Genomic DNA, 57671 nt, shown 5'->3' on the forward strand with positions numbered 1-57671 from the left:
TTGCCCTCTTGCTTCCTTGTTCTTATTACTATCTGTACCTGTATAATCATCAACTATTGTGGCTGTAAGTAGAGATTCTGTTAACCCAACAATAGCTAACGCAATGGAATATGGAAAAATGATTGCTAATGTTTCAAATGTAAATGGAACATTAGGGATGAAAAATTCCGGAAGACTTCTTGAAATAGCCCCTAAATCTCCAATAGTCCTTAAATCCACATTACTATAAATTGCTACTACTGATAATACGATAATTGCAATTAGTGGAGCGGGTATTATTTTAATAAATCTTGGTAGCACGTAGACAATGATCAGTGTTATTGCTACGAAAATATACGTTGCTGTTGAAATGCCAAGAAAGTGTGGAACTTGTGCCATAAAAATAAGGATTGCTAATGAGTTTACGAAGCCAATCATGACTGCTCTTGGGATAAATCTCATTAGTTTAGCTACTTTAAATATACCGAATAGCACTTGTATAACACCTGTTAAAATTGTTGCAGCTAATAAATAATCGAGGCCATGGTCTCTTACTAACGGTAGCATTAATAGCGCCATTGCTCCTGTAGCTGCAGAAATCATTCCTGGACGTCCACCTACAAATGCAATGATAACTGCGATACAAAACGAAGCATATAAGCCGACCATTGGATCGACTCCTGCAATAATGGAGAAGGCAATTGCTTCTGGTATTAAAGCTAATGCCACTACAATTCCAGAAAGAATATCGCCTCTAATATTGGAAAACCATTCTTTTTTCATTGTTTCTAACACACTTGTTGTCTCCTTTTCTATTAATTAATGTGACCTTTAACTCTCATAAAGGTCAGGCCGATTGCAATAGACATAGTTTATCATCATCTGTTCCAAAATGGAACCATTTTGGGAATATTTTTATGAGAAAATATGATATTATATAGAAAAGGGTCTAGAGAGCTAGGTGAGTCAAAAATGATTATAGGGTATATGAGACCTTATTTCGATGATACTACATGTGAAATACAAAAAAGTATTTTAGAAGATAAAAGTTGCCATAAATATGTTATAGAAAAACATTCGTCTGCAAAAAAGAGAATTAGTCTTAAATCTATGATAGAAGAATTAAATACAGGTGATATTGTTATTGTTACAAAGCTGTACACAATTGCAGATTCAACTCGGCATTTAGTGGAGATATTAGAGGCGATTGAGAGAAAAGGTGCTTATCTCCGTACTATTCAAGAGGGAATTGATACAAGTAATTCTGCTGGATACTCATTTAGTGCAATTGTACAACACTTAGTAGAATTTCAAAGTGATGTAATTAGTGAGAGAACAAGAAAAGGATTAACAAGAGCTAAGAAGAAAGGTGTTGCGGCAGGACGACCAAGGAAACCTGATGAGAATGTCCAAAAGGCGATTCTTATGTATGAAAGTAAAAAGTATAGTTTGCAAGAAATTAAGGATGAAACAGGGATTAGTAAGTCTACCTTGTATCGATATTTGGAAAATTAATATTGTTCCTTATGTAGAAAAGAGGACGAAGCAAAACCATTTAAACCGTATCTAATTTCGAAAAATGTTATTGAAATTATAACGCTTCGGAAATACACTACGCTTTCCGCGGGCTAAGAAAAGTGAAAGGCGCTTGCTACTTGAAGGAAGGCTAATTTCGCAACATCCTGTTGGCAGGCTCAAACAGCGACGTCCTGTCGCTTCGCCTGCACTAGTACGTCCATGTACTTCGCAACGCCTTCCTGACCCGCCTCGTGCGGGCCCGCGACAAGCAAATGTTCTGAGACAAAGAAAGGCGGTCTTTGCCTTTCATGTCTCAGGTTATTTGGCCTCGAGCCAATAGCGCCTACAGCTAGACAAGGTTCGGAAGCCTCCTCGGCAACCGCACATCCCGCAGGAGTCTTCGTGTATTTCCTCCGCTGATAAAACTATAAATTCGAATGCGGAAGTCCATCCTGTAAAAACGTCACTTCGTAGACAGAATATAAAAAAAAATCGAACTATCCTAGGAATGAATAAAATGATAGTTCGACATTAACTTTCATCTGTATTTCTTCATCCAGTATCAATAATTAGCTAGCTAGTGAGGTTTTTTTACTCTTGGCTGGCAGTTTTTCTTTTAAAGTAAAATAATGCAATCCCACCCAAAAGAATGAGAGAGAAACCAATAAGAAGGCTGTTGTAAAGTGGTGTTGCTGTGTTAGGTAGTTTTTCTCCTTCATCATCACCAGCTGCAGGTTCTTCATCAGAAGCAGCAGCTACAAGTGAAAAGTCATCCACATTTACCCAATTATCGCCTTCGCTTTGTACAGATCCAAGGAATACATCGACTCTTTCTGCTTCCTCTGAATTAAATTCAAAGGTTAATTTCGTGTATTCAGCTGCGTTTTCAAACTTCTCTGTTTTAAAAACCTGCTCTTTTCCTTGTGCTGCTCCATCTGGCCAAACACCAAAATAAATATCCTTAATATCCGTTCCAGCTTTCACGTATGCAGTAAGTATATAATCCGTATTTTTCTCCACATCTACAAACTGTCTAACAGAGTTCCAACCATTTGTTGTTCTAAACCAAACATTTTTTTCACCAGTAAGCGCTCTATCTCCGGCATCAATACCACTTAGTTCAACATCATCTTGAATTCTCCAAGGTTCAGCTACACCATCTGTTTGCTCTTCGAATGATGGATCTTTCACAAGGTTTTCTGGTTCAGCGGCAAAAATCGGTGTTGTCATAGAAATCAATAATAAAAATACAGCAAACACAAATAACACTCGTAATTTATTTTTCAAATTCGCTTCCCCCTAATGATTGATTTTATGAATAAATATAAGTAAACGTAGTTAAAGAGATTTTACCTAGAATCCTCCTTTCTATACTTCATTTTTAACAGATTCATTGTAAAGGCATCACTCCTTTCAATTGTGCTAAGTAAAAGGAAATCCATGTATGTATACGTTTACATTTTAGTGAAAGTTCATTAAGAGATTGTGTTTAACATGAAGGAAGGGTAAATAAATCATTATTCTAATAAATAAAGGATAGACATTTTGAGTGACTCTATCGTTGTCGGAAGGAATTGCATTGAGAAGTTGATATGAAATAGTAGTATTTACCTAGTAGTAATAATATATTACCATACTTGGAAGAATATTAAAATATATTATAAGAATATGAATAATTATTTTTTTTAGTTGTGGGAGCAGTATAATAATTAATTTAGGTTAGTAATATTGTATGATTCCAATATTCATTGAATGTCTTCAGCAATCACCTCATATACTTGTACAAACTATTTGGGGTTGATGGAAATGACAACAGGCCTAATCATATTAATAGCCTTTTTGTTAACTTGTTCTGTAGGAGTAATTAATTTCTCCTTTTATACTAGAAGGAAAGTAACGACGATGCATGGTATGATTTTTTCCATGTCAATGGCAATGGGAGTAGGTTTGTTTACTGGAACGATAATAGGACTTTTATATCGTGATGAATTATTGTTGGCTACTGTTATTGGTATGGCTACAGGTGTGTTAGTAGGTGGTGTAATTGGTTCTTTTTATTCATTGCTAGCGATGATGGAAGGGATATTATCTGGTGTGATGGCTGGTATGATGGGTGCAATGCTCGGTGTAATGATAAAGATAAGTGATTGGGACAAAGGCATTATGGTTATGTTTACGATTGCACTAGCAATTTGTTGTTTAAATATATATGAAATGTTGTCTTATGTACATCATCGCAATTTCATCGTAAGAATTTTTCGAAACCCACTTTTTATAGGTATAGGATTTGTATTAGTATGTTTACTTTTTTACACACAAAGCCCATTTATTGTAATAAAAAATTCCGGTTTCCATCACTGAAACCGGAATTTACTTTATTTTGATTTTTTATGAATTACAATCATTAAAATGCTTATGAGCGTAAAGGCAATAAGGGCGAGAAATGGTATTGTTATAAAGCCAAACCAATTGATATATTGGACATTACAAGGAACCCCTTGAACACAAGGCTTTATCTCTGCAAAGCCAGGGACCTTCTGGACTAAGTAATGATAAAGAGATATTGTTCCACCTATAACACTTAAAGGCAACACGTATTTAATTATTTGTTTTTCATTATAAAATGAAGCAATCCCGAGAATGATTGCCATTGGATACATGAAAATACGCTGAATCCAACAAAATTGACATGGAACAAATTCTTTTATCTCACTAAAATATAAACTTCCTAATGTTGCAATAACCGCAACTATCCAAGCAAAATATAGCCCGAAATTTTCAAGAAGAGTAGGCTTCTTCATTATTTTAGTTCCTCTTCAATTATCGATTCTATTGCTTTATAGTCAAAAGGATCTTTTAACATGACTCCATTGATAACGATCGTAGGTGTAAAAGGAATATCGAATTCCTTCACAAGTGAATCATCTATCAATACTTGCTCAAGCGTTCCATCATGATTAATATCCTCTTCCAATTGATTTAAATCCACATTTGGAGCACTACTTTTTGCGATTTCAAGCAATTTGTCCGTAGTGACCCACTGCTGATCATGTTGTTGTGCCTCAGGCTGAGCAGCGAAGATAGCTTCATGGAAATCCCAGAATGATGCCGGATCTTGTTTATATACAGATTCAGATGCTAGAGAAGCAAGTTTGGATTCATTTCCATGAAATAGTACATTAATAAAGGAGAACTTTGCTTTACCTGTATCAATGTATTTTTCTTTAAGTTTTGGATAGATATCTTCGCCCCAAGCCTTACAGGAAGGGCACTTATAATCCCCAAATTCCACAATAGATACTACTGCATCCGCATCACCAATTGTTGGTTGATTTTCTATGGAAGGGTGACTTTCTAGCTCTGTTTGCTCGGAATTTAGTTTATTCGTTAATAAAACAATGGCAATTATAATAGCAAAAATAATAAGTGTAAAAATTACCACATTTTTCCTATTCATCTATATAACCTCATTTCTTTCTATTAGTGGAGGATACTTTTCAATTGTATCAATCTCTTCCGTTGTTAATTGTACATTCAGTGTCTTTATATTGTCGAGTACTTGGTCTCACTGATCACATTCCTTCTGAATGTTCTCCATTACCTTTAAATCTGCCGTCTATACCCTATTGTACCTACTCCTTGTAGCTAAATAAAGTTGTTATAATAAATTTGTAAGTAAAAAGTCTCAATTTCGAAATAAAATACTTCCAAGTTATTAAATTGTATGATATTATATATCTTGAATTAAAGATATTTAATTCATTCAATAATATGCATATAATTAGGAGGATATATAATGTTAAAGATTGGTATTGTAGTAGGAAGTAATCGTCAAGGCCGTAATGGAGAAGCAGTAGGACAATGGATTTATGATTTTGCAACAAAACGTAATGATGCAGAATATGAAATTGTTGACCTTGCAAACTATAACTTACCATTATTAGGTGCTGCTGTACCAGAAGCACAACAACAAGAAGCAGAAGCAGCAATTAAAGCTTGGTCTGAAAAAATGGCTTCTTTTGACGGCTATATTTTCATCCCAGCAGAATATAATCATGCTGTAAATGGTGCACTTAAAAATGCATTAGACTACTTAAACCCAGAAGTAAACAATAAAGCTGCTGGCTTTGTTGCTTACGGAAGCCTTGGTGGTGCACGTGCAATTGAAAACTTACGTCTAATCTTAGGTGAACTTCAAGTTGCAGACGTTCGTACTGCTGTAACATTCTCACTTATGACAGATTTTGAAAACATGAGCGTGTTCAAACCAGCTGATTACCACGATGCAAATGCAAACCAAATGTTAGATCAACTTCTATCTTGGAGTGGAGCTCTAAAAACAGTTCGATAAAACTCAATATAAAATAGCTACTGCATTATTGCGGTAGCTATTTTTTTTGCTTAATTTGATGATGGAATGTAGCGACGTAAAATAGTAGAGTGACATTTCAATGCTTTATTTCTTATTTAAAGGCTCGGTTAAAGTTCATTGTTGTTAACAACTTAGTTGATTGAGCGGATGTACACGAGACTCCTGCGGGAACAGCACGAGCCGAAGATCCACTTGGCAAAGCGGTTTTCTTTGCCAAGTTAGCTGAGGCCGTGCCCGCGGAAAGCGAGTGTACAGGAGCGAAAATCAACAACAGAGTTTAACAGAGCTTATTTAAAAGAAATATGTTAAGTAGTATAGGAGGCTTTGATAATTTTGTTATAATGGGAATTATTTATAGTTCTCACTTTTAATGTAAAAACTTATTAGGGGGAAGTTGTTAGGGACATGTAGATAGTCATAATGGAGAGGTGAGGTTACATGGATGCAGATGAAATTTTGCAAAACATTGATCAAGTTCTACCCTTTTATCAACCGATTTTCAGTGCTGATGAGCATCGTGTAGCGGGGTATGAACTGTTAGGGCGTTTTAAAAAAGACGATGAATTTATCAGTATTGGACACTTCTTTGCAGACGAAACAATTCCTGAAGAATATCGAATAGAAGTAGATAATTATCTACTTGAACAAGCATTACAAAAGATGATGTCTGCAGGAGAAGATTTTTTACTGTTTATCAATCGTGATCCTAAGCTGTTAATGTATGATCAGGGTGAGAGCTTTTTGACAACTATTCAGAAATACCTTGCTCCAGATCAGTTACAAAGGATTGTATTAGAGTTAACAAATACAGAATATACTGGTTCAATTGACTCTTTACAACATCTTATTAGTTATTACAAAACGTATGGTATTAAAATTGCCCTTAGCCATCTAGGAGAAGAAAGTCATCTAGATCGCATCGCTCAATTATCACCTCATATATTAAAGGTTAATTTAAATCAATTAAGAAATTCTAGTGGAGATGCATCGCCAATCATTCTTTACTCTCTCAATATATTAGCTAGGAAAATTGGTGCAAATTTGTTGTATGAACATATTGAACAAGAATATCAGCTTCAATATGCATGGAAAAATGGAGGTCGTTATTATCAAGGGTTTTTGCTGGCAAGGCCGACTCCAGATTTTATAGATAAAGATTCTTTAAACGATACTTTTAGAGAGCAAGCCATTAACTTTATTAAGTATGAAAAGAAAAAACTAGAGGCGAGATATGTAAAAACAAGTGAACTTAATGAAAGCTTGAAGCAACTTATAGATAAAAAGAAATATACAGAACCTTATGTTTCACTATTGAGTGATCTTGCAGAAAAAATTGAGACAATGTGTTTTCGATTATATATTTGTAACGAGGATGGTTTCCAATTATCACCCAATCTAATGAAGGTGGAAGGAAATTGGACTAATCAAGAGGAATATATCGGCAGGAATTGGAGTTGGCGTCCTTACTTTTTAGCTAATATTGTACAAATGAAAAAGGATCAGAAAGGTATGTTATCTGGCATATATAGTGATATTGAAACAGGGGAAAGTATTCGTACCTTTTCATTTCCACTAATGGACGGTAATTATCTCTTTATTGATCTTTCCTATGCATATCTATATGAAAATGATGCGTTATTATAAACAAAGAACGCTTTGATTTAATATATGTTGTTTCACTTGAGTTAAAAAATAAATGGAGGGGAAAACTACGATGAATAAGCAGATAATTAATTGGTTTATATTTGAATATGATAAGTGGAATTTTTATATCGCAAAGACGGATAAGGGACTATGTTACGTTAGTTCTCCTGGCCAAACATATGATGCGTTTGAAGAGGGTGTTTCAAAACTTTTTCCTCAGGCGAGCCTTGTGGAGAATGGAGAAGCGCTTCAACCATATATCGATGAATTGCATGAATACTTAAGTGGCAAGCGGAAAACTTTCACATTACCTATTGATGTGAAAGGAACACCATTCCAGGAAGAGGTATGGAATGCTTTAAACCAGGTCCCTTATGGAAAAACATATTCCTATTCTGAGATAGCTGAGCTCATTCAAAAGCCTCGTGCAGTTCGAGCTGTCGGATCTGCAATCGGTGCAAATCCTGTATTAATTTCTATACCTTGTCACCGTGTGATTGGTACAAATGGTAACATCACAGGATATCGCGGCGGTGTAGAGATGAAGCAATTTTTGCTTGGATTAGAATCTGGAAATACTGTTGGATAGTGTAAAGCAACAGGTGAATGTTAATAAGAAAGGCCGCTTTCAAAAGAAAAAGCGGCTTTTCTTCTACTATTTGGTGTAGATAAACATAGCCATATGTGTTGGCTCTTCGTTAAACCCGAGTTGTCTATAAAAGTCAACTGCCTCAGGATATGATACAAGTACCTTTGTATAAAAGTCTTTATATTTTTCTAACATCATTTCCATCATCACTGTTCCAATTCCATTTCCTTGATAAGCGGGATCACTTAATACATATGGAAAATAGGTTGTTAAAGCCCCGTCAGATAATGCATTGATTAAACCAACAAGACGATCACCATCCCAAGCTGTTACAACAGAATGGGAATTCATGATTGCCTCATACAATTTATTCGGATAAGTCCCTGATGTCCAATCCAAAGATAAAAACAGCTTTTCTAACCCTTCTTTCGTTATATTGTTCACTTCAAATGTATATGTAATATCCATTTAAACCTTCCTCTTCACTCTATATTTTCATCATTATTATGGACAAGTTGTTTTATTTAATTAAATTTTTTCGGAAATATAAAGCCATATGAGTGTCTATTCAGTCTAATAGATAGAAGGGGGTGCTCAAAATAGAAAAGTTAGTGAAAAAGGCCAAAAAGGGTAATGACAAGGCATTCTTGAAGTTATTCCAGACGTATGAAAAGGAGATTTACAGGACTGCTTTTGTTTATGTTAAAAATCAAAATGATGCTTTAGATGTTGTTCAAGAAACAGCTTACCGAGCTTTTAAATCTATCAAAAATCTTAAAGAACCAGTATATTTCAAAACGTGGCTGTTCAAGATAGCGATTAATTGTGCAATTGATATTATTCAAAAGCAAAAAAAGATAATTCCATTGAAGCCAGAGTTTGAAGATTTGATTTCTGGAGATCCCAATGAAGATGTTTTATTAACAATGTCTTTAAAGGATTTATTGGAACGGTTAAGTGAAGAAGAAAAAAGTGTAATATTACTAAGATTTTATCAAGATATGACTTTAAAAGAGGTATCGGAAACATTACGCATCCCATTAGGGACAGCAAAGACAATATTATACCGTGCTTTAAAAAAACTACGGAATAGTGAGAAAGGAGCTGGGTTTTATGGGGAGTAAATTGAGTAGCAAAATGAGCCAAATCCCAATCCCGAATGAACTTCATGAAAGAAGTAAATTAGGGGTTGCAAAAGCGAAATCAGAAATGGGAAAGTCAAGGATATTAAAGTCTAAAAATGTAATAGCATTAGTTGCTAGTATATTAATTTTATTTGGTAGTTATGGTCTTATTAAAAATTTCAATGATAGTTCAACTCCTGAATCTCAAGGAGCTTATTTTACTGAGGATGGTGGTTTGCATATTCCGGCATTACAATTACCAGAAAAAGGCGAGGAAAAGTCGATGAGTATGATCGGCTTAATAGTATATAACGGTAAAATATATACACAAACTGCTACTGAAATTGATGTGAAAGATGCTGTTAATTTGTTAGGGGAAAAGCTGGGAAGGACAAAAGGAATTATTGATGAATGGAGTAAGCAGGACGCTTATGCTGATGAGTTTGCATCCTCAATAGGAGAATCTGACGTGTATACCGTAAAAGGGTACGACAAAGATTTTCGGATTATGACATATGATAAATATGAAGACAGTGGTGAGGTTTATGCCGAATTTTACGAAGCTCTTAATGGCATAACCATTTATAGTGGAGAAGATTTTTTTGGTAAACTTAATATCGCTGGAAATATTGTAAATGCTCAATATAGAACCTATAGTGATTGGAATCATAGCATTGACAATTTTTTCGAAATCAATGACAAAAAAATATTAAATTCTTTTATAGAAGAACTAAATACGACTAGTCCAATAACATATGAAACAATCAACGAAACTCTAGGTAACTATCGCAATGATCAGCAATACAGAGAGTTAATTTTAGAATTGAAAGATGGATCAAAGGTTCATTTGGTGATAATTAAAGACGGATATATTCGATATGATCATTTATATTTTAAAATGGAAGACGAGATTTTCACACAGATGTGGAAGCAACTTGAATGACATGCTAGTTTGTCCACTTTGTTCAATTCCTTTATACTTGAGTTAAAAAGGAGTGGTATCCATGTACGAATTGAAGACGAAGGAAACGGATAATAGTGTTATTGAGTTTATCGAACAAGTGGATAGCCCTAAAAAGCGTGAAGATGCATTTAAATTGTTAGATATTTTTACAGAAACTAGTGGTTATGAAGCAAAAATGTGGGGGCCTAGTATTATTGGTTTCGGTTCCTATCATTATAAATATGCATCTGGTCACGAAGGCGATGCACCGCTAGTAGGATTCTCTCCAAGGAAGGCAAAGGTTAGTCTGTACTTTGCACCAGGGGATCCAGAACGGGAGAAATTACTTGAGGAATTTGGGAAACATACGACTGGGAAAGCATGTGTGTACATTAATAAGGTCGCAGATATTGATGTTGACTTATTGAAAGATTTAATAACATCTTCAATTAAATTTTTACGAGAAACATATCCAGAGAATAATTAAGAAGTTACGGAAGCGCAACAAAAGTGCGCTTTTTTTGTGGTATTCTTTACCAAAAGACGATATGATTATTATAGGGTGAATTTTCGGTATCTTCAGTAAAATAACACTAGGATGTGATGATCTTGAAGAAAATAATTGTAATCCTTAGTGTATTATTGTTTAGTAGTTTGCTTCTTACAGCATTGCCATCAAGTGTGAGCGCATGCAGTTGTGCGGTAGTCTCTGAACCCCAAACTAGTTACAATCATGCTGAAGCTGTTTTTAGTGGGAAAGTAATCGATATTAGGCGGAATAATAGGTCAGGCTATAGTCCATTGAAGGTCTATTTTGAAGTTAAGGAAACTTGGAAAGGCATTAATGAAACCCAAGTAATTATTAATACAGGATTAGGTGGTGGAGATTGCGGTGTAGCTTTTGAAGTAGGTAAGGAATACATGGTGTATGCTAGTAAATCGAGTATCTATGATACTTCAGGACTTAGTACCACTATTTGTACGAATACCGGTCTTCTAAGCAACGCTCAAGCAGACTTAGATTTCCTTGGGGAGGGAGAGGCCCCAACGGAAGAGGTTAATATTATGGAAGAAGAAAAAAGGAAGTCCTGGTTTATGTGGGGTGGAATAATCGTTATGTTAGTTTCAATCAGTATTGTAGGAATTATTTTGTATCGAAAAAAGAGATAATATGGGGTAGATTACTCATGAAATCCAAGTGCTATCGCAGAAGAATGAGTGATTAAAGGAGTGAGACCAATGAAATCCTTTAAGCTGGCTATGTCAATAGATGAAGCACAGGTGATGTTAGAAGCTATTTTGAATACACCCATTACCCACATAGAAGGAATTGAAATGGGCGAGCTTAGTAGAGTATTCAGTTTTTATGTAGATAGTGAATCTTATGTGGTACATTTCCGAGATTCCAATATTAGTTTGGAAAAAGCAGATTATATATATCGAACGTATGGAGATATTTTACCGATCCCAAGAGTTATAAAAAAAGGTGAACATGATGGCCTTTCATTTATCATTAGTGAAAAAGTGGAGGGTGTACCAATTAGTAGTTTATCAGAAACGGAACAAGCTGATGTTCTTGATCATGTGGCGTCTATTTTTACAACAATGAGTGAAATTAAGTTGGATCGATCGAAAGGGTATGGTTGGATCTCACCAACGGGAGAGACAGCTTTCAACACTTGGGAAGAGATGATTATAAATTCTTTCCGTGATGATGATGGTGGTTTCCATCATAATTGGACCCAACTTTATGAAACAAGCTTTTTAGAAAAAGAGGTATTTCAGCAAGGGTATGATAAGATGCTAGAATTGCTCCAGTATGCGCCCGACCATCCTGGCCTTGTTCATGGTGATTTCCATTTAGGGAATATGTTATCAGATGGAAAGAAGGTAACCGGCATTGTGGATTGGGAGATGTCCATGCATGGTGACTTTGTGTTGGATGTTGCTGGTTTGCATTTCTGGTCGGAACATTTGAGCTTTCCAGAGCGGATTCAAGAAGCTTGGCAAAAGAAGGGGAAAGAAATCCCTCATTTTGAGGAAAGATTGCGAGCGTATATGATTTGGAAGGCGATTGATGGTCTGAGATTCTTCGCTAAAAAGGATGACAAGCAAGCATATGATTATATGAAAGCGAGATTAAAGCACTTGTTGTAGAATCGTTAATCGTATCTTGGCTATGAAGACAAATATAGGTGGAAAATTAAAATTCTGTCTTCATAGGTGCAGTCTGAAGACAAATAAAGGAGAAAATTACAAAATATGTCTTCGTAGTAGCTTTATAAAGACAGAAAAAGAATAAAGCAGCAAATGTGTCTTCAAACGACAAAACAAAAAAGAGATCTCGGTACAATATCGAGATCTCGTTTTTTTTAGTTTGCTCCTACAGGAACCGCGTCAAAGTACTCTTCTAGCGTAATGTTTTGCTCGTAAATTTCTTTTGCAATATCTAATCCGACATACCGAATATGCCATGGTTCATATTGGTAGCCTGTAATATGTTCTTTTCCTTTTGGATAACGAACAATAAATCCATATTCATGGGCATGTTCTGCTATCCATTCGGCTTCAGGAGTGCCACCAAAACAGTCTTGAACAGCACATTTTCCGTCACTACCGGAAACATCCATCGTTAATCCAGTTTGATGTTCACTATGACCAGGGCGTGCACTATATCGGTCAGCAGCTTCTTTTCCGTCTCTTTTTACATAGTTATTATATAGAATAGTTTGAGTTGCTTGGGATCGATAGCCAGATGCTCCTGCTAATAAAATCCCATCAACTTCAGCACCAGCAAACATTTTCTCCAATGCTGTTGCTGCCTCTTTCCTCATTTTCCGTTTATCAACCTTTTCACTGAAGATAAATCTAACATTAGGATACACTAAATCTTTAGGAGAATAGTTATCTGGCAGCTTAAATTGTTTATTGACAAGTACTTCTATGGAAGCTGGATTTGCAACAACTTGGATGGCGTCTTCATTTCCTTGATCCGCATTCCCTTTTTTGTCAGGCTTTTGCTCCTCAGGATCCTCGTTTTGTTGTTCTTCTTCATCTTCTGGAGTTTTCTCATCTTCCTTTGCAGGGTCTGTGACAGGATCGTCTTCTTTCTCTTCATCTACTGGCGGTGTTGTATCATTCTCAGAGTCTGGATTCGTATTGTCAGTGGGCTCCTCTGTGACAACTTTTTTATCATCATCAGGCTCTTTTTTATTATTATCATTGATTGATAGACTACAACCTACTATTAAGCCAACCATCAATGTTAAGATTAGCATGAAAAATATGCTAGATTTCTTCATAAAAAAACTTCCTCCCTTACTAGTTGCTTATATCTCGTTGTTGATTGCTTTTTGTACTTCTTTCATTCTATTCCTTTCCGTTAATGAAAAAAAGATAAATATTAAAATGTAATAAATGTAACACGGTAATTTTAATCACTACTCATTAGACGAATTGTACCTTCGTTTTGTTTCAAGCAATCATTTCCAAAGTGTAAAACACAAAAAAGACGGAGCAAAAGTTGATTTTGACTTTTTGCTCCGCCTCATGTGATTGTTCAAAGGCAATGGATATATTAAAACGTAAATTTGCTTACTTGTTCGTTTAATTTCTCTGATAAAGTTGCTAGTTCTTGAGCTCTTCCTGATATTTCATGCATGGAGCTACTTGTTTGTTCTGTTGCAGCAGCAGCTTGCTCTATACCTGCAGCTGATTCCTCTGCTACCGCTGCTACTTCTTCGATTGATTCACTCATTTTCTTACTGTTATCTAATAAGTTTCCTAGGCTAGAAGAGATATTTTGAACTTTTCCATTCATTTCGGATACGGAATTATTGATTGTTTCAAATGTGCGGCCAGTAACCTCAATTTGGTTCGTACCATTTTCAACCTCATGGTAGCTTGATTCTAAAGAAATTACAGCTTCATCTGAGTTTTTCAAGATCCGTTGAATTGTTTTAGTGATCTCCACACCTGATTCGGCAACTTGATCGGAAAGCTTGCGTACTTCTGATGCAACTACCGCAAACCCTTTTCCATGTTCACCTGCTCTAGCAGCTTCAATTGAAGCATTTAATGACAAAAGATTAGTTTGTTGTGCAATCTCTTGAATCATTTGACTTAGCTTAGATATCCTTTGTGATTCTTCATTTAAACTTTTTACATTGTCAACTGCAATTGTAACCTTTTGGTGAATATTACCCATTTGTTGAACAGATTGGTCCATCAATGTACGGCCTTCTTCTGACATTTTTAAAACATGATTAGACGTTTTTCCAACTTCGATTCCAGCATTATTCACTGTTGTTACTTTTTCATTAAATTCTTCCATCATTTCATTTAAAACAGTAGCGTTATTTGCTTGAGATTCTGCCCCTGAGGATAGCTCTTGCATCGTGGAAGCCATTTGTACTCCACCTTCATTAATTTCATTCGTCGATTGCATGAGTTCCTCACTATTGCTATTAACGATAGCTGCGGCATTTGAAACTTGTTGTATAACATTTTTCAGATTCTCATTCATTCTGTTCATCGCAGCAGCCAATACGCCAATTTCATCTTGACCATTATAATCAATTTGTTGCGCGGCTAAATCTCCATCTGCAATCCTATTGCTCATTACTACTACTTTATTTAAGTTTCGCGTAATTGCTCTACTGATGAAATAAGTAGTAATACCTCCTACAAGTATAGAAACAATAACTGAAATTAATAACGTAGTAAAAGCAGTTGCTTGACTTTGATCCGCTTCCGTAACAGCTAATGTACGTTCTTCATTTATGATTCCACGTAAACTATCTAGTAATTCAAGTGTTTTCGTAAGTTCTTCATCCACGTCCTCAATAAATTCAGACGCATAGTCGACATCTCCATTTTTTAAAGCAGGGATTACATTCAACGAGAAAATATTATTTATTCTCTTATCATTCAGGCTAATTTCCCTAAATAAATCTTCTTTTTCTTTTGTATCCATGTTTGTTTTTAGTTGCCCTTCAATCGTATTGAACTCGTCTCGAAGTGCTTCATACTCTTCAATAAGGTTAGAATCTTGTTCTTGAATATAATTGACAATATTATTTGATTTACCACGAATGATTGATCCCATTTCTGTTATAGCCACTGACCTATCTGCACGTCTTTCTAAAGCATCAATCTTCTCCCCAACCGTATTTAGAGAAACGGAGACAATAACGGTTGAAGCTGCAAATAACGTAAAAATAATTAGTAAACTTAAACCAAACTTCCATCCTATCGTTAGGTTTTTAAATTTAAGCCTTTTCATTTTAACTTTTAAAAGATTTGTAACCCGTTGTAATTTACTCATTAATACTACTATCCTCCTAAATTAATCGAAACGTTTCAAAAGATAACAATAATTATACCAAATTTCTCCATGAAACATAGAACTTTGGTATCGGATTTTTTTGTACTCTATATTATTTTCGACCAACATTTGTAAAAGTGAAGTGTATATATACAAAAAATTATGAGAAAAGGGTTTTTTTTTGCCTATTTTTATGAAAAACGTTGCAGATGCAATAATATAATGGTACTATATCGGTATACGATATATCGACATACAATATAGAGATGGTCGATATAAGAAGCAGGTGAAGAGAATGGACAAAAAAATCAATGACTTTTTACCGTTATCACAAGCAACATTCTACATTTTGTTATCACTTCGAGAAGTAAGACACGGTTATGCGATTATGCAAGATATTGAGGAAATAAGCCGTGGAGAAGTAACAATGGGACCAGGTACTTTATATGGTGCACTCGGAAAACTAGAAAAGCAAAAAGTAATTATAAAAGCAGAAGTCGACGAAGGAGATCGTCGTAAATATTATCAATTAACGGAACTGGGAAAGAAAATTCTTCAGTTAGAGTACAAACGATTAGAATCACTTGTTGAGAATGCTCATGAAATAATGAAGGAATTAGAAAGTGAGGGAAATTGATGATTAAAAAATTTAAATTTTTCCTAGCTTCAAATGTCGACAAAGAAGAAAAGTGGCTAATAGAAATGTCTAGCAAAGGATTTCATTTTAAGAAATACAAAGCATTTATGTATTATTTTGAAGAAGACAAAAATAAATCATATATTTATCAAACAGATTTTAATGAGCCAACGGATGATTATTTTCAGTTGTATGAGGATGCAGGATGGGAATATGTAGACAGTGCTGTTGTGAGGTTCCACTATTTTAGGACAGATGCTAATAATACCAAGGTGAAGAAAATATATTCGGATAGTGAATCAATTAAAGAGACATATCAAAGAATGTTAAAATTTTACTTATTATTTTTCTTCGTGCTGCTTACCTCTCAAGTTTGGCTCTTTACAACGTGGAGAGGTGACGCACTACAAATTATTGTTTTGTCAATCGTTGGAGCAGTTATACTCTTATATGTATATCTATTTATATCATTAAAACGAAAAATAAACTTTTATACTAGAAAACTTTAATGATGCGAAGTGCGTTATCTAAAAAAAACGAAAAATCATTTCATTAAAAATAAGATATAGGAGCTGACACAGCTAATGAAGTATGAATGGCGTAAAATGGATAAGGAAATATACCTACCGAAGCAGACTCCAACAATATATAACGATACAGAAAAGAAATATATTATGGTAACCGGTGAAGGTGATCCGAATGGTGATGAATTTCAAACAAAGGTAGAAATTTTATATGCTTTGTCTTATGCGATTCGCATGATGCCTAAAAGTGGATACACTCCAGAGGGATATTATGAATATACTGTTTTTCCTTTAGAGGGGATATGGGACTTGAGCGAGGAAGGTAGAAAGTTAGATTACCTCGATAAGAATCACTTAGTATATCAATTGATGATCCGCCAACCTGATTTTGTAACGGAAGAACTTTTTCAGAGGGCGGTTGATACTGTAAAGAAGAAAAAGAAGAACCTGCAAGTCGATGAAGCAAAATTCATTTCACATGCTGATGGTTTAAGTGTTCAAATGATGCATCTTGGCAGTTACGATAATGAATCCGAAACATTTTCTATAATGGAGAATTATTGTGAAGAGCAAGGGTACAAAAGAAAGAGTAAAATACACAGAGAAATCTACATTTCAGACCCAAGAAAAACAGCCCCTGAAAAATTAAAAACTGTATTGCGATTTAAAATTGAAGCTAAATAATAAAAGAAGAACCGATCCGATTAATTTATGAAATAGTTGGATCGGTTTTGTTTTATGGAAAGGCTCTGTTAAAGTTCATTGTTGTTAACAACTTAGTTGATTGTAGCAGATGTACACGAGACTCCTGCGGGAACAGCACGAGCCGAAGATCCACTTGGCAAAGCGGTTTTCTTTGTCAAGTTAGCTGAGGCCGTGCCCGCGGAAAGCGAGTGTACAGCAGCGAAATTCAACAACAGAGTTTAACAGAGCTTATGGAAAAGACTAAATATAAATGCAACTATAAAAGCAAGGAAGGTAGAAGATGTAGCAAATATTACAAGTTGATGTGTATCGACTTTTAAGATGATTACTAAGATAAGACCTATGAAATATGTTAAAGTAAGCACCATTCGATTAGTGTGCTTCAATAATAAAATGGAAAGTGCTAGGAAAAACAAGATGATACTAAGGTAAAATAGCAACTGCCATGAGTAGTAAAGCATTCCCCCATACCCAACACGTCCTATCATCCAGAACCAATTGGTTAAATAGAGAAATAGCACAGATATGTTTACAATGAACAGCACTCGTTTTTTTAGTAAGTAGAAGATAATAGGACTTAAAATCATCGATAAATAAACTAATCCAAAAATCTTTAATAGGAAATTCTCCACCTCAAAAAGCCCCCTACCCGTATACACCCATCAATAAAAAGATAATCGGAATTACACTGAATGCTATGTTAACGATAAAATGACAAATAATGAGCGGGAAAAGCCTTTGTTGTTTGTGATAAATGATTCCACTGCCAATTCCCCATGCAAAGAAAGCAACTGCATATACGACTGCTCCTTGGATATTTGCAGAAAGCATAATATGTTGTAACGCAAATCCAACTGCAGGTATCAGAACCCCTAGCCAAGCTTTTTTATAATGTTTGATAAACGCTGGTTGCGCATAGCCTCTGTACATAAGCTCTTCAATTGGTGCGTTTAGAAAAGGAAAAATGAGTGCAATTAGTGCAGTCACCCATAAAAACCAATAAGGTCGCGTTAAGTTAGTATTAGCAATATCACCTACAAACACTGTTTCGAAATGAGATACAAAATCTGCTCCATACATTACAAACATTGTACCTACTAATCCTAGGGAAAATGGAATATATAAAACAAACAACCATAAAAATCCTAATAATATATCTTTACCAATCCGATCCTTGCGATATCCAAGTAAATCTTTGAAGCTACTCCCTTCCTTCTTTAGGATGCGATGTAAGATGTAAAAGCAAAGAATATTCACAAACGTAAAGTAAATAGCAGACATATCCGGTAAAAAAGGAAAGATAACATCAATATTCAATAGCCTTAATATGACAGCAAAACACAATAACGCAGCAATCAACAAAGGGAAACGAATAAACGATATGAACCATGCAGTCTTCAAAAAATACCTCCAGTTCCATTGTTTCAAAACATACCATACTAAGAGTATTCGAGTAAGGCAGGAAAATTCCCTTTAATCTTGTATGAAAAGAGAGGCTCATAACTTTTGCGACAGGGAATATAACTGGAAGTGATTTTGAGAGGTTATCAAGACGGTTTTGTGTAAAAAAGCGTAACAATAGGTCAAGATACAGGTTATCATAACCAATTTGAATGTAAGAAGTGGTTGGAAAGGTCGAGAGGCGCGTTATCACGACCGATGTATACCAAACTAGCAATGAAATCGGTCAAGAGACAGGCTGTCACAACCGATTTGAACGGAAGAAGTGGTGAGAATGGTCGAGAGGACCGTTATCACGACCGATGTATACCAAACTAGCAATGAAATCGGTCAAGAGACAGGCTGTCACAACCGATTTGAACGGAAGAAGTGGTGAGAATGGTTGAGAGGCGCGTTATCACGACCGATGTATACCAAACTAGCAATGATATCAGTCATGAAACACGTTGTCACACCCAATTTGAATGTAAGAAGTGGTGAGAATGGTCGAGAGGACCCTCAACACGACTGTTATCTACAAAACTAGTTTTGTTACTGGTCGAGATAACATGTAATCACAACAGTTTTGACTGAATCTAATGGGAATGAAGGAATAGCATAAGAAGTTCAAATTAATAATTGTCTTGGGTATCTGTAACTTTCTCATTTTGGGTAAAAAATGATTGATTTGGAGAAGAGTACAATTTTTAATTGTCAAATTTTCACTTTACAAAAAGATAAAACAAAACTAAAATAAAAAGTGAGTAATCACTCACTATATAAATTAAAAGAGGTGTATATAAATTGGAAAACAAGAGATCTTGTGTTTCTGTACGCCATATTTCCAAAAGTTTTGGTAAGCATCAAGTACTAGAAGATATTAATTTAGACATTTATGAAGGTGAAATTTTTGGTCTGCTTGGTCCGTCTGGTGCAGGGAAGACAACGTTAGTAAAGCAATTGTCGGGGCTAGATACTCCAACTTCAGGTGAAAACTATATTTTTCAAGAGAAAATGCCAGATTTGAAGTTGATTAACAGAATTGGCTATATGGCACAATCGGATGCACTTTATGAAGAGCTTTCCGCAAAGGAGAATTTACAGTTTTTTGCGGAGCTTTATGGATTGAAGGGTACAAAGCAATCACAAAGAATTAAAGAAGTGATGAAGCTTGTCCAATTATTGGACCATATAAATAAACCAATTTCCACCTATTCAGGTGGGATGAAGAGAAGATTATCCCTTGCAATTGCATTACTACACGAGCCTGAAATATTAATTCTCGATGAACCAACTGTCGGGATTGATCCAGTTTTAAGAAAGAGTATTTGGGGAGCGTTTTATGAATTAAAGCAACAAGGAACTACATTAATTGTTACAACACATGTGATGGATGAAGCAGACAAGTGTGATCGTCTTGGTCTCATTCGTGAAGGTAAATTAATTGCGGTTGGTACTCCGCAACAATTAAAAGAAGAGACAAAAACGACTTCGATAGAAGATGCATTTCTTGCCTATGGAGGTGCCTAACATGAGAGTAATGGCATTAGTAAAAAGAATACTGCGCCAAATTGTACGAGATAAACGGACGCTAGGCTTACTAATATTTGCTCCCATTCTTGTACTTACAATGGTACATTTAGTTTTTAATGTGGAGGCATATACCCCTCGAGTTGGTATAGTGAATATCCCAGAACAAATGATAAATCAACTTGAAGATGATACGGCTGAAATTACGAAATATGATAACATAGATGCTGCTAAGGCTGATTTAGAATCACAATCTATTGATGGTTACTTATCGTTTGAAAATGGAAAACCAGCTATAATGCTAGAAGGTAGTGATCCAAGCAAAGCTAGTGCAGTGATGAAATGGATTCAAAGCAACTTAGCTGAGACGGGACCGAATACTGTAAAACCAGATATTAATTATTTACATGGTTCTAGTGAGATGGGGCAGTTTGATTATTTTGGACCTGTTTTACTTGGGTTTTTTATCTTTTTCTTTGTATTTCTAATAGCAGGGATTTCGTTTTTACGGGAAAGAACAACAGGGACTTTAGAGAGATTGTTAGCAAGCCCGTTACGAAAATGGGAAATAGTCGTTGGATATGTTATAGGTTTTGGAATATTTTCAGTCATTCAAGCTACTATCATTGCGGTATATGCTATTTATGTATTAGGTATGTTAATGGAAGGGGCATTTATATACGTATTGCTCATCACGTTATTAATGGCATTTACGGCATTAACACTTGGAACGCTATTATCAGCGTTTGCTAATAATGAACTACAAATGATGCAGTTTATTCCAATCATCGTCATCCCACAAATATTTTTTTCGGGTCTTTTTAATTTAGAAACGATGACAAACTGGTTAAGCTGGATAGGACCTATAACGCCTTTATACTATGCGGCCGATGCATTAAGAGAAATCATGGTAAGAGGATCTGGCTGGAGTGATATATACCTAGACGTTCTTATCTTAATTGGATTTTCGCTCTTATTTATGAGCTTAAATATTCTTGCTCTAAGAAAATACAGGAAAATCTAACAAGTAGATACTGAAAAAGGAGACATACAGTAACGATGTCAGAACAAAACTTGGATGAGGTTATATATAATCAAGAAGGTTTGACAGAAAAACAGAAAAAGATTTTAGAAGCGGCGATAGAGACTTTTGCTGAAAAAGGTTTTGCAGCTACATCGACTAGTGAGATTGCGAAAAAAGCTGGTGTTGCAGAAGGAACGATTTTTAGACATTATAAAACGAAAAAAGAACTATTGATGAAAATTGTATCTCCCATGATGTTCAAATTAATCGGGCCTATTGTAATTAAAGATTTATATAAAGTTTTAGACCAGGAATTTGATGATTTTGAGGAATTTTTACGTGCAATGATAGATAATCGTGAACAATTTTTAAAGAATAACATAAAGACAATTCGAATCTTAATTCAAGAAATACCATTCCAAGAAGAATTAAGAGAACAGTTTATCGAACACATTGGTAAAAAAGTATATGGACGTTTTAGGAGAATTGTCCAGCATTATCAAGAAAAAGAGGAGATTATTGTGATGAATCCTGATACTGTTATTCGACTAATAATATCGACAGTGTTAGGTTATTTCGCAACAAAATATGTCATATCCCCAAGAGAGTGGAATGATGAAGAGGAGATTGAAAGAATGCTGGGGTTTTTGAAGAGAGGATTAACCCCGATAAAGAAATAGCTTCGAGTGCAATTTACGACTCGAAGCTTTTTATATTGCATTCGTTACTACTAAATATTATTTTTCTGCATGCTCATTTTCCCATACTTGGTCCAGTACTTGGTTGAATGCTTCCACTGGTTGGGCACCGGAAATAGCGTACTTATTATCAAATACAAAGAAAGGTACACCCTGAACTCCAACTGTACGTGCTTCAGATATTTCCTGTGTTATTTTTTCAGTATTACTCTTATTTTCTACAATACTGCGTACCTCTGTCCCATCAAGCCCGACTTCTTCTGCAAGGCGGACGATTGTTTCTTCATCACTTAACACTTCACCTTCTGTAAAATGTGCTACATAGAAACGATGGAAAAATTCATTTCCTTTGCCTTGCTCTTTTGCGTATTGAAAAACACGGTGTGCATCATATGTGCTTGATAGTTTTGCTTTATTGTAATTTATTGCTACCCCGGAGTTGTTCGCCATTTGCTCCACTTGTTGTAGCATGGACCTTGCTTGAGATAATGGAATTCCCTTCATGTCTGCAAATGTTTGTGCATAATCATTACCAGGAACATACTCTGCATCTGGCATTAATAAGAAACTTTTATATTCAATCTCCACCTTATCCGCATGTTCAAATTTCTTTAAAGCGTCATGAAGATGTGATTCTCCAATAAAGCAGAATGGACATACAAAATCGGACCAAATGGTTATTTTCATCAATTTTTCCCCTCTTTCTGTTGTTCTACTGGGCCACAAATTCCAGTATTAATATCACAAGAAAACCCTGATGAATTATCAAATTCAAATGTTTTTAGCTTTTGTAGTGGCTTCAGAGTTTCTTTAGAATCTATTTGTTTTGATGCTGTAGATTTATGATCTTTGTCTTTCAACATCATGAATACCTCCTTTATGGGTATTTATAATATTAAAGTAAAACACGGCAGGATTCTAATAATTGAATTGGATGTAAAAACTTGGAATAACTACTTGTACACGGTGCTTTTATAAAATTTAAAAGCGATATGTGTAAGCTTTCTAACTTATCATATCGCTTGATACTAGCCAGCTGTCATTCATTCATTAACTCGCGATAGCTGAGCTTTTCACTTTCTTCTTTTGTTTTTGCGAAATTATATAGATTACTAGAATTGCTATTACGAGTACTCCGGATAATACATATACATTTTGATATCCAAAGTGAACGGCAACTAAACCTAGGACATAGGAACCAATGGCAATTCCAATATCAAATAGAGTAAAGAATGTAGCAGTTGCATAGCCGCTTCTTTCTGGTGTTGTTGCTTGCACTGCTAGTGTTTGCAAACTTGGAACGAGAGCGCCATACCCAAACCCAATAAGTAATCCGGAAACTAAAAACAGAATTCCAGAATTCATAAAACCTAGGAGTATTAAACCAGCAAAGAAGCTAATAAAACCAGGAATCATGACAAACTTGGCTCCTTTTTCATCAAACCATCTGCCAGTAAACGGTCGTGTTACAAGCATGACTGCAGCATATACAACATAAAAAATAGTTGCTAAATGCAACATGTCTTTTTCTTGAGCATACACGGATAAAAAGGATAGTACACTTGCATATGCAAACGAAATTAAACTAGCAAGAAGCGCAATGGGTACTGTTTTTTTCTCAAATAAATCACCCAGTGAAATCTTACGGTTCACTTTCGTGTTAGCCTTTTTATCTGCAGGAATAGCTAGTGCTAATCCAGCGCCCATTAACATTAAAACACTTAATACGATAAATAGTGTTGTAAATGAAAATGCTTGAATAATAAAAAGGGAAATAAGGGGCCCAACTACAATGGCTAGATTAGTTGACATGGTGAAATATCCAAGTCCTGCTCCTCGGCGTGACATTGGAACATTATCTGCGGCAAGTGAACCAGCTGCTGTAGTCGCAATACTAAACCAAATACCTTGTACAAAGCGTAAAATCAATAGACCAGAAAATGGCTGTACAAAGTAATATAAAACGGTACATATTAAATAAAAAGCTAAACTAATCCATAACATCTTTCTTTTTCCAAAGATATCTAAAATTTTTCCTGTAAATGGGCGAACAACAATCGCGGATAGAAGGAAGATCGACATTAAAAGACCAGCATCTTCATCTGTTCTATTTAATATGCCGATAGCGTATAGAGGTAAAGTTGTAACTAATCCATAAAATACAACAAAAACGGACAAGTTTGTAAAGAATAAACTAATAAATGTTTTCGTCCATATCGGTTCTTTTTTTGCCAATGATGTCTCATCCTTTCATATCTAATTTTTGAAGCAATGTTAATAGCACAGATTGCTCATTATTAGATAATTGTTGTAAAAATTGATTTTCAAAGTTAATGACTGTCTTTTCAATGGACGGAAACTTTCTTTTTGCATCGTCTGATAGCCGTACAATTTTCTCTCTTTTATCTTCTCCAGGTGTGATGATAATCCAACCTAATTCTTGGAGGCGATTAACAGTTCTTGTAATAGTAGGAGCCTCCACGTTTAAATACGTGCAAATATCTTTTAGCATCATTTCTTCATGCTGTTGTATACAAAACAAAACAGTCCATTGTGCATTAAATAAGTCATGCTCTTTCAATACGTTATTAAGCTCTTTACTCATCGAGCGTGTAAGTTGAAACAGTTCATGGAATATCGGATTCAAAAAGGTCACCTCAATTAATTACCTAGCTAAGTATTTATCATAAACCTGATGGACGAAATTGTAAATGGGAAATTTGATCAAATAAAAAAGCACAACGATAATTGTTGTGCTTAATATCTTAATTTTCATTTTTCCCAACTATCCCATAGAAAAATAACTTTGTTAAGTCTTCTGTTATAGGGAGGAGGGAGTTAGCAATATCAGGGCGTTGCATATATTCTTTAAACATTTGAATATAAAACAGTATTGCTTCGTTTGAAATGGAAGGATCAATATATCCTTGTTCTTTTCCTTCATTAAAAAGTTCGATAAACTTTGGCAGGGCTTTTTCCGCATAGAACTCTTCAATAAAGTTATTTTCCTCTGTATACTCCTTCATAAAATCTTGGAAAAAGCTAGCGTGGATATGATTAGCGATATCTGATTTTTGAAAGATAATTCTTTTTACTTTTTCAGGGAATGTAAGGTCACTCTGAAAAAGTTCCTCATATTCACTCCAAGCCTTATGAATGTAATAAATAATTACTTCCTGGATTAATTTATCTTTGCTCTCATAATAATTATAAATTGTTACTTGGGATACTTTTGCTCTTTTCGCGATTTCTGCAATCGATACTTTCTGAGTTCCAAATTCAATAAATAGTGATAATGCTGCCTCTAGAATTTGTAGCTTTTTTTGTTCTCTGCGGCGTTCAAATCCATCCAACTTTTTTCACCTCGATAATAGTGTAATGAAATTTATGTAATAAAACAATAAATATATTTCATAAACTCTTGTCAGGGACTTTTTTTAATTATATTATGAACTATATAGGGTAAAATATTTCAAAACTCTATATAAAGTTAAGGGAGGGTACCCAATGACGATTATAAAAACTATGAATCTAACAAAAAAGTTCGGTAAATTTACGGCATTAGATGGTGTGAATATAGAGGTGAATAAAGGAGAAGTATTTGGTTTCATTGGTCCTAATGGGGCGGGGAAATCTACAACAATACGGGTTTTGCTCGGAATGTTGAAGGCAACGTCTGGAGAAGCAAAGATTTTTGGGAAGGATGCTTGGAAGGATGCGATTGAAATTCATAAAAAGATCGCTTATGTTCCGGGAGATGTGAATTTGTGGCCAAACCTCTCTGGTGGAGAAGTAATTGATTTATTTTTGAAAATGCGTGGCAATGGAAGTGCCAATCGCCGTGATGAGATGATAGAAAGATTTAATTTAGATCCAAGGAAAAAATGTCGAACGTATTCGAAAGGAAACAGGCAAAAAGTTGCGCTTATTTCTGCTTTTGCAGCAGATGCAGATTTGTATATATTAGATGAGCCTACTTCAGGTTTAGATCCATTAATGGAAAATATATTTCAGGAGTGTGTCCAAGAAGTAAAAGACAGAGGAAAAAGTGTGCTTCTTTCCAGTCATATACTATCTGAAGTGGAGAAACTTTGTGATAAAGTAGCGATTATTCGTCAAGGTAAGATAATTGAAACTGGCACATTAAATGAGTTACGACACTTAACACGAACGAATTTAGTTATTCAGACGCGTGAGCCGCTTCCTCATTTACATGAAGTAAAAGGAGTACACAATCTACAAGAGAATGGTTCAGAGTTAAAATTTCAAGTCGATACGGAAGAATTAGATACCGTCATTCGCTATATTAGTCCATTTGGTATTTTAAAACTGGAAAGTGCTCCACCAACATTAGAGGATCTATTTATGCGTCACTACCAAGGAGCAGCAATCCACTCTAAAGATAGTGTGGGGGGATGATGTAATGAACGAAAAATATTTTAAAGGGACAATGGAATTAACGAAATTACTATTTCGCCAAGATAGAAAGAAAATAATCATATGGTTGCTTGGATTAATTGTTGTTACTATTGCCGCTGCCTACTCTTATCCTGACATTTATAAAGATGAGCCATCTAAACAAGCATTTGCATTGACAATGGATAATCCAGCGATGGTGGCGATGCTTGGTCCCGGTTATAGTGATGAGCATTATTTACAATCGATTGGGACTTTATTTGCTCATGAAATGTTATTATTTTCAGTTGTTGCAGTAGCGATTATGAATATCTTATCAGTTGGTAGAAGTACGAGGGCAGATGAAGAAGATGGCCGAATTGAATTAATCAGAGCACTTCCTGTTGGGCGTTTAACTTATGTAACATCCTCTATGATAGTAATTCTAATAACGAATATCCTTTTAGTTATACTCATAGGATTCGGGTTAATGGCGCTAGGAATAAATGGACTGAACGCAGAAAGTGCCTTTTTATATGGGGCAATTTTAGGGTCATCGGGTATCATATTTGCTGCATTTACAGCTGTTTTTGCACAACTTGCAGAAACATCAAGAGAAACTACAACTCTTGCCTTTGGCTTTTTAATAATGACATACCTTATTCGTGCAACCGGTGATGTTAGTAATGAAACAGTAGCACTAATCTCTCCACTTGGTTGGATGGTAAGGACAGGTGTATTTGCAGACAATGACTGGTGGCCAGTTATTGTAGCTCTAGCTCTCAGTGTTGTGATTATTGCGCTAGCTTTTTATTTAAATGTGATTCGAGATATTGGCTCTGGCTTTTTCCCGGCAAGAAAAGGAAGAAAACATGCTTCCACTTTCTTATTAACACCGTTTGGTTTAGCGTGGAGATTACAAAGGACCAGCATTGTATCGTGGGCAATTGGTCTATTTGCTCTAAGTGCGTCCTTCGGTGCAATATTGGGAGATCTTGAAATGTATTTTGCAGATAATGAATTTGTTCAAGCATTTCTTCCAAGTGACGCAGGTTATACAATGACAGAACAATTTATTACACTACTTATGGCTATTATGGCTCTACTAAGTACAATTCCCGTTGTTCAGGCGGTATTGAAACTAAAAGGGGAAGAGAGTAAGGATAGAATTGACCATTATTTTAGTCGAGCAGTGTCTAGAACAAAACTTCTTGGTAGTTATTATGGGCTCGCATTCGTTCTAAGCTTTTTATATCAAGGACTTGTTGCAATTGGATTATGGTCTGTTGGTGCAGCAGTGATGGAGGAAGGATTATCTTTTACAACAACCATTTCATCAGCAATTGTCTATTTACCTGCAATGTGGCTGTTGGTTGCTTTTACTGCTTTTTTCATTGGTGTACTTCCAAAAGCAACAGGATTCATTTGGTTTTATGTCATCTATTGTTTCATAGTAATTTATCTAGGTGGGATTCTCGATTTTCCAAAATGGATGAATGCTATTTCGCCATTTGATCATATACCACAAATTCCTGCGGATGATATGAAGGTAATACCATTAATTACGCTAACGATCATGGCGCTTCTTCTTACTCATCTTGGTATTGTTGGGTATAATCGAAGGGATATACGGGGTTGATTAGTTTATTTAAAAGCATAGAGTTTTCATCTTCATGCTTAATTATTTGCCACATAAGTTGAAATGTAGTGAGTGAACATTACCTGTTCCCAATCAAATAGTTGAATTTAAAATTCTTACTTGCACTTAAAGTTAAAAGGTAGTATTTTTTTATTTTAAGACAAGGCTCTGTTAAAGTTCAGTGTTGTTCACAACTTAGTTGATTGTAGCGGATGTGCACGAGACTCCTGCGGGAACAGCACGTGCCGAAGATCCACTTGGCAAAGCGGTTTTCTTTGCCAAGTTAGCTGAGGCCGTGCCCGCGGAAAGCGAGTGTACAGGAGCGAAAATCAACAACAGAGTTTAACAATGCTTAAGACAAAGATATAATAAAAATGTTACATACACATTTCACACATTCTCTATTAGAGAAAAGGAGGAACTATTTATGTTACCTAACTTCGAAGAAAATCTACAAAAATACGCAAGACTTTTAGTGGCAAAAGGAATCAATGTTCAACCGGGTGATTGGGTAAAAATGACGATTTCCGTTGATCAAGCACCTCTCGCTCGACTGATTACAAAAGAAGCTTACTCGCTAGGGGCTGAAAAAGTAATCGTAAAATGGTCAGACGATGACATAAGCAAATTACATTATTTACACCAGCCAACAGAAGTGCTTACAGATATTCCACAATATGAAATTGATGAGTCTGAGGACCATGTATTGAATCACCGAGTTAGTCGACTTTCCATCATCTCTAGTGACCCTGGTTTATTAAATGGGGTAGACCCAGCAAAAGTATCAGCATATCAAAAAGTGGCGGGGAAAGCATTTGAAGCACAACGAAAAGCAACACAAAACGATGACTTAAAATGGACGGTTGCTGCAGCAGCAGGAGCAGCATGGGCAGCGACGGTATTCCCTGATTTAAAAACATCTGAAGAACAAGTTGATGCATTATGGGATCAAATTTTCAAAACGTGTCGAGTATACGAAGATGATCCAGTTGCTACTTGGGATCGTCATAAAGAACTATTGGATGAGAAAGCAGCAAAATTAAACGAAATTCAGTTTGATAAACTTCACTACAAAGCACCTGGAACGGATTTAACTTTAGGTTTACCAAAGAATCATATTTGGGCGAGTGCTGGTAGTGTAAATCCAAAAGGCGAAGAATTTATCGCTAACATGCCAACAGAAGAAGTATTTACTGCTCCAGATACTCGTAGAATGGATGGCGTTGTCCGTAGTACAAAACCATTGAGCTATGCAGGTAATCTAATTACAGGCATGGAAGTTCACTTTAAAGACGGTAAAATTGTAGATATTTCCGCAGAAACAGGCGATGAAATCATCAAGAAATTAGTATTTGATAATGAAGGTGGAACAGGACTAGGTGAAGTCGCTCTCGTTCCGGATCCATCTCCAATTTCTCAATCAGGAATTACATTCTTCAACACATTATTTGATGAAAATGCATCTAACCACTTGGCTATTGGTTCTGCTTACCCAACAACTATTGAAGGTGGAACAAAAATGAGTAAAGAGGAACTAGAAGCGAATGGAATGAATGTTTCTACCGTTCATGTTGATTTCATGATTGGTTCTAAAGAAATGAATATTGACGGTATTAAACAAGATGGCACCGTTGTACCTATCTTCCGTAATGGAGACTGGGCAATTTAAAATATCTTTTAAAAAGCAAAACCCTAATGAGCAAAAGTATGCTTATTAGGGTTTCTTCTCATTGTTTGGCAGTTAGTTCAATTGCTTCCTAACTCCATCTTTCAACCACTTCGCTGTCACCGTATCTGCATCCAGCATCTCTTCAGGTGTGCCTTCAAATAAAATACGTCCGCCTTGTTTTCCTCCGCCTGGCCCCAGCTCGATGACCCAGTCGCTCGCGGCAATAAAATCTAGATTATGTTCAATAATGATAACTGAATTCCCTCTGTTTACTAATTTTTGAAATACTTCTAATAGCTTTCCATTATCTTGTGTGTGTAGCCCTAACGATGGCTCATCAAGTAAATATATTTGCCCTTCTTTTTGTAAGTGACTAGCTAATTTTAAACGTTGAAGTTCGCCTCCACTTAAAGAGCTTGTAGTTTGCCCGAGTGTCAAATATCCTAACCCAACATCTTTTAGCGTATTTACTCTTTTAATAATTTTTGGCTGTTTAAAATAGTGAACTGCCTCGTCTATCGTTAATTCTAAAATCTCCACTATATTTTTATCTTGGTAGCGAAACTTAAGCGCCTCGTCTGAATATCTAGTCCCACTACATGCTTCACACGGAATGGTCACGGGATCTGCGAATGCGACGTCTGGTGTTAAGATCCCTTTTCCACTACAGACAGGACATGCGCCTAAAGAGTTAAACGTAAACAAGCCAGCTGGTTGTCCCGTTTCTTTTGAAAAAATTGAACGAATATCATCCATAATTCCCATATATGTCGCAAGTGTTGAACGCGTAGAGATACCTATACTCGCTTGGTCTACTTTGATTGTTTCAGGATATTTTTCTGTGAATGCTCCCAACATTAATGAACTTTTTCCCGAACCAGAAACACCACAAATCGAGACTAATATATTTTTAGGAATGTTTACGTTGATGTTTTTTAAATTATTATGGTTCGCATTTTTTATTGTAAAATTACTTTGTATTTCTCTAGGTTTTTTGTTGATTTTTATCGGTTCTTTTAAAATCATACCGGTTGGTGTGTTTTGTAGACCGTCTAAACCTCCTTGATAGACAACTTCTCCTCCATACACACCAGCGCCTGGACCCATTTCAATAATTTCATCCGCCTCTTTAATCACGGCAAGGTCATGTTCAATGACAATGACCGTATTATATTGAGCCTTTATATTTTTCATCATCTGTATTAACATATCTGTTTCCTCTGGATGAAGTCCTGCACTTGGTTCGTCGAAAATATAGGTAATATTGTTGAGGCTAGAGCCTAAATGACGAGCAATTTTTACCCTTTGTGCTTCACCACCAGACAACGTCCCAACTTTTCTCGATAAAGTTAAATAGCCTAACCCCATGTCAATAAGCTGTTTTACTTGTGGAATGATTTGTTTCGCAATATCTTCTCCCATCGGAACTTTAATTTTCTTAAGTTCTTCCAGTAGTTCAGTCAACTCTAATTGATCATATTCGGCAATATTTAACCCATTTATTTTACATTCCAAAACTTTTGGATTTAGTCCAGAACCTTGACAAGTTGGGCATAAAGATCGGGTTGATACAGCCAATACATCATCTTGGCTCACTCCTTTTAGCTTTGAAACATCTCGATTTATATATAGACGAATAAATCTCGGCAATATCCCATCCCAATCATGTCGTTGAGGTCCATGTTTTGTATGAAACGGTGCATTTACCTTTTCACCTTCTGGGGGACCATAGATGAAAAGACGGCGTTTATCCTCTGGATAGTCTTTAATTGGGAGGTCGGGGTCAAATAATCCACAAGTCATCATCCATCTGCCCTGCCACCCTGAAGGCGATAATGGTTTAAATTTCACGGCGTACTCTCCAAGCGACTTATCAAAATCAATCAGTTTATTTACGTCCGGCTGAACGACCTCTCCAAATCCACTACATTGTGGACAGCGACCAAATGAACTTTGACTGGAAAATTCATTTGCAGAGCCGATCGATGGCTTACCGATCCTAGAAAACAATAGGCGAATTAAAGGATGGATATCCATATATGTTCCTACTGTTGAACGAGAATTTCCTCCGACGGCACGTTGTTCAACGACGACAACAGGGCTTAAGTTTTGCATAAGATCTGCTTGGGGCCTTTCGTATCTTGGCATCTGATATCTGACGTAGTGAGGGTAGTTCAACGTCATTTGTCTTCTACTTTCTTGTGCTAACGTATCAAAGACAACAGAGCTTTTTCCTGAACCTGAAAGGCCTGTAAATACAATGATTTTTCTTTTGGGTATATGTAAATCTATATTTTTTAAATTATTTTCTCTTAAGCCTTTTAAAATGATTTCATCTTTACCTTCCAACTTGATTTCACCTCTTACTGATTCCGTTTGTTAAAGGTTTAGCCAACCTTGGTAAATTAAAACCAATTTATATTCCTGTATTCACTCTTCATACAAGCTTTACCTTCTTCCTTGTCTTAACAATAGGAAATCTTTCTGTCTACTTTTCTAGGGTATAAAAAATTCGCTTTCTATTTATCATACACTTTTTCTCAAGATGGAGCGGGTGTCATGATTCAGCAAGCTAATCATTGATTTACTACTTAAAATGAAAGCTCTGTTAAACTCTGTTGTTGATTTTCGCTCCTGTACACTCGCTTTCCGCGGGCACGGCCTCAGCTAACTTGGCAAAGAAAACCGCTTTGCCAAGTGGATCTTCGGCTCGTGCTGTTCCCGCAGGAGTCTCGTGTACATCCTCTACAATCAACTAAGTTGTTAACAACAATGAACTTTAAAGAGCCAAAATGAAAAAAGGATTGCCCAATACGATGTGGGGCATCCTCTCGAGGATGGAATATTAATGTAGAGAATGACGTGTAATGATAAAGGAGCTGGGCTGCCCCACGCTCCTATTTTAATCTCTAAGTTCAGGGATTTTATCCATAATGTCTTTCATTGCGAAGGATATGCAAGGAATGTGTGTTGAGGTAATAGTCTTCTCCTCTTGAAATATGTTGATAAGTTCATATCGGTTATCTTGTAGCGTATACTGCTCCAAACACTCGTTTTCAGTATCCACTATCCAATATTCTGGAATTTGATATTCCGCATAAACTTTTAATTTATCTATCTTGTCACGTTTCAATGAGGATGGGGAAAGAATCTCTACAACGAGGTCTGGCACACCTTCTATCCCTCGTTTACTAATAATATCGAACCGGTCACGATGTATTAGTACAAGATCTGGATGCCTGACCTCAGAAGGAGAGAGAATTAAATCTACTGGCGAGTTGAGAATTATATAGTTCGATGAACAACTATAATCCAATTTCTTCTGAATTTCATAGCTAATCATCTGATGAGTAACAAAAGGTGCTGGACTGATTAATTCTAGTTAAATGTGTTGTAAATCTTCATTCAATTTTTTCACTTTGTTTTTATAGTAAAGATAAAAAGCCGTCCAAAAGGTGGCGTATCCTGCGATAAATATTGCCCCGAATATGAGAATGCTTTTTAGTTCAAAAGGGATCCAGCCGATTCCAAGTGACAGTACAAAATACAAAATCGTCACAGTGATAAAATGTAAGGCTGTTTGCTGCCAAAGTTGTAGATTCTCATTCTCGAAATAAAGAGGGGTAACTGTAAAAAAACAGCCACAGAAAATAAAGCCGAGTGAATTTTTGAAAAAGGCTCCTCCATCCAGCATCTCCGTTCCGCTAAAATAAACAATATTAGTAGCAATTACTGCTAGGAAGGCACCGTAGAAGATTCCGAGAATACTGCGAGTAATGAACTTTTTCATCCGTTTTTCCTCCTGTTCATTTGTAACGATTCTTTTATTTTTCCAACGTATGTCCTCGTTACATATTCCTTTGCGCCGGATTTAAAGTGAACACATAAAGTGCCATTAAAGGATGCTTCAAAATGACTTAATTCATGTAGATTGGCAATGACAGACTTTGATAGTCTTACAAAGTGAGTAGAAGGAAGAACTTGTTCTAGTTCATACAGTTTTTCCTTCAACTTATACGACCCATTTGCAGTGACCGCCACCACTGTATCTTCTTCCGTATGAAAAAAGTGGATTTCCTTAGGTTTTAAAATATGCTGCATTTCTCCACTCTTACCTACGATAAATTCTGTTTCCTGCTTTTTGAGAAAATCTAAAATGTCCTGAATCGATTCATCCATTTCCTTGCAATGAATCGTCACCTTTGTTTGCTCATAATCAGGATCTATATCTAGTGATACCTTCATCTGTCTTCATCCTCCTATGACCGAAATACTTCCTACCATTATACCTTTTTTCGGTTTGTTATTTGGATGATTATTAGAGAAATTGCAAAAATTAAGAGTACATATCCAATAGAAATAAGAGAGTTTTTATCAAAAGAAAATAGTTGATTCCATACATTTGTGAATAAGTGGTTCATATGATATATAGGATTTACATTCGCTATTAATTGAACAAAATCAGGCATCTGACTAACAGGGAAAGAGAAATCACCTGTAAACATTACAACTTGAAAAATGATAATAGAGAAGACTAATGCGCTTTTCTCTTGCTTGAAAAGTGAATAAATAGCAGATGAAATCACCAGTAACACAGCGTTTAATAAGATGAAAAACAAATACGAAATGAAAATTGTTAATAAAGATATTTGTAAATCATAGAGTGCAATACCTAATAATAGAATGAATACAAAACCGAAACTTGTAATAATAATCGATCTTAAAATATTGGAAACGAGTAACACTCTCTTTGGAACAGGAGAGATACTAATTCTTTTTTCGATACCGTTTGCTCGATTGGATACTTGATCAAAACCAAATGCGAAAAAGATTACAGTAAACGTTATAAGTAAAATGAAGGAAGGAGTGTATGTTTCTACATAACTTAATCCTCCAGCATAGATTTGGTCTCCAAATAATTGCCCCATAAACAGATACCCAACTGGCGGTACGATGATTGTAAAGATAAAGTAGAAAAGCTCTCTTGAAAACATTAGTAAGTCATATTTTAATTGTGTAGCCAACATGGTTAAATCCCCCTATATTGAAACTTTATTTAAATAAAACTCATGAATTGATTTATATCCTAAGGCCAAAATGTTCTCTGTAGTTGCAAAAAGCTCATTTTTTCCTTCATTAATCAGCATCACTTTGTCACAGTACATTTCGATTTCGTCCATATAATGTGTTGTTAAGATGACTGTGCCACCATTATTTTTATTGTAATTGGTAATATACGACCACAGTATATTGCGCATATGTGGATCTAACCCTGTAGTTGGTTCATCTAAGATGAGGATTTTAGGATTTGATAAAAAAGCAATTGCCAAGCTAACAATCTGTTTCCAGCCACCTGAAAGTTTAGCAAAATATTTTTTCTTATGAGCATTTAGTTTAAAATCATCAATCATCTTATTGATATCTATATCAGATTGATAATAAGCCTTGAATAATCGTAGCAATTCAATCACTTTTAAGTTTTTATAAAATTGAGTTGGTTGCAACACTACGGCAATATCCTTTCTAATTTGTTCAAGCCGATTAGTTGCAATTCCATCTAAGTTTTCTCCAAGTACGATTACCTCACCAGCGTCATAATCTTTTATGGTCATAATGATTTCTAGAAAAGTAGATTTACCCGCACCGTTTTTCCCAATAACCCCAATGATTTCCCCAGCTTGAGCTTGAAAATCAATTCCCTTTAACACTTGGTGCTTTCCATATGATTTCTGTAGGTTTTTAACTTTGATAATACTCATGTTGAAGCGCCTCCTTTATTCCCGTCGTTCTTCTTGATTTCATCTTATTATGAATAAGTGCTTCTGTCGTTTGGATTTCCGTAACATGCAAAATGAAGATGGTGAAACGCAAATAATGTATGGTGAGATGCATGGAGGAGATGTGAAATGCAGGGAGGTTTTAATGGCTAGTAATGAAGTAACGACAGCCAGTAAAGAAATTACGGCTAGTAATGAAGCAATGACGGCCAGTAACTGAAGCCGAATGGCCAGTAAAAGCCTGATGACGGCTAGTAAATCTTCATGAATGGCCAGTAAAAGTCCGCAGACGGCAAGTAAATCCTCAACAACCGCCAGTAATAGCTTAATGATGGCCAGTAAAGACCGAACGGCTAGTAATGAAGCAACGACGGCCAGTAATTGAAGCCGAATGGCTGGTAAAAGCCTGATGACGGCTAGTAAATCTCCATGAATGGCCAGTAATAGCTTAATGATGGCCAGTAAAGTCACAACGGCTAGTAATGAAGCAACGACGGCCAGTAACTGAAGCCGAATGGCCAGTAAAAGTCCACTGACGGCCAGTAAATTCACACGAACCGCCAGTAATGGCAAAACGGCAGCCAGTAAAGATACCATGACCTGTAATGAAGCAGCGTTGGCCAGTAAACACACACCGGCTAGCAACCTCACAACAACAGATAAAATTCAAAACCCAACATTACCATCAAAAAAAGAACCCTCCATCTGGAAAGGTTCTTACTTAGTAGCCTTTGGGTTCTTTGGCCAAATAAAATATGATACTGAAAAGATAAAATCAATTGCTAATACGATGGACCAGACTTTTATCGATCCACTTAATGCCTCAGTCCGCGAAGGGTCGTCTATAAAATATACTAGCACAAACAGTAAACCAACCCCGATTGCGTATGCAAGAACATGTCTTAGCCAACTATTAAAATAGTGCTTTGCGTAATCCATCCCATAGCGCTTTACAGGTTTAGGTCCTTGTTTAGCAATGTAATATAGAAAGCGTTCGTCCGCCCATCTAATCATACTTTTTCCGAAAGCGATCGACACCCCAATATATACTGCCGCTATTCCGTGGACCTGGGTAGCAGTTGCCCCATTATATAAATCGACACTCGTTGCTATTAACAACACGAGATCAATGACTGGAGTAAGGGCTAAGAAGAATAGTCCCAGCTTATTTCTTTTAAAAATATATCTCGTAATTAGGCCTAACACAATTACAACCCAAAAGCCAATTTCACTGGCGATAATTAACCAAGCAATTAAACTCAAAGTAGCACCCCGTTCCGAAAAAATCACTGTCTTCGTTTACGAACTATTGGTAGAAAGGGTTTCAAATAATTGTAAAGTAAAAAAACTAGCGTAATGATGTGATAAGTAAAACATAGCCAACGTTCAATATCAATGCCGATGATAATGGCGATATTTCAGCAAAAAAGAATAAGCAAAATTTGCACATCGCCATTCCTAAAGGGGTTAGGTAGTCACTAGTAAAAATGAAACACACCATATGAAAACACCGATTAGGCATTCTCCATATAGTTGCATTATAATTTGTATATAATCTACCAAATTCAGAAAGGCTGATGCTATATGTCACAGTTTGATTCTATAAAACTTACTTCATTGTCATCAAAGGGAGGATGTGGGTGCAAGATTGGACCATCTGAACTATCTGAGGTAATCAAGATGTTACCGCCAGCTTCCCCGAATCCAAATCTTTTAGTTGGTCTTGATACAAGCGATGATGCAGGGGTGTATAAGCTCACAGATGACTTAGCGATCGTACAAACCTTAGATTTTTTTACCCCAATTGTGGATGACCCGTATTCATTTGGACAAGTAGCTGCAGCAAATGCGATTAGTGATATTTATGCAATGGGTGGTAAACCACTAACTGCTCTCAATATTGTGGCATTTCCAATTGCAACATTAGATAAGAAAATTCTTGCGGAAATATTGCAAGGAGCGTCTGATAAGCTGAAGGAAGCAGGAGCAACATTAGTTGGAGGGCACTCCATTGATGATAAAGAGCCTAAATTTGGTTTAGCCGTAACTGGAACTGTTCATCCTGATAAGGTAAGGACGAACGCTGGGGCGAAAATAGGGGACAACCTAATATTAACGAAGCCAATTGGAGTCGGAATATTAAGCTCATCACTTAAAAAAGGACTCCTTAGTGAGTCTGAAATTGCCAACGTTACGAACGTTATGTCGACATTAAATAAAACAGCAGCAGAAAGGATGGAATCATTCACTGTTCATGCTTGCACAGATGTAACTGGATTTGGATTACTAGGACACGCTTCAGAAATGGCGAAGGGTAGTAACAAAGGAATTCGAATTTGGAAAGAAGATGTTCCAATTCTAGATAGGGTTAGGGAACTTGCCGAACAAGGAGTAATCCCAGGGGGAACAAAGAATAATTTTGCACATCTAGAAGGTTCTGTTACATTCCCAGAGAATATGGATCAAATCGATCAATGGATATTATGTGATGCAGTAACTTCAGGAGGACTTTTAATATCAGTAGCTGGGGATGAGGCGCAGGAGTTATTATCTACATTACATAATGCTGGTGTACAAGCAAGTATTATTGGCGAAGTGATAGAAGAACAGCCAGGACATGTGATTGTTGAATAGTAAAAAGCTATTAGAGATAGGCGGGGAATGGATTGTTTACTGATATAAGTATTGAAAGGCTAATCGACGAAAAAAAGAACATGACTTTAATTGATGTCCGATCGCCATCTGAATATAAAGACTTTACAATACCAGGCAGTTTAAACATACCAATATTCTCAGATGCGGAACGAGCGGAAGTAGGTACGATCTATAAACAAGTAGGTCCGGAAGCAGCTGAAGAACGGGGATTAGAGATATTCTCTGCAAAGCTTCCAGATTTCATTAAAGCTTTTAAACAAATCGAAGGGGATAAGACAGTATTTTGTTGGCGTGGTGGTATGAGGAGTAGAACTGCAGCAACTGTGCTTGATCTTATGAAAATTCCTGTGCATCGCCTCGATGGTGGTATCCGATCCTATCGGAATTGGGTTGTTGATCAACTAGACGCATTAGATTTTATACCGAAAGCTTATATACTTAACGGTAATACAGGTACAGGAAAGACGATTATTTTACGTAAATTAGAGCAAGAGGGGTATCCAGTGTTAGATTTCGAAAGGATGGCCAATCATCGAGGTTCTATTTTTGGACAAATTGGCTTAGAACCACATAATCAAAAGACATTCGATGCATTATTAGTAGAAAAACTGCATGTAACTCAAGATTTTCCATATGTCTTTTTTGAAGGGGAAAGCAAACGTATAGGAAGAGTGCTGCTTCCAGAACCATTTTATAATGTAAAAGAAAATGGTACGCAAATCTTTATTGAGATGCCGATGGAGGAGAGAGTCAAAAATATACTAGACGATTATCGCCCATGGGAATTTAAAGAAGAGTGTATGGAAGCCTTCCGGAGAATAAAATCGCGAATCCATACCCCAATTGCGACGGAAATTCAAAATGCATTACAAAATGAAGAGTTTTCGTTAGCGGTTAGGTTATTACTAGAATATTATTACGATCCACGTTACCAATATTCCACAGCACAGTATTTTAAGGGAAACAAAATAACCATTTCTGTGCAAAATGTGGAGGAAGCAATTGAGGAAATTAAAAAACTAGTAGTGCATAAGAAGAAAATTAACAAGTTGATTTGTAATTAATCTGTTGATAATAAGATGAATCTTTTTTAAGCATACATGCGTATACTTTCGTAGTGAGAGGGTGAAATAAATGAATGAATATCAAGAAATGGTAATAGATGAGCTAGATGCATGGAAGAAAAAAATGTTTAAAAAGTCTAGCTTATTAAATCGTATTTCTAAAAATGCTCAAACGAAAGTAAACGGACTTATTCCTGAAAAGGCTCATAATATAATTACGGATGCAATAAAAAATATGGTGAAGGCGACACTTGTAGGTTCTAATGTTACAACAAGTAAAACTCAAGCTGTTGGTTATAGCTTGTATGAGCGTGACCGTTTATTAAAGGATAAGTTATCAACGTATAGAAAAACTGCTGTTGTTGAAGGTGCAGGGACAGGAGCGGGTGGAATCTTGCTTGGTCTTGCAGACTTTCCTCTTTTACTTTCCATAAAGATGAAGTTTTTATTTGATGCGGCAACAATTTATGGCTTTGATACGGATGAATATGAGGAGCGATTATTTCTCCTTCATGTGTTCCAGTTGGCTTTTTCAAGTGATGATAAAAGGAAAAAAACATTTCATATTATAGCTAATTGGGAACAAGAGAAACAGGGACTAGTGGACATGGATTGGCGGCAATTTCAGCAGGAATATAGGGATTATATCGACTTTGTAAAAATGTTGCAGTTAGTACCTGGAATTGGTGCTGTAGTAGGAGCATATGCAAATTATAATTTGCTTGATCACCTTGGGGAAACTGCAATGAATGTTTATAGGATGCGAATATTAAAAAATAAAGGTCAGGATGATGAAACATCCTGACCTTTTTATTGTGGTTTGTTTGGAATTTTATCTGGTTCTGTTATTCTATCTTCCGTCACATGTATTTGGACAGGTTTTCCATCCAATACAAACTTGAAAATACCATTGTTAAAATCTGTGCCAATTTCTTTGTAAAAAATACCTTCTAAATGATTATTCTTTTGGCATGTAAAGCTTAAACGATATCCCTCATCGTCTTTTAACACATAACTACGTACTCCTTTTTCATATGTATCCTCTTCCTCTGTGTTTAAAGAGCGGTCCATGGATACAATATGAATATCAACAAATGACATAGCACGCATAAGCACATTTGCGAAAGACCCTTTCGTAATCTCTTCCCAACGGTTTTGCGGAGTCTGCCCGATTACGATTTGTGTGATGTTATATTTGTGAGCAATGGAAGCAATTGCCTTTGCTGGTGGGCGCTTTTCATTATCTAGAAGAATAAATTCTTCTACTCCCAATTCCTCTGAGAGCTCTTTCCAGCGTTCAATATAACCTGATCTTTCAGCGTCAAATTCATCATATGGAAGTGGATCTACGGTTAAAATATAGACGGGACAATCCATAATACTTGCCATTTTATGACCACGTTTAATTAGTCGTTCGCCATTTGGACCGTAGTAGACACATACTAGTATACTTTCATCCATACGACCCTTTGTTTTTTTCATTGCCGATTCCCACCTCTTGTAATATAGTGCCCTTTTTATAGTTATCCAATTTTAATTACTCACTTAAAAAACCTATTCATTATATACAATAACATCAATTGTTTCAATATGTTAATAACTATTGTATGAAAGATGTTATAAAATTGTCCAAAATGATTCAGGTTCACGTTCTTCAAATGTGCAGATGAAATAACCATAGTGTATAATTTTACTAAGAGAAAACCAAAGTATACTTATCTTTAAGTTGTTACTCATCTAAAGTTTTATACCCATTACGCTTGTGGGTACCCCACTTTTGTTACAAATTCCAATTAAAATCATTTTACATATATCTGTCAGTTTGTTTGGTTATCTTATAGCTATTTATTATGATGATGAGCTATAGAAGAGTCAACCTTCAATATTGACCGATTTTGGTAAAATTCATGCAAGTAACATTGTCTTTCATAAGAAATATCTTAAAATCTGCATTTATATTCAATTTAGGTTTTGTAAAAGATAAAAAACCTTATAAGGATACACGACACGAATGCTATTGGAGGTTAAGCTTTGTTTAATATTAATTTCGCGATCATGATTCCTTTTATTGCTGCTGTACTTATTCCATTCTTTCATAAAAGATTTTCTAGAGTACATATTGGCTGGTTTGTACTAGTTGTTCCAGTATTCTTATTTATCATTCTTTGTCGTTATATTCCTAATGTAGCCAAAGGTAGTACATATTTAAACACAATGGAGTGGATTCCAGCTTATGGAATTAACTTTACTACCTACCTAGACGGACTTAGTTTGATCTTTGGTCTATTAATTACTGGTGTAGGAAGTCTTGTGATTTTATATTCCATTTATTATTTATCATCTAAGGAATCACTACGGCATTTTTATATTTATTTATTACTTTTCATGGGTGCAATGCTTGGTGTGGTATTCTCAGATAACTTAATGGTGCTCTATGTATTTTGGGAATTAACAAGTATTTCGTCCTTCTTATTAATTGCATTCTGGTATCACCGTAAAGGATCCAGAAACGGAGCACAAAAGGCAATGTTAATTACCGTTACTGGCGGTATCGCTATGCTTATTGGTTTTATCATGATGTATATCATGACAGGTACATTTAGTGTAAGAGAGATAATAGCAAATATTAGCCTAATTACAGATCATCCGTTGTTTATTCCTACGATGTTATTGATTCTTCTAGGTGCATTTACAAAGTCAGCACAATTTCCTTTCCATATTTGGTTACCAGATGCGATGGAAGCACCAACCCCAGTTAGTGCTTATCTCCATTCCGCAACAATGGTAAAGGCAGGTATTTATGTAGTTGCTCGTTTTACTCCTGTGTTCGCAGGTGAAGAAGCTTGGTTTTGGATTATTAGTGTAGTTGGAATCTTCACCATGTTATGGGGTTCATTTAATGCGATTCGACAAACCGATTTAAAAGCATTACTAGCATATTCAACGGTTAGTCAGCTTGGTTTAATTATGAGTTTGTTTGGTATTGGATCTGTAGCTCTTTACTTCGGAGCAAGTTCACAATCAGTCATATATACACAAGCTACCTTTGCGGCATTATTCCACTTAATTAACCATTCCACCTTTAAAGGTGCACTATTTATGGTTGTCGGAATAGTAGACCATGAGGTTGGTACACGTGATGTACGAAAACTTGGCGGACTTATGGCACTAATGCCTGTAACATTTACAGTAGCATTAATAGGTAGCTTTTCAATGGCAGGATTACCGCCATTTAATGGTTTCTTAAGTAAAGAGATGTTTTTTACAGCAGTGATAAAAGTGGCAGAACTTGATATTTTTTCTCTAGAAACTTGGGGCATTCTTTTCCCAATTATTGCATGGGTAGGTAGTATATTAACATTTGTTTATTGCATGATTTTTGTGTTCAAGACTTTCTTTGGTCCTTATCAGCCACAAAAGTTAGAACGTGAAGCGCATGAAGCTCCTATTGGAATGCTAATTTCACCTATCATTTTGGGAACTTTAGTTATCGTCATCTTTTTATTTCCAAACGTATTGGGAGACTATATTTTACGACCTGCAATGGCTAGTATATATCCAACATTAGTTGAAATTGGAGAACTAGGTCAGCATATAAGCGTCTGGCATGGTTTTAACACAGAACTAAAAATGACAATCGGTGTTGTCTTGGTAGGAACATTGTTATATATTTTCTTCCGTTATTGGAGTGGAATATATCGTTTATTCCCTACACATTGGTCGTTTAATACATTATTTACTGGGACTCTTGAAAGTACCGAAAGATTTTCATCCTATATAACGAAAAAATATATGACAGGTTACCTCCGTGATTACTTGATTTATATCTTTTTATTTCTAATCATCACAGTTGGAGGCACGTTTATTGCATCAGAGGCTTTTCAATTCGACATGACAAACGATGCCAATATTAGGGCTTATGAATGGATTATCATGATCGTTATGGTAATTGCGGGAATATCTATCTTATTTGCAAAGTCACGGCTAATAGCCATTTTATTAAATAGTGTGTTAGGTTATTCCGTAGCCATTTTCTTTGTCGTCTTCCGTGCACCGGATTTAGCGTTAACACAGTTGGTAGTGGAGACAGTATCTACAGCTCTTTTCTTATTATGTTTTTACTTCTTACCGGAGTGGGAAAAGGAGAAAACAACAAAGAAAAATAAGCTTGTTAATTTGATTATTTCTATCTCTGTAGGATTAATCTTTATACTTGTTGCACTTTCCGTTAAAAGTGGTAAATTATTCACTTCAATTTCATCATTCTTTGAAAATGCATATGAACTTGCTGGGGGAAGAAATATAGTAAACGTCATACTCGGCGATTTCCGTGCCTTTGATACGATGCTAGAAGTGGTTGTATTGTTAATTGGTGGGTTAGGTGTCTACACCATTATTAAGTATAAGACTGGGAAAGGAGAGAAAAAAATTGAAGATCAATGATGTCATTTTACAAACAGTAACGAAAGTTGTTGTATTTATCATATTGACGTTAGCTATTTATTTATTTCTCTCCGGTCATCACAGTCCTGGTGGAGGTTTTATTGGGGGCTTAGTATTGGCTTCAGCGATTGTTCTCCTTTGCTTAGCTTTCGATATTGAAACCATTCAGAAAGGGATACCGTTTGATTTTAAGAAAATTGCAGCATTAGGAGCGTTTATCGCTGTTGGGACAGGGGTGGGCTCCTTATTCTTTAAAGTACCTTTTCTTACCCAGACACATACTTACGTGGAAGTACCTGTTCTTGGGAAGATAAGTTTTGCGACCGTTACATTATTTGAATTAGGGGTCGCATTAGTTGTAGTAGGTGTAGTAGTTACGATAATTTTAAGCATAAGTGAGGATGTGTAATGAATGGAAACAATGATCATAATCCTAGCAGGGGTCTTGGTGACAGTTGCTACATATTTAATCCTCTCTAAAAGTTTTATACGAGTGATAATTGGAACAGCAATTTTATCTCATGCTGCCCATTTATTAATTATGACAATGGGTGGTTTAAAGACAGGGACTGTTCCACTCTTAGGGGAATTAGAAAATAAATATACGGATGCTCTTCCACAAGCGCTTATTCTAACATCGATCGTAATTGGCTTTGCAGTTACAGCCTTATTTCTAGTGTTAGCATATCGTACATATCGTGATGTTGGAGCAGATAATTTGGAAACATTAAGAGGAATGCAGGATGAATAATATAATTGTTTTACCAATGATAATCCCATTATTAACCGGAATCATATTGATATTTTTACGTAAATTTATCCGGACACAAAGATGGGTAAGTATTGGGTCAATTATTGTAACTGCATGTATTAGTGTCATTATATTGAATCGTATTCAAACAGATGGAATACTGAGACTTGACTTCAGTGGATGGAAGCCACCATTTGGCATTCTCTTTGTTGCAGATTCATTTGCTATGTTGCTTGTATTAACGTCAAGTATCGTAACAGCTGTTTGTTTACTATATTCCTTTACTGCAATGAATACACATAGTGAAAAAATGTTCTTTTATCCATTTGTGTTTTTCCTTGTAGCCGGTGTTCATGGTTCCTTCTTAACTGGAGATATTTTCAACCTGTATGTTTGTTTCGAAGTAATGCTTCTTGCATCATATGTACTAGTAGTATTTGGAGGAACCAAAAGACAATTACGAGCATCTATTAAATATGTTGCAATTAATGTGTTATCGTCTTGGTTGTTTCTCGTTGCAATTGCGTATATATATGGAGCATTAGGAACATTAAATATGGCTCATTTGTCTGCTCGGATTGCAGAGTCGGGACAAACACCAATATTAACTGTTATTAGTATATTGTTTCTCGTTGTCTTTAGTTTAAAGGCGGGACTATTATTATACTTTTGGTTACCAGGGTCTTATAGTGCGCCACCAACAGCAATTGCGGCACTGTTTGGTGCATTGCTAACAAAAGTAGGGATATATGCATTATTCCGGACTTTTACACTATTGTTTTATCATGAACCGGATATCACGCATACGTTAATTGGGGTAATGGCTGCAATTACTTTAATTGGTGGAAGTATAGGAGCAATTGCATATAAGGATATTCGCCAAATAATCTCATTTAATGTTGTGATAGCAGTAGGGTTTATTTTGGTAGGTTTATCTGTAGCAACACAAAGTGCAATAGAAGGATCCATCTACTATCTTATACATGACATGGTAGTCAAGGCATTGTTATTCCTATTAGGTGGAACAGTAATTGCCTTAACTAGCACACCAAGAATAGATAGAATGAGTGGTCTTATAGGGAATTATCCTTTGTTAGGTTGGTTGTTCTTTATTGTCATGCTTTCATTAACAGGTATTCCGCCATTTAGTGGTTTTATAGGGAAAATATTGGTGGGACAAGGTGCTGTTGAGGGAGGCAATTATATATTACTAGCTCTAGCTTTTATTTCTAGTATTTTTGTACTTTATTCTCTCCTCCGTGTATTCTTAAATTCTTTTTGGGGAGAAACGATTATTAGCATTGAAGATGAGGTCCCTTTAAAAAAAGGATTAATCATACCATGTGTAATTCTTGGGATTTTAACGATTGCACTAGGAGTAGGTGCCGAACTATTAGCTCCTTATGTAGAAGATGCTGCAAATACATTAATGAATCCAACGATATATACGGATGCTGTATTAGGGGAAAAATGATTTTGGGATCGTGTTAGAAACGGAAGAGGTGAATAAAGACATGCCTATTCAATTCATACTAAATTTATTAATAGCATTTCTATGGACATTGCTGCAAGATGAAGACCAATTTCGATTTGCAACTTTCTTTGCGGGATTTTTAGTAGGTATTATCATTATCTTTCTCATGCATCGTTTTTTTGGCCAACAATTCTATCTAAGACGGCTATATTCGATAATAAAACTTGTATTAATATTTAACTGGGAGTTATTTCAATCCGCGTTTTTAGTAATGAGACATATTGTAAGCCCGAAAGTTGATATTGAACCAGGAATATTTAAATATAAAACGCCTTTGAAGAGTGATTGGGAAGTGACGTTGCTTGCAATGCTTCTTACACTAACTCCAGGCTCGGTTGTAATGGAAGTATCACCTGAGGGGAATGTATTTTACGTACACGCTTTAGATATTAAAAGGTATAAAGGTTTTTTAATCCGGTCATTAGGAAAATTTGAGAAAGCAATCATGGAGGTGACACGGTAATGATTGAGACGATGTTAATAATAGCCTTGTGTTTTTTTGCATTAGCAATTGCAATCACACTTTATCGTATCATTCGTGGACCCTCTATTCCGGATCGGATAATAGCACTTGATATGATAGGGGTTAATATTATATCTGGGATAGCAGTTATATCGATTGTGCTCAAAACGAAAGCATACTTAGAGGTTATACTTATTATTGGTATTCTAGCTTTTATTAGTACAATTGCATTATCAAAATTCATCGAGAGAGGTGTTATTATTGAGCGTAAACGAGATTGATGAATTTATTACGGTATTGCTAATTTTAATAGGTAGTATTATTAGTGTAATTAGTGCGCTAGGAATCATTCGGTTTCCAGATGTTTATACTAGATCACATGCAGCTACAAAAAGTTCAAGTTTAGCTGTTCTATTAACACTGTCTGGTTGTTTTCTATACTTTTGGTTAACTGAATCATATATTAGTATAAGGTTAATACTAGGGATTATTTTCGTGTTTATTACCGCCCCTGTATCTGGACATCTGTCCATACGTGCCGCTTATCGTTCGAAGGTAAAATTATCTGAATCTACAATTGAAGATGAATTAAAAGAAGTATTTCAAGCGAAAGAATAGAAAAAAGGAGTTGTTCACTGGAAAAGTGATAAACAACTCCTTTTATTATTATTCGGATACATATTCTTCGATTGTTTGGTATTTTGGAGTATAGGAAACATAATCGAACCCATCGAAATATACAATGCTTTTATCTGTATCCCATGTATAACTAGAATTACCCTCGATAGGATTATCTCCGTATATATTCTTTAATTCTTTCAGCAGTTCTTTACTCTCTTTTTCGGTAAATTCTTGATAAAAGTAATCAATCGTTAATAATATTTGGTCATCAAATGTGAGTATATCTGGAATTTCTTCTAATTCTTGAAAAGCTTTTTTATTTTTCTTTTCAAACTCATCTAGTAATTCTATTTTATCGGGTTCGGGAATGGATTCATCATTCATTTGAGCAATAAATTTATCATAACCAGAGAAGAAATCAGCTAAGTAAATAAGCTCCGATGACTCTATTTGATTGTTAAAAGTATAATGGACATCTGCCTTCTTGCCATTGACGGATTTGTTAGGGAAGATTAACTCTTTTCCATCATCGAAAGTAGTATCCTCTTCGTAATCAGAATTTCCGTTTTTATCTTCAAACTTAATGATTTCTTTTACCGAACTACCCCATAAGTTTTCATCAAAATCCTTCTTCGTGTTACAAGCAACTAATAATAAAACAATTAGTAAAAAAGGAATATATTTTTTCATAAGACCACCACTTTCTATAATATTCCATTCTATCTAAAAACTTGGTACATGTCATCTGTAGAAAAGTGACTTTTGCCATAACTTGTAGTTTCTTCGTTTGAATAAATAACGGATGAATGGGCTTTTGCATAGGTTGTAAGAGGATGGAGGGAGGGTTTTATTATGGATACCTTATTGATTCATCATAAAAAATTAGCAAATTATATTAATGGTGAATGGGTAACACCAGATGATGTTGTGTATACTCCTGTTTTGAATCCGGCCACTGGGGAGAACATCAAGGAAGTACCATTATCACCACGAGAGGCTGTATCGGAAGCGGCAAAGGCAGCTAAAGAAGCACAAAAACAGTGGGCACTTGTTCCAGCACCTCAACGTGCTGAAATATTATATAAAGTAGGAGATTTACTAAAGGCCAGAAAGGAACAGCTAGCCACTATTTTAACAATGGAAAACGGAAAAGTATTAGAGGAAGCACGCGGTGAAGTGCAAGAAGCAATTGATATGGCCTTTTATATGGCTGGAGAAGGCAGAAGATTGTTTGGTCAAACGACCCCGTCTGAATTAAAGAATAAGTTTGCAATGAGTGTACGTGCACCAGTTGGGGTCGTGGGTATAATAACACCATGGAATTTTCCAATTGCGATTGCGACATGGAAGTCATTTCCTGCAATTGTAGCAGGTAATACAGTCATATGGAAACCTGCAACAGAGACGCCTTTAATGGCCTATGCATTAGCTACCATTTTCGAAGAGGCAGGATTACCTAAAGGAGTGTTAAATGTCGTCTTTGGTTCCGGTTCAACTATTGGGGATGAGATGGTAGAGAATGATGAAATTCGCGTAATATCTTTTACAGGATCTAATGAGGTAGGGAGAGAGATTGCCAGTAAATGTGGTCACAAGCTGAAAAAGGTTTCCTTAGAAATGGGTGGGAAAAATGCTGTCATCGTCATGGATGATGCAGATATTAACTTAGCAGTTGATGGAATCATATGGAGTGCCTTTGGGACTAGTGGACAGCGGTGTACTGCGTGTAGTAGGGTAATTGTCCACGAGAAGGTAAAAAAGAAATTAGAGCAAGGTTTGCTAAAAGCAATGAAGAATATTCGTATTGGAAATGGGCTTGATCATAATGTAAAAGTCGGTCCCATCATTAATAATACTTCTCTGGAAAAGATAAAAGGCTACATTGAAATTGGTGTACAAGAAGGAGCACAACTGTTAACTGGTGGTTCCGTTCTTGATGAGGGTGAATACGCAAGTGGTAATTTTTTTGTACCAACTGTTTTTACCAATGTAAAACCAAATATGCGAATAGCTCAGGAAGAGATCTTTGGACCTGTCATTTCTATTATTTCAGTGAAAAACTTAGATGAAGCGATACAAGTAAACAATAGTGTTTCATTCGGATTATCGAGCTCGATTTTTACTCGAGATGTTAATAAAGTGTTTGCTGCACAGCGGGATCTTGACACAGGAATTATTTATGTAAATGCCGGGACAACAGGAGCGGAGATTCATTTACCATTTGGAGGAACAAAAGCAACTGGTAATGGACATCGCGATTCGGGAATTGCAGCATTGGATGTATTCACAGAATGGAAGTCTATATATATTGATTTCAGTGGTAATCTGCAGAGAGCGCAAATTGACGTAGATTAATTGTGATTAGGCTTCTAATTATTAGCAAAGGGGAGCTGATAAATGAAAGTTGGAGTATTAGGTGCTGGTTTGATGGGAAGAGAGGCAACTCGTGATTTGATCCTTAGTAAAGAAGTGACGAGTGTTGGTATAGCAGATATTGATAAAATGCGAGCTGAACAAGTTTGCCAACAATTACAGTCTCATAAACTGTCAGCCTATCAAGTAGATGCAAATAATTGTGATGAATTAGCAGCATTCATCAGGAATTATGATGTAGTAATTAATGCCCTTTTCTATTCCTTTAATGAAATTGTTGCTAAAACCGCAATTGAATCAGGAGTTCATTGCGTTGATCTGGGAGGGCATATTGGTCACATAACAGATCAAGTATTAAAATTACATGAAAAAGCACATCAGAGAGGGGTAACAGTTATCCCTGATTTAGGCGTTGCGCCTGGAATGATAAATATATTAGCAGGATACGGAGTTAGCAAGTTAGATAAGGCAGAGTCAATTAAAATGTATGTAGGTGGGATACCTGTACAACCAGAGGCACCGTTAGAATATAACCATGTTTTTTCGATGGAAGGCGTATTTGATCATTATACTGATCCTTCTTTTATTATCCGTGAAGGCATTAAACAAGAAATACCATCCTTATCAGAAATAGAACCAATCTATTTTGAAAAATTTGGCCCTTTAGAAGCGTTCCATACTTCTGGAGGCACCTCAACTCTATCCTTATCTTATCCGTTTTTGAAAGAGCTTGAATATAAGACGATTCGATATCCAGGGCATGCAGAGAAATTTAAGCTACTTGTAGATCTTAATTTAACTCGTAACGATTATGAAGTGGAAATTGGCGGTAGAAAGGTAAAACCGCGTGAAGTATTCCTAAAGGTGTTAGATCCTATTGTTGCATTAAAGGATAAAGACGATGTCGTTCACCTCCGTGTGATTGTTTCTGGTTGGAAAAATGGGAAGAAAGAGACGCATGTATATGAAATGTCGACATATAAAGATAGGAAGAATAATGTCACTGCTATGGCCCGTTCAACTGCATATACAATTTCCGTTGTCGCACAAATGATAGGCAATGGGAAGATTAAACAAAAAGGAGTATATCCGCCAGAATTAATAGTGCCAGGTCAGGAATATATAAAGCAGATGTCAAAACGAGAAATCCACATTAAGGAGAAAATCGAGCGATAATCCGCTCGATTTTTGCCGAATAATAGTTAAACAAACGTTTGTTTAATGAAGAATCATACATTATGATGAGTTGTAATACAGAATACAAGAAGGAAGAGGTGATTTTAATTGAAAAATGTATTGCCAGATCATGTTCAAGAGTGGGTTTTACATACTGTTAATTCCCAAGGTAAGATCGTAGCAATTCAGCAATTACTTGGTGGAATGTCATCGGTGATGCATAAAATATCTATCCAAAGTGGTGAAGTACTTACAGATGTTGTGATTCGTCAAGTTGACAATGAAGAGTGGTTGGAAGAGGAACCCGACTTAGCACTACATGAGGCAAAGAGTCTTGAGTGGGCAATTGATGTTGATGTTCCAACTCCAAATCTTATCGCATATGACCAATCTGGGGCTATATGTGGTGTGCCAACTGTACTAATGACAAAGCTTGAAGGAGTAGTAGAATTACAGCCAAAAAACATGGAAGAATGGGTAGATGGCTTGGCAAATGCATTGGCAAAAGTTCATCAACTAAATGCAGATCATTTTCCGTATACATATTTTACATATCAAAACCTTTCAACTTTAGAGGTTCCTTCTTGGTCCTCATACAAAGAGCAATGGAGGCAAGTAATAGATATCGTAAAAGGTCCATGTCCTAAAACGCGGGAATGTTTTATTCACCGTGATTATCATGCTGCCAACGTATTATGGACAGGTAATAAAGTAAGTGGAATTGTAGATTGGGTGAACGCATGTAAAGGACCTGCTGGAATTGATGTTGGTCATTGTCGTGTTGATATGGCTCAATTACATGGAGTCGAGTACTCAGATGCTTTTTTAACTGCATATCAGAAACATGCCGGAGAGCTTTTTCTATACGACCCATATTGGGATTTAATTGCATTAATTGATATCTTATTTGGACCACCTGAAGTTTATCCTGGATGGCCAGCATTGGGAGTAAAGGGATTAACAAATGAGATAATAGCACATCGTTTAGATGAATACATGCTAAGCTTATTAAAGAGAATATAGAAAAAAGGATGTATGATCGAATCGTCGATGTACATCCTTTTTTTTATTCAAGCTTCCTGCCTAAATGTATCTCTCTTTAGTAAAATAACAGAAGCTACTACTACTAATAAAATCCCTGCTAGCATAAATCCCCCATTCGCACTTAACTCCAGTAATCCTGTAATTCCGGAACCAATGACAACTCCGAAAGAGAAAAACGCATAGAAATATCCATAAGCTTTTCCGCGGTTAGTTTCCTCCGTTGCTTCAATTAAGATGGAATTGAGTGAAGGGAATAGGAAGGCAAATCCAATTCCGTACAATCCCATAATGATATACATGAAAGGGATACTTGAAGCCAAACTAATAAGGAGTAGACTAATTCCCATCATTCCCATTCCGAAGGTAACTGTTTTAACTGGCTTGACTCTATCGAAAACATTGTTAGTAGGTAAGACAAATATGAGAATCGCAACAATTCCAAATGTACTTAATAAGAGACCGCTAGTTTGTGTATCTTGACCGAGATCCACTACTTTCAACGGTAACATGTATGCAAGAACACCTTGAGAGAACATTAAGAAAAATGCTCCGGAAAATGCCTTTATCATAAGTGAGTTTTGGAAGAAGGAACGTACTGTTAACTTATCCTTCGGCTGCTTATCTTCTTTACGAGTAACAACTTTTGAACGTAAAAAGATAAAGGAAAGAAGGCCTAAAATAATCAAAGCGATAGCAGTAACGGTTAGCACAGTCACTTCATTTGTTTTACTAGAAAGAATACCGCTGAATGCTGGACCAATAACAGCTGCTAATCCAACAAATGCTCCTGAAAGAGCAGAACCTTTTCCTTTTTTATTCTCTGTTATGGAGTTAGCTAAGTAGGTAAAGGCAGCTGGGACAATTAATCCTGCTGTTAGTCCATGTAAAAAGCGGACAAATAACAATGTCCACGCATTGTCAGCTAAGTGATAGGAAAATAGCATTAAACCGGATGAAAATAAGCCGGCCACTAATATGAGGAAAGGGCCTTTTTTATCTGTTAAAAATCCTGATGCAACATTTCCAATCGTATTTGAAAAAGAATACATCCCAACAGCTAATCCCGCTAATAAAGGAGTGGCACCAAGTGATGTTGCAAGTGGAGTCATAATCGGTAGTTGAGTAAATAGATCAAAAAATGAAAAAAACACGATAATATATACGAAAACACGCATAATATTGTATCCCCCATCAATAATTTACCTAATTATATAATCTCTTTTTTGGGGAAAATAGGCAAGAGGATAGGCTTGTTTAGAGTTGAAAAAGAAGTGGTAATTAAGACTTTAGTGAATGAAAGTTCATTAGGTATACTATTAAATTTATTATTGTTTGGAGGATTTCATGAATAAACAATTATGGAAAAATCCCGTATTTACTGTTTCAGCTATCATTATTGTGTTCTTTGTGTTAGTTGGTGGATTAATGCCTGAAACGTTTGGGCGGGTGTCAGGAAAACTATTTGAGTTCACGACCGTTAATTTTGGGTGGTTTTATTTGATAGGGGTACTTATTATTATTATCTTTTTAATAGGTTTAGCAATAAGTAAATATGGAGCTATACGAATCGGTGGCGAGGATGAAAAACCTCAATTTCCCTTTTTTACATGGATAGGAATGTTGTTCTCAGCAGGCTTTGGGGTTGGTCTAGTTTTTTGGGGGATTGCGGAACCAATGAGTCACTTTTTTACAGCGCCAATGGTAGGGATCGAGGTGCAAACGGAGGAAGCAGCAAGATTAGCGATGGGATATTCATTTTTCCATTGGGGGATAAGTCAATGGGCTGTTTTTGCGATAGTAGGGCTCGTCATTGGTTTTCTCCAATTCCGTAAGAAAAAGGATGGATTAGTTTCTACTGCACTAGAACCAATAACCGGAGATAAGACGTTTGTAAAAAATACAATAGATTCACTTGCTGTTATTGCAACTGTTATGGGGATGGCAACTTCCGTTGGTCTCGGTGTTCTTCAAATGTATGGAGGAATAGATGCTTTGTTTGATCTTAATCAAACATTTAGTATACAGCTTATTATCATTGTTGTGATGCTTCTTGCTTATATGCTTTCCTCCATCACAGGGTTGGATAAGGGGATGAGGTTTTTAAGCAATTTAAATTTAGGACTTGCTTTAGGGTTACTATTATTTGTTTTTATTACTGGTCCAAGTGTTTTTATTTTAGAAACATTTACGCTAGCAATTGGAGATTATATAACTAATTTCATTCAATATAGTTTACGTCTACAACCATATAGAGGTGGAACTTGGGTACGAGAGTGGACAATCTTCTACTGGGCTTGGGCAATTGCTTGGTCTCCGTTTGTAGGTGCTTTTGTTGCACGGGTATCTAGAGGAAGAACCATTCGTGAGTTTATCGCTGGAGTAATGGTTATCCCACCGTTAATAGCATGCTTATGGATAGCTGCATTTGGTGGAACAGCAATTTGGTACGACTTAAATGAAAATGCGGGAATTGCGGAGGCAGTCAACAAAGACATTACATCTGCGCTATTTGAAACTTTTCAGCATTTACCATTGTCCAATGTCTTGTCTTTAATAGCTCTATTACTTATTTTCACATTTTTAGTTACCTCTGCGGATTCAGCTACTTATATATTAGCAAGTATGACAACAAAGGGGAGTTTAAATCCTCCTATGGTCGCGAAGATAGTATGGGGATTACTAATGGCTGCAATTGCAGGAGTACTGTTATATGCTGGTGGTTTAGAGGCGTTACAAACCGCATCGTTAATCTCTGCGTTACCATTTACATTATTATTGTTATTACTTATCATCTCCCTATCGAAGCTTTTGAAAAAGGAGCCATTACCAATTAGGAAAGCTGACTTAAGACGATTTAAAAGGTTGGAAAAGGCAGCTAATAGTAAGGAAAAGAAAAAATAGTAAATAAAGAGATCTGAAATAAAAAAATAATTCAGATCTCTTGTTGACTATTTTTGGAATTCTGCATATACTTATTATAGCTACTTTGTTTAACCAAGTAGTGTTTTTTATCCAAAGTATCTTGTTTCACAAGATAGTGGGTTTGTGGAAACTAAACTATTATTGCAAAGCTTCCACATTTTTATTTATCAACTACCTTGTTTAACAAGTTAGTGGAGGAGGTTGTATATGTCTATAAGAAGTCAACTGCTAAAAGGGATATTAGATGGATGTGTTTTAGCTGTGATTGAAAAAGAACCAGTATACGGCTACGAACTTTCTAAAAAGTTACAGGATATCGGTCTTCATGATGTAAGTGAAGGAACTATCTACCCTGTTTTATTAAGGCTTCAGAAAAATAAACTAATACGAGGCGAAATGAGACCATCTGATACAGGACCAAACCGTAAGTATTATTTTCTCACTGATCTTGGTAAAGAGAATCTAGCAACAATATCAGCCGAATGGGAACAAATATCAAAACCTGTAAATGAATTATTTATTAGAAGGGAGAGCAAGGAATGAAGGCGAGCCTGTTAATTGAGGAAAATAATCGAAAAAGAGATTTGTTGACTCCTGAGAATGAGAAATATTATAGCGATATGATGCTGTATATCCGACTACAACTCACACTATCGGAGCAAAAATCTGAGGAAATATTAATGGAACTGCTAGATCATTTATTAGATGGGCAAAACGAAGGGAAGACTGCTCGAGATATTTTTGGTAACAATCCAAAAGCTTATGCAGACGAAATTATTAAACATTTACCTAATGAAGATAAACGGCAAATTTCCACTTTTGTCCTAAGCACCATTATGGATTTACTCAGTTGGGTACTCATGATTAATGGGCTTGGTATTCTGATTATTTCTCAATTCAAAGAAATAGAGTCGGAAATTTATCCAGTTAATGTCGCAATCTTAGTTGGAGTTATCCTTTGTATCATTTTATTTGGCATTTGGTATATTTTTAGATTAATCAAGAATTCATTATTTCTAGAAAAGTCTAGTGATAAGAAAGATATGGTGAAAGCTGGGCTTTTCGGTGCTATTGGATTTATGTTAATCCTAGTAGTGGTAAAGTTTATTCCCAATATTGGTCCTGCCGTTCATTTTCCTTGGTGGCTTTCATTTTCTCTCGGAGCGATTATTTGGTTTGTAAGGTTTATTTACAAAAAACGAGTTGGAGGGAGGGAATAACATGGTGTTATCGAAAAAAAGTACTAACTTTATAGAAAATCTTCGCTTGTATCTTCTTACATCCGGAAAAAAAGAAAAGGAAGTTGATGAATTAATAGAGGAATTAACTGCTCATTTAATCGAATCTGAGAAACAAGGAAAAAGCATCGATCAAATAATTGAAGGAACTCCAGAAGAATACATGCAATCATTGAAAAATGAAATGGATACTGATTTTACTATGTTGTTTAAATATATACCTATATTCATCATTGGTATGTTAGCCTATTTCTTTATGGGTCCCGCCATCAGAGGTGATCTTGAGATTAATCTCATACAACTAATCTGTTTTCCTTTTGTAGCGGTATTGGCGATGATTTTATATGTGCGGTTTCTTCAAACTTCTAGTAAAAAGCAATATTCTAATAAGAAATTATTCATAGGCGGCATGTTTGCCAGCATGGGTGTAACATTATTATTTGTAATATTAATACTAGGAAGTCACTTTATTGCCGAACCAATCTACACAGCAAATGATACGGTTAAATGGATAGTAATCGCAATCTGCACGATCATTTTTGTCGTATTGTCAATATGGACAAAAACCTGGATTACAATTGTCATTCCGGCGATTCTTTTTATCCCTGATTATCTCACACGTTTTGCGGAATTAAGTATTAATGAAATCCTCATCGCTAATGTATCGACATTTATACTTCTATTTACCGTTTTAATCCTATATGTAGTCATAAAGGAGAAAATGAAGAAGAAAAATGCTGCAAACAGCTAGAAGTAAGAGGCTGGGACAGAGGAATATGGATGCAAATAAAAACCGAACAATAACTTGATTTTAAAACAAAATAGTTCAGTCACCTTTTCAATTACAAAAATTTTATAGTTACCAGCGGAGGAAATACACGAAGACTCCTGCGGGAATAAAGGCCTCGATGAGACCCCGCAGGCAGAAAAGCGAAGGCGACTGATCAGCGGCGTACGAACGGGAGCCAATCCTGTACTGAGATAAAGGAAACACGGCGAGGAACGAGCCGATGTTGACTTATCGTAGGGAAAGGATTGGCTCGTTCGCTAGCCGCTAGGAGTCTAAGCTAGACAGGCGTTTAGCGCCGAGGAGGCTCATTAGCCGCCCGCGGAAAGCGAAGTGTATTTCCGAAGCGTTATAGCTACACTTACATTGTTCGGATTTACATTCAAGTCAAATAGTTATGTCTCAACCTCTTTGGATTGCACATTTATGAGCAATTTACGGTTACTTATGTATCGGTATCGTGCATTTTCTTTAATCCCTTCTGAAAAGGGAGAAGCCAATCGATCCGAAAGCTTAAAAAGTTATCGTTACAGTGGTGCCTTTTTCTATCTCTGATTCAATCTCCACTTGATGGCCAAGCTTTTCACATACTTCCTTCACAAGATACAAGCCCATTCCGGTGGATTCGCGATATTGACGGCCGTTTTCTCCGGTGAAAAATGGATGAAATACTCGTTTTCTATCACTTACAGGGATGCCAATTCCAAAGTCTTGTACCTTAATTGAATTTTCTTGAATGGACACAATCATTTTTTGTGCCTTTCCTGTAGAATATTTAACTGCATTTGTTATTAATTGATTCATAATAAATACTAGCCATTTTTCGTCTGATTCCACGATGATTGTTTCACCATGAATTTCAGGGTACACACGGTTACTAATGAATAACCGCTTATTTTCTCGAATGGCATCATCTATTACTTTTTTCATTGAAACAGGCTCTACTTGAAAGTCATGTTCGAAGGTTTCAAGTCTTGCAGCATATAAAACCATTTCAAGACCTCTGCTAATTTTCTCGGCTTCTTCTCGTATACTGCGCAGATTTTCATCATCCGAATCTTGAGTTA

Annotated in this window: 62 protein-coding genes (2 of these 62 cut by a window edge); 36 read left to right on the forward strand and 26 right to left on the reverse strand. The window is 36.0% G+C overall.

What is annotated here, in order from left to right; all coding sequences use genetic code 11:
- On the reverse strand, positions 1-762 hold the 5' portion of the coding sequence (locus tag ACFPM4_RS10730; protein WP_382352062.1) for a SulP family inorganic anion transporter. The gene continues 690 nt to the left of window position 1, outside the view; only the first 762 of its 1452 coding nucleotides appear in the window; its start codon is at positions 760-762; the stop codon falls past the left edge of the window.
- Positions 763-951: 189 nt separating this feature from the next.
- Here ACFPM4_RS10730 and ACFPM4_RS10735 point away from each other — a divergent pair, with 189 nt between their 5' ends.
- Positions 952-1494 carry a recombinase family protein gene (locus ACFPM4_RS10735; RefSeq protein ID WP_382351246.1) on the forward strand — a complete coding sequence of 181 codons (543 nt, stop codon included), beginning with the start codon at positions 952-954 and terminating at the stop codon, positions 1492-1494.
- Between the two features lie 594 nt (positions 1495-2088).
- Here the strand turns inward: ACFPM4_RS10735 and ACFPM4_RS10740 are convergent.
- On the reverse strand, positions 2089-2784 hold the full coding sequence (locus ACFPM4_RS10740) for a carbohydrate binding domain-containing protein (RefSeq protein WP_382351249.1): 696 nt from the start codon (positions 2782-2784) through the stop codon (positions 2089-2091).
- A 519-nt stretch (positions 2785-3303) separates the two neighbouring features.
- Between ACFPM4_RS10740 and ACFPM4_RS10745 the strand changes: the two genes are divergently transcribed.
- Entirely contained in the window at positions 3304-3858 is a 555-nt protein-coding gene (locus ACFPM4_RS10745; protein WP_144928638.1) for a hypothetical protein, read from the forward strand.
- Between the two features lie 14 nt (positions 3859-3872).
- On the opposite strand, the gene ACFPM4_RS10750 is transcribed toward ACFPM4_RS10745, so the two are convergent.
- Positions 3873-4298, reverse strand: coding sequence for a disulfide oxidoreductase (locus tag ACFPM4_RS10750; protein ID WP_144928636.1), 426 nt, complete (start codon positions 4296-4298; stop codon positions 3873-3875).
- Complete coding sequence (locus ACFPM4_RS10755; protein WP_382351254.1) at positions 4298-4954, reverse strand: DsbA family protein; 657 nt, start codon at positions 4952-4954, stop codon at positions 4298-4300. Before ACFPM4_RS10755 ends, ACFPM4_RS10750 begins: the two co-directional genes overlap by 1 nt.
- Positions 4955-5293: 339 nt before the next feature.
- On the opposite strand from ACFPM4_RS10755, the gene ACFPM4_RS10760 reads away from it, so the two are divergent.
- From ACFPM4_RS10760 to ACFPM4_RS10770, 3 genes are all read left to right on the forward strand, one after another.
- Positions 5294-5848, forward strand: a complete 555-nt coding sequence (locus tag ACFPM4_RS10760) for an NADPH-dependent FMN reductase (RefSeq protein WP_382351257.1) — start codon at positions 5294-5296, stop codon at positions 5846-5848.
- Between the two features lie 459 nt (positions 5849-6307).
- Positions 6308-7513, forward strand: a complete 1206-nt coding sequence (locus ACFPM4_RS10765) for an EAL domain-containing protein (protein WP_382351260.1) — start codon at positions 6308-6310, stop codon at positions 7511-7513.
- A gap of 70 nt (positions 7514-7583) precedes the next feature.
- The gene (locus tag ACFPM4_RS10770) at positions 7584-8102 is read left to right on the forward strand and encodes a methylated-DNA--[protein]-cysteine S-methyltransferase (protein WP_382351263.1); all 519 of its coding nucleotides are present in this window, start codon (positions 7584-7586) and stop codon (positions 8100-8102) included.
- Between the two features lie 66 nt (positions 8103-8168).
- Here ACFPM4_RS10770 and ACFPM4_RS10775 read toward each other — a convergent pair whose 3' ends face one another.
- Positions 8169-8570, reverse strand: coding sequence for a GNAT family N-acetyltransferase (locus ACFPM4_RS10775; RefSeq protein WP_382351266.1), 402 nt, complete (start codon positions 8568-8570; stop codon positions 8169-8171).
- A 143-nt stretch (positions 8571-8713) separates the two neighbouring features.
- On the opposite strand from ACFPM4_RS10775, the gene ACFPM4_RS10780 reads away from it, so the two are divergent.
- The 5 genes from ACFPM4_RS10780 (at position 8714) to ACFPM4_RS10800 (ending at position 12326) form a co-directional block, all read left to right on the forward strand.
- On the forward strand, positions 8714-9226 hold the full coding sequence (locus ACFPM4_RS10780; protein ID WP_382351269.1) for a sigma-70 family RNA polymerase sigma factor: 513 nt from the start codon (positions 8714-8716) through the stop codon (positions 9224-9226).
- On the forward strand, positions 9216-10169 hold the full coding sequence (locus ACFPM4_RS10785) for a hypothetical protein (RefSeq protein ID WP_382351272.1): 954 nt from the start codon (positions 9216-9218) through the stop codon (positions 10167-10169). Before ACFPM4_RS10780 ends, ACFPM4_RS10785 begins: the two co-directional genes overlap by 11 nt.
- Before the next feature lie 61 nt (positions 10170-10230).
- Complete coding sequence (locus ACFPM4_RS10790; protein WP_382351275.1) at positions 10231-10656, forward strand: DUF1801 domain-containing protein; 426 nt, start codon at positions 10231-10233, stop codon at positions 10654-10656.
- Positions 10657-10778: 122 nt separating this feature from the next.
- Positions 10779-11339, forward strand: a complete 561-nt coding sequence (locus ACFPM4_RS10795; protein ID WP_382351277.1) for a hypothetical protein — start codon at positions 10779-10781, stop codon at positions 11337-11339.
- A 69-nt stretch (positions 11340-11408) separates the two neighbouring features.
- Positions 11409-12326, forward strand: coding sequence for an aminoglycoside phosphotransferase family protein (locus tag ACFPM4_RS10800; protein ID WP_382351280.1), 918 nt, complete (start codon positions 11409-11411; stop codon positions 12324-12326).
- A 215-nt stretch (positions 12327-12541) separates the two neighbouring features.
- Here the strand turns inward: ACFPM4_RS10800 and ACFPM4_RS10805 are convergent, their stop codons facing one another.
- Both ACFPM4_RS10805 and ACFPM4_RS10810 read right to left on the reverse strand, forming a co-directional pair.
- Positions 12542-13471: a M15 family metallopeptidase gene (locus ACFPM4_RS10805; protein WP_382351283.1), complete on the reverse strand. Its 930-nt coding sequence runs from the start codon at positions 13469-13471 to the stop codon at positions 12542-12544.
- Between the two features lie 275 nt (positions 13472-13746).
- Entirely contained in the window at positions 13747-15495 is a 1749-nt protein-coding gene (locus ACFPM4_RS10810; RefSeq protein ID WP_382351286.1) for a methyl-accepting chemotaxis protein, read from the reverse strand.
- Between the two features lie 295 nt (positions 15496-15790).
- Here ACFPM4_RS10810 and ACFPM4_RS10815 point away from each other — a divergent pair, with 295 nt between their 5' ends.
- The 3 genes from ACFPM4_RS10815 to ACFPM4_RS10825 all read left to right on the forward strand — a co-directional run bounded on the left by ACFPM4_RS10815 (position 15791) and on the right by ACFPM4_RS10825 (position 17340).
- Positions 15791-16132, forward strand: a complete 342-nt coding sequence (locus ACFPM4_RS10815) for a PadR family transcriptional regulator (protein WP_382351289.1) — start codon at positions 15791-15793, stop codon at positions 16130-16132.
- A complete protein-coding gene (locus ACFPM4_RS10820; RefSeq protein ID WP_382351292.1) occupies positions 16132-16641 on the forward strand; it encodes a DUF2812 domain-containing protein in 510 nt (169 codons plus the stop codon). The genes ACFPM4_RS10815 and ACFPM4_RS10820 overlap by 1 nt, the downstream gene beginning before the upstream one ends.
- A gap of 75 nt (positions 16642-16716) precedes the next feature.
- Positions 16717-17340, forward strand: coding sequence for a GyrI-like domain-containing protein (locus tag ACFPM4_RS10825; protein WP_144927486.1), 624 nt, complete (start codon positions 16717-16719; stop codon positions 17338-17340).
- A 239-nt stretch (positions 17341-17579) separates the two neighbouring features.
- On the opposite strand, the gene ACFPM4_RS10830 is transcribed toward ACFPM4_RS10825, so the two are convergent.
- Both ACFPM4_RS10830 and ACFPM4_RS10835 read right to left on the reverse strand, forming a co-directional pair.
- Positions 17580-17993 carry a hypothetical protein gene (locus tag ACFPM4_RS10830; RefSeq protein WP_382351296.1) on the reverse strand — a complete coding sequence of 138 codons (414 nt, stop codon included), beginning with the start codon at positions 17991-17993 and terminating at the stop codon, positions 17580-17582.
- Between the two features lie 13 nt (positions 17994-18006).
- Positions 18007-18762 carry a CPBP family intramembrane glutamic endopeptidase gene (locus ACFPM4_RS10835; RefSeq protein WP_382351299.1) on the reverse strand — a complete coding sequence of 252 codons (756 nt, stop codon included), beginning with the start codon at positions 18760-18762 and terminating at the stop codon, positions 18007-18009.
- Positions 18763-19605: 843 nt separating this feature from the next.
- On the opposite strand from ACFPM4_RS10835, the gene ACFPM4_RS10840 reads away from it, so the two are divergent.
- Genes ACFPM4_RS10840 through ACFPM4_RS10850 form a run of 3 tightly spaced genes read left to right on the forward strand, consistent with a single transcriptional unit; the run spans position 19606 to position 22035 of the window.
- Positions 19606-20331, forward strand: a complete 726-nt coding sequence (locus ACFPM4_RS10840) for an ABC transporter ATP-binding protein (RefSeq protein ID WP_382351302.1) — start codon at positions 19606-19608, stop codon at positions 20329-20331.
- A 1-nt stretch (position 20332) separates the two neighbouring features.
- Positions 20333-21355, forward strand: a complete 1023-nt coding sequence (locus tag ACFPM4_RS10845; protein ID WP_382351305.1) for an ABC transporter permease — start codon at positions 20333-20335, stop codon at positions 21353-21355.
- Between the two features lie 35 nt (positions 21356-21390).
- Positions 21391-22035: a TetR/AcrR family transcriptional regulator gene (locus tag ACFPM4_RS10850; RefSeq protein ID WP_382351308.1), complete on the forward strand. Its 645-nt coding sequence runs from the start codon at positions 21391-21393 to the stop codon at positions 22033-22035.
- 57 nt (positions 22036-22092) lie between these two features.
- Here ACFPM4_RS10850 and ACFPM4_RS10855 read toward each other — a convergent pair whose 3' ends face one another.
- The 5 genes from ACFPM4_RS10855 to ACFPM4_RS10875 form a co-directional block, all read right to left on the reverse strand.
- Positions 22093-22740, reverse strand: coding sequence for a DsbA family oxidoreductase (locus tag ACFPM4_RS10855; protein ID WP_382351311.1), 648 nt, complete (start codon positions 22738-22740; stop codon positions 22093-22095).
- Positions 22740-22916 carry a hypothetical protein gene (locus ACFPM4_RS10860; RefSeq protein ID WP_382351314.1) on the reverse strand — a complete coding sequence of 59 codons (177 nt, stop codon included), beginning with the start codon at positions 22914-22916 and terminating at the stop codon, positions 22740-22742. The genes ACFPM4_RS10855 and ACFPM4_RS10860 overlap by 1 nt, the downstream gene beginning before the upstream one ends.
- Before the next feature lie 187 nt (positions 22917-23103).
- The gene (locus ACFPM4_RS10865) at positions 23104-24288 is read right to left on the reverse strand and encodes an MFS transporter (RefSeq protein ID WP_382351317.1); all 1185 of its coding nucleotides are present in this window, start codon (positions 24286-24288) and stop codon (positions 23104-23106) included.
- A 7-nt stretch (positions 24289-24295) separates the two neighbouring features.
- Positions 24296-24658: a MarR family winged helix-turn-helix transcriptional regulator gene (locus ACFPM4_RS10870; RefSeq protein WP_382351320.1), complete on the reverse strand. Its 363-nt coding sequence runs from the start codon at positions 24656-24658 to the stop codon at positions 24296-24298.
- A 160-nt stretch (positions 24659-24818) separates the two neighbouring features.
- The gene (locus tag ACFPM4_RS10875; RefSeq protein ID WP_382351323.1) at positions 24819-25406 is read right to left on the reverse strand and encodes a TetR/AcrR family transcriptional regulator; all 588 of its coding nucleotides are present in this window, start codon (positions 25404-25406) and stop codon (positions 24819-24821) included.
- Between the two features lie 154 nt (positions 25407-25560).
- Here ACFPM4_RS10875 and ACFPM4_RS10880 point away from each other — a divergent pair, with 154 nt between their 5' ends.
- The 3 genes from ACFPM4_RS10880 (at position 25561) to ACFPM4_RS10890 (ending at position 29756) form a co-directional block, all read left to right on the forward strand.
- A complete protein-coding gene (locus ACFPM4_RS10880) occupies positions 25561-26472 on the forward strand; it encodes an ABC transporter ATP-binding protein (protein WP_382351326.1) in 912 nt (303 codons plus the stop codon).
- 4 nt (positions 26473-26476) lie between these two features.
- Positions 26477-28087, forward strand: a complete 1611-nt coding sequence (locus tag ACFPM4_RS10885) for an ABC transporter permease (RefSeq protein ID WP_382351329.1) — start codon at positions 26477-26479, stop codon at positions 28085-28087.
- Between the two features lie 427 nt (positions 28088-28514).
- Positions 28515-29756 carry an aminopeptidase gene (locus tag ACFPM4_RS10890; protein ID WP_382351332.1) on the forward strand — a complete coding sequence of 414 codons (1242 nt, stop codon included), beginning with the start codon at positions 28515-28517 and terminating at the stop codon, positions 29754-29756.
- 72 nt (positions 29757-29828) lie between these two features.
- Here the strand turns inward: ACFPM4_RS10890 and ACFPM4_RS10895 are convergent, their stop codons facing one another.
- The 8 genes from ACFPM4_RS10895 to ACFPM4_RS10930 form a co-directional block, all read right to left on the reverse strand.
- A complete protein-coding gene (locus tag ACFPM4_RS10895; RefSeq protein WP_382351335.1) occupies positions 29829-32105 on the reverse strand; it encodes an ATP-binding cassette domain-containing protein in 2277 nt (758 codons plus the stop codon).
- A gap of 553 nt (positions 32106-32658) precedes the next feature.
- Positions 32659-33129: a Uma2 family endonuclease gene (locus ACFPM4_RS10900; protein ID WP_382352065.1), complete on the reverse strand. Its 471-nt coding sequence runs from the start codon at positions 33127-33129 to the stop codon at positions 32659-32661.
- Positions 33130-33138: 9 nt separating this feature from the next.
- Positions 33139-33546 (reverse strand): DUF3021 domain-containing protein, encoded by a 408-nt coding sequence (locus tag ACFPM4_RS10905; RefSeq protein ID WP_382351338.1) that lies wholly within the window; start codon positions 33544-33546, stop codon positions 33139-33141.
- Positions 33543-34001, reverse strand: a complete 459-nt coding sequence (locus tag ACFPM4_RS10910) for a LytTR family DNA-binding domain-containing protein (RefSeq protein ID WP_144919614.1) — start codon at positions 33999-34001, stop codon at positions 33543-33545. Before ACFPM4_RS10910 ends, ACFPM4_RS10905 begins: the two co-directional genes overlap by 4 nt.
- A 38-nt stretch (positions 34002-34039) precedes the next feature.
- Positions 34040-34783 (reverse strand): ABC transporter permease, encoded by a 744-nt coding sequence (locus ACFPM4_RS10915; protein WP_382351342.1) that lies wholly within the window; start codon positions 34781-34783, stop codon positions 34040-34042.
- 12 nt (positions 34784-34795) lie between these two features.
- Complete coding sequence (locus ACFPM4_RS10920; protein WP_382351345.1) at positions 34796-35515, reverse strand: ABC transporter ATP-binding protein; 720 nt, start codon at positions 35513-35515, stop codon at positions 34796-34798.
- Between the two features lie 39 nt (positions 35516-35554).
- Positions 35555-36184 carry a hypothetical protein gene (locus ACFPM4_RS10925; RefSeq protein ID WP_382351348.1) on the reverse strand — a complete coding sequence of 210 codons (630 nt, stop codon included), beginning with the start codon at positions 36182-36184 and terminating at the stop codon, positions 35555-35557.
- A gap of 66 nt (positions 36185-36250) precedes the next feature.
- The gene (locus tag ACFPM4_RS10930) at positions 36251-36796 is read right to left on the reverse strand and encodes a hypothetical protein (RefSeq protein ID WP_382351351.1); all 546 of its coding nucleotides are present in this window, start codon (positions 36794-36796) and stop codon (positions 36251-36253) included.
- 321 nt (positions 36797-37117) lie between these two features.
- Here ACFPM4_RS10930 and selD point away from each other — a divergent pair, with 321 nt between their 5' ends.
- The 3 genes from selD to ACFPM4_RS10945 all read left to right on the forward strand — a co-directional run bounded on the left by selD (position 37118) and on the right by ACFPM4_RS10945 (position 40057).
- Positions 37118-38167: a selenide, water dikinase SelD gene (selD, locus tag ACFPM4_RS10935; protein ID WP_382351354.1), complete on the forward strand. Its 1050-nt coding sequence runs from the start codon at positions 37118-37120 to the stop codon at positions 38165-38167.
- Positions 38168-38199: 32 nt separating this feature from the next.
- Positions 38200-39252, forward strand: coding sequence for a tRNA 2-selenouridine(34) synthase MnmH (mnmH, locus tag ACFPM4_RS10940; protein ID WP_382351357.1), 1053 nt, complete (start codon positions 38200-38202; stop codon positions 39250-39252).
- A 70-nt stretch (positions 39253-39322) separates the two neighbouring features.
- On the forward strand, positions 39323-40057 hold the full coding sequence (locus ACFPM4_RS10945) for an EcsC family protein (protein WP_382351360.1): 735 nt from the start codon (positions 39323-39325) through the stop codon (positions 40055-40057).
- Positions 40058-40062: 5 nt separating this feature from the next.
- Here ACFPM4_RS10945 and ACFPM4_RS10950 read toward each other — a convergent pair whose 3' ends face one another.
- Positions 40063-40734 (reverse strand): adenine nucleotide alpha hydrolase family protein, encoded by a 672-nt coding sequence (locus tag ACFPM4_RS10950; RefSeq protein ID WP_382351363.1) that lies wholly within the window; start codon positions 40732-40734, stop codon positions 40063-40065.
- Positions 40735-41283: 549 nt separating this feature from the next.
- Here ACFPM4_RS10950 and ACFPM4_RS10955 point away from each other — a divergent pair.
- From ACFPM4_RS10955 to ACFPM4_RS10985, 7 genes are read left to right on the forward strand one after another with little or no spacing between them, the layout of a single operon-like run.
- Positions 41284-43695, forward strand: a complete 2412-nt coding sequence (locus tag ACFPM4_RS10955) for a Na+/H+ antiporter subunit A (RefSeq protein ID WP_382351366.1) — start codon at positions 41284-41286, stop codon at positions 43693-43695.
- A complete protein-coding gene (locus tag ACFPM4_RS10960; RefSeq protein ID WP_144919606.1) occupies positions 43682-44104 on the forward strand; it encodes a Na(+)/H(+) antiporter subunit B in 423 nt (140 codons plus the stop codon). The genes ACFPM4_RS10955 and ACFPM4_RS10960 overlap by 14 nt, the downstream gene beginning before the upstream one ends.
- 3 nt (positions 44105-44107) lie before the next feature.
- A complete protein-coding gene (locus ACFPM4_RS10965) occupies positions 44108-44446 on the forward strand; it encodes a Na(+)/H(+) antiporter subunit C (protein ID WP_144919605.1) in 339 nt (112 codons plus the stop codon).
- Positions 44439-45920 carry a Na+/H+ antiporter subunit D gene (locus ACFPM4_RS10970; RefSeq protein ID WP_382351370.1) on the forward strand — a complete coding sequence of 494 codons (1482 nt, stop codon included), beginning with the start codon at positions 44439-44441 and terminating at the stop codon, positions 45918-45920. The genes ACFPM4_RS10965 and ACFPM4_RS10970 overlap by 8 nt, the downstream gene beginning before the upstream one ends.
- Before the next feature lie 40 nt (positions 45921-45960).
- The gene (locus ACFPM4_RS10975) at positions 45961-46443 is read left to right on the forward strand and encodes a Na+/H+ antiporter subunit E (RefSeq protein WP_144919603.1); all 483 of its coding nucleotides are present in this window, start codon (positions 45961-45963) and stop codon (positions 46441-46443) included.
- Complete coding sequence (locus tag ACFPM4_RS10980) at positions 46443-46724, forward strand: Na(+)/H(+) antiporter subunit F1 (RefSeq protein ID WP_144919602.1); 282 nt, start codon at positions 46443-46445, stop codon at positions 46722-46724. Before ACFPM4_RS10975 ends, ACFPM4_RS10980 begins: the two co-directional genes overlap by 1 nt.
- Entirely contained in the window at positions 46705-47061 is a 357-nt protein-coding gene (locus tag ACFPM4_RS10985) for a Na+/H+ antiporter subunit G (RefSeq protein ID WP_144919601.1), read from the forward strand. Before ACFPM4_RS10980 ends, ACFPM4_RS10985 begins: the two co-directional genes overlap by 20 nt.
- 48 nt (positions 47062-47109) lie before the next feature.
- On the opposite strand, the gene ACFPM4_RS10990 is transcribed toward ACFPM4_RS10985, so the two are convergent.
- The gene (locus tag ACFPM4_RS10990; protein WP_382351375.1) at positions 47110-47754 is read right to left on the reverse strand and encodes a hypothetical protein; all 645 of its coding nucleotides are present in this window, start codon (positions 47752-47754) and stop codon (positions 47110-47112) included.
- A 162-nt stretch (positions 47755-47916) separates the two neighbouring features.
- Between ACFPM4_RS10990 and ACFPM4_RS10995 the strand changes: the two genes are divergently transcribed.
- The 3 genes from ACFPM4_RS10995 to ACFPM4_RS11005 all read left to right on the forward strand — a co-directional run bounded on the left by ACFPM4_RS10995 (position 47917) and on the right by ACFPM4_RS11005 (position 51636).
- The gene (locus ACFPM4_RS10995; RefSeq protein ID WP_382351378.1) at positions 47917-49419 is read left to right on the forward strand and encodes an aldehyde dehydrogenase family protein; all 1503 of its coding nucleotides are present in this window, start codon (positions 47917-47919) and stop codon (positions 49417-49419) included.
- Positions 49420-49461: 42 nt separating this feature from the next.
- Positions 49462-50613, forward strand: a complete 1152-nt coding sequence (locus tag ACFPM4_RS11000; RefSeq protein WP_382351381.1) for a saccharopine dehydrogenase family protein — start codon at positions 49462-49464, stop codon at positions 50611-50613.
- Positions 50614-50721: 108 nt separating this feature from the next.
- Positions 50722-51636, forward strand: a complete 915-nt coding sequence (locus ACFPM4_RS11005) for a phosphotransferase family protein (RefSeq protein WP_382351384.1) — start codon at positions 50722-50724, stop codon at positions 51634-51636.
- A gap of 47 nt (positions 51637-51683) precedes the next feature.
- Here the strand turns inward: ACFPM4_RS11005 and ACFPM4_RS11010 are convergent, their stop codons facing one another.
- Positions 51684-52832 (reverse strand): MFS transporter, encoded by a 1149-nt coding sequence (locus tag ACFPM4_RS11010; protein ID WP_382351387.1) that lies wholly within the window; start codon positions 52830-52832, stop codon positions 51684-51686.
- A gap of 169 nt (positions 52833-53001) precedes the next feature.
- Here ACFPM4_RS11010 and ACFPM4_RS11015 point away from each other — a divergent pair, with 169 nt between their 5' ends.
- The 4 genes from ACFPM4_RS11015 (at position 53002) to ACFPM4_RS11030 (ending at position 56568) form a co-directional block, all read left to right on the forward strand.
- Positions 53002-54558 (forward strand): BCCT family transporter, encoded by a 1557-nt coding sequence (locus tag ACFPM4_RS11015; protein WP_382351390.1) that lies wholly within the window; start codon positions 53002-53004, stop codon positions 54556-54558.
- Positions 54559-54786: 228 nt separating this feature from the next.
- Positions 54787-55122, forward strand: a complete 336-nt coding sequence (locus tag ACFPM4_RS11020) for a PadR family transcriptional regulator (RefSeq protein WP_144919594.1) — start codon at positions 54787-54789, stop codon at positions 55120-55122.
- Entirely contained in the window at positions 55119-55799 is a 681-nt protein-coding gene (locus tag ACFPM4_RS11025) for a DUF1129 family protein (RefSeq protein ID WP_144919593.1), read from the forward strand. Before ACFPM4_RS11020 ends, ACFPM4_RS11025 begins: the two co-directional genes overlap by 4 nt.
- A 1-nt stretch (position 55800) precedes the next feature.
- Complete coding sequence (locus ACFPM4_RS11030) at positions 55801-56568, forward strand: HAAS domain-containing protein (protein WP_382351393.1); 768 nt, start codon at positions 55801-55803, stop codon at positions 56566-56568.
- Between the two features lie 549 nt (positions 56569-57117).
- On the opposite strand, the gene ACFPM4_RS11035 is transcribed toward ACFPM4_RS11030, so the two are convergent.
- Positions 57118-57671, reverse strand: partial view of a sensor histidine kinase gene (locus ACFPM4_RS11035; RefSeq protein WP_382351395.1) — the 3' portion only. 403 nt of this gene lie beyond the right edge of the window; 554 of the gene's 957 nt are visible here — the last part of the coding sequence; its start codon lies beyond the right edge, outside the window; the stop codon is at positions 57118-57120.

This window comes from Lederbergia graminis (genome assembly GCF_042655485.1).
GTDB lineage: Bacteria > Bacillota > Bacilli > Bacillales > Bacillaceae_C > Lederbergia > Lederbergia graminis.

Bases quoted from the DNA above. Each gene is read 5' to 3' on its own strand.
- ACFPM4_RS10990 (WP_382351375.1), bottom strand. From the start codon at position 47,754: ATGAAAAAATATATTCCTTTTTTACTAATTGTTTTATTATTAGTTGCT.
- ACFPM4_RS10825 (WP_144927486.1), top strand. From the start codon at position 16,717: ATGAAGTATGAATGGCGTAAAATGGATAAGGAAATATACCTACCGAAG.
- ACFPM4_RS10775 (WP_382351266.1), bottom strand. From the start codon at position 8,570: ATGGATATTACATATACATTTGAAGTGAACAATATAACGAAAGAAGGG.
- ACFPM4_RS10745 (WP_144928638.1), top strand. From the start codon at position 3,304: ATGACAACAGGCCTAATCATATTAATAGCCTTTTTGTTAACTTGTTCT.
- ACFPM4_RS11020 (WP_144919594.1), top strand. From the start codon at position 54,787: ATGTCTATAAGAAGTCAACTGCTAAAAGGGATATTAGATGGATGTGTT.
- ACFPM4_RS10750 (WP_144928636.1), bottom strand. From the start codon at position 4,298: ATGAAGAAGCCTACTCTTCTTGAAAATTTCGGGCTATATTTTGCTTGG.
- ACFPM4_RS10845 (WP_382351305.1), top strand. From the start codon at position 20,333: ATGAGAGTAATGGCATTAGTAAAAAGAATACTGCGCCAAATTGTACGA.
- ACFPM4_RS10945 (WP_382351360.1), top strand. From the start codon at position 39,323: ATGAATGAATATCAAGAAATGGTAATAGATGAGCTAGATGCATGGAAG.
- ACFPM4_RS10765 (WP_382351260.1), top strand. From the start codon at position 6,308: ATGGATGCAGATGAAATTTTGCAAAACATTGATCAAGTTCTACCCTTT.
- ACFPM4_RS11015 (WP_382351390.1), top strand. From the start codon at position 53,002: ATGAATAAACAATTATGGAAAAATCCCGTATTTACTGTTTCAGCTATC.
- ACFPM4_RS10965 (WP_144919605.1), top strand. From the start codon at position 44,108: ATGGAAACAATGATCATAATCCTAGCAGGGGTCTTGGTGACAGTTGCT.
- ACFPM4_RS10975 (WP_144919603.1), top strand. From the start codon at position 45,961: ATGCCTATTCAATTCATACTAAATTTATTAATAGCATTTCTATGGACA.
- ACFPM4_RS10970 (WP_382351370.1), top strand. From the start codon at position 44,439: ATGAATAATATAATTGTTTTACCAATGATAATCCCATTATTAACCGGA.
- ACFPM4_RS11010 (WP_382351387.1), bottom strand. From the start codon at position 52,832: ATGCGTGTTTTCGTATATATTATCGTGTTTTTTTCATTTTTTGATCTA.
- ACFPM4_RS10805 (WP_382351283.1), bottom strand. From the start codon at position 13,471: ATGAAGAAATCTAGCATATTTTTCATGCTAATCTTAACATTGATGGTT.
- ACFPM4_RS10905 (WP_382351338.1), bottom strand. From the start codon at position 33,546: ATGAAAAAGTTCATTACTCGCAGTATTCTCGGAATCTTCTACGGTGCC.
- ACFPM4_RS10980 (WP_144919602.1), top strand. From the start codon at position 46,443: ATGATTGAGACGATGTTAATAATAGCCTTGTGTTTTTTTGCATTAGCA.
- ACFPM4_RS10950 (WP_382351363.1), bottom strand. From the start codon at position 40,734: ATGAAAAAAACAAAGGGTCGTATGGATGAAAGTATACTAGTATGTGTC.
- ACFPM4_RS10880 (WP_382351326.1), top strand. From the start codon at position 25,561: ATGACGATTATAAAAACTATGAATCTAACAAAAAAGTTCGGTAAATTT.
- ACFPM4_RS10885 (WP_382351329.1), top strand. From the start codon at position 26,477: ATGAACGAAAAATATTTTAAAGGGACAATGGAATTAACGAAATTACTA.
- ACFPM4_RS11000 (WP_382351381.1), top strand. From the start codon at position 49,462: ATGAAAGTTGGAGTATTAGGTGCTGGTTTGATGGGAAGAGAGGCAACT.
- ACFPM4_RS10870 (WP_382351320.1), bottom strand. From the start codon at position 24,658: ATGAGTAAAGAGCTTAATAACGTATTGAAAGAGCATGACTTATTTAAT.
- ACFPM4_RS10790 (WP_382351275.1), top strand. From the start codon at position 10,231: ATGTACGAATTGAAGACGAAGGAAACGGATAATAGTGTTATTGAGTTT.
- selD (WP_382351354.1), top strand. From the start codon at position 37,118: ATGTCACAGTTTGATTCTATAAAACTTACTTCATTGTCATCAAAGGGA.
- ACFPM4_RS10920 (WP_382351345.1), bottom strand. From the start codon at position 35,515: ATGAGTATTATCAAAGTTAAAAACCTACAGAAATCATATGGAAAGCAC.
- ACFPM4_RS10915 (WP_382351342.1), bottom strand. From the start codon at position 34,783: ATGTTGGCTACACAATTAAAATATGACTTACTAATGTTTTCAAGAGAG.
- ACFPM4_RS10855 (WP_382351311.1), bottom strand. From the start codon at position 22,740: ATGAAAATAACCATTTGGTCCGATTTTGTATGTCCATTCTGCTTTATT.
- ACFPM4_RS10860 (WP_382351314.1), bottom strand. From the start codon at position 22,916: ATGTTGAAAGACAAAGATCATAAATCTACAGCATCAAAACAAATAGAT.
- ACFPM4_RS10890 (WP_382351332.1), top strand. From the start codon at position 28,515: ATGTTACCTAACTTCGAAGAAAATCTACAAAAATACGCAAGACTTTTA.
- ACFPM4_RS10800 (WP_382351280.1), top strand. From the start codon at position 11,409: ATGAAATCCTTTAAGCTGGCTATGTCAATAGATGAAGCACAGGTGATG.
- ACFPM4_RS10755 (WP_382351254.1), bottom strand. From the start codon at position 4,954: ATGAATAGGAAAAATGTGGTAATTTTTACACTTATTATTTTTGCTATT.
- ACFPM4_RS10820 (WP_382351292.1), top strand. From the start codon at position 16,132: ATGATTAAAAAATTTAAATTTTTCCTAGCTTCAAATGTCGACAAAGAA.
- ACFPM4_RS10785 (WP_382351272.1), top strand. From the start codon at position 9,216: ATGGGGAGTAAATTGAGTAGCAAAATGAGCCAAATCCCAATCCCGAAT.
- ACFPM4_RS10815 (WP_382351289.1), top strand. From the start codon at position 15,791: ATGGACAAAAAAATCAATGACTTTTTACCGTTATCACAAGCAACATTC.
- ACFPM4_RS10850 (WP_382351308.1), top strand. From the start codon at position 21,391: ATGTCAGAACAAAACTTGGATGAGGTTATATATAATCAAGAAGGTTTG.
- ACFPM4_RS10770 (WP_382351263.1), top strand. From the start codon at position 7,584: ATGAATAAGCAGATAATTAATTGGTTTATATTTGAATATGATAAGTGG.
- ACFPM4_RS10995 (WP_382351378.1), top strand. From the start codon at position 47,917: ATGGATACCTTATTGATTCATCATAAAAAATTAGCAAATTATATTAAT.
- ACFPM4_RS11025 (WP_144919593.1), top strand. From the start codon at position 55,119: ATGAAGGCGAGCCTGTTAATTGAGGAAAATAATCGAAAAAGAGATTTG.
- ACFPM4_RS10910 (WP_144919614.1), bottom strand. From the start codon at position 34,001: ATGAAGGTATCACTAGATATAGATCCTGATTATGAGCAAACAAAGGTG.
- ACFPM4_RS10735 (WP_382351246.1), top strand. From the start codon at position 952: ATGATTATAGGGTATATGAGACCTTATTTCGATGATACTACATGTGAA.
- ACFPM4_RS10760 (WP_382351257.1), top strand. From the start codon at position 5,294: ATGTTAAAGATTGGTATTGTAGTAGGAAGTAATCGTCAAGGCCGTAAT.
- ACFPM4_RS11030 (WP_382351393.1), top strand. From the start codon at position 55,801: ATGGTGTTATCGAAAAAAAGTACTAACTTTATAGAAAATCTTCGCTTG.
- ACFPM4_RS10810 (WP_382351286.1), bottom strand. From the start codon at position 15,495: ATGAGTAAATTACAACGGGTTACAAATCTTTTAAAAGTTAAAATGAAA.